We start from the raw sequence: 56,466 nt of genomic DNA on the forward strand, positions 1-56,466 counted from the left end.
GATCGAATCCTCGTAGTTGTAGCCGTTCCACGGCATGAACGCGACGAGCACGTTGCGGCCGAGCGCCAGATCGCCGAGTTCCGTCGACGGGCCGTCCGCGATGATGTCGCCCTTCTCGATCCGGTCGCCCACGCGCACCAGCGGACGCTGGTTGATGCAGGTGTTCTGGTTCGAGCGCTGGAACTTCATCAGCCGGTAGATGTCGACGCCGGACTTGCCCGGATCGACGTCCTCGGTCGCGCGGATGACGATACGGGTCGCGTCCACCTGGTCGACGATGCCGGTGCGGCGCGCCGCGATCGCGGCGCCCGAATCGCGCGCCACCACCGGCTCCATGCCGGTGCCTACATAGGGAGCCTCGGCGCGTACCAGCGGCACGGCCTGACGCTGCATGTTGGAACCCATCAGCGCGCGGTTGGCGTCGTCGTTCTCGAGGAACGGGATCAGCGCCGCGGCGACGGAGACCATCTGCTTGGGTGACACGTCCATCAGGTCGACGTTCTCGCGCGGAGTCATCATCACCTCGCCAGAGTGGCGGCAGATGACGAATTCCTCGGTGAAGGAGCCTTCGGCGTCGAGCACTGCGTTCGCCTGTGCGACGTAGTGCTTGGCCTCTTCCATCGCCGACAGGTAGACAACGTCCAGCGTCACCTTGCCGTCGACGATCTTGCGGTACGGGCTCTCGATGAAGCCGTACTTGTTGACCCGGGCGAAGGTGGCGAGCGAGTTGATCAAGCCGATGTTCGGACCTTCCGGCGTCTCGATCGGGCAGATGCGGCCGTAGTGCGTGACGTGGACGTCGCGCACTTCGAAGCCGGCGCGCTCGCGGGTCAGACCGCCGGGGCCGAGCGCAGACAGGCGGCGCTTGTGGGTGATCTCCGACAGCGGGTTGGTCTGATCCATGAACTGCGACAGCTGCGAGGAGCCGAAGAACTCGCGCACGGCGGCGGCCGCCGGCTTGGCGTTGATCAGGTCCTGCGGCATCACGGTGTCGATCTCGATCGAGGACATGCGTTCCTTGATCGCGCGCTCCATGCGCAGGAGACCGACGCGGTACTGGTTCTCCATGAGCTCGCCGACCGAACGCACCCGGCGGTTGCCGAGATTGTCGATGTCGTCGATTTCGCCCTTGCCGTCGCGGAGTTCGACCAGCGTCTTCACCACCGCCAGGATGTCCTCCTTGCGCAGCACGCGCACGGTGTCCGGGCAGTCGAGTTCAAGGCGCATGTTCATCTTCACGCGGCCGACGGCCGAGAGATCGTAGCGCTCCGAATCGAAGAACAGCGACTTGAACATGGCTTCGGCCGTGTCGAGCGTCGGCGGCTCACCCGGGCGCATGACACGGTAGATGTCGAACAGCGCGTCCTGGCGGCTCTCGTTCTTGTCGATCGCCAGCGTGTTGCGGATGTAGCCGCCCACGTTGACGTGGTCGATGTCGAGCACCTCGATCTCGGTCATGCCGGCGTCGAGCAGAACCTTCAGCGTCTTCTCGTCGAGTTCGTCGCCGGCCTCGAGATAGATCTCGCCCGTCTCGGGATTGACGACGTCCCGCGCGAGGTAGCTGCCGTAGATGTCGTCCTCGGTGGCGCGGATGAACTTCACGCCCTTCTCGACCAGCTGCCGCGCCTGGCGCGCGGTGATTTTCTTTCCGGCCTCGACAAGCACTTCGCCGGTGTCGGCATTGACCAGTTCCGCCACGGCCTTGCGACCTCGGAAGCGGTCGGGCGAGAACGGCGCGCGCCAGTTGTCGCCGTCCTTCTCGTAGGTGAGATTGTTGTAGAACGTGTCGAGGATCTCCTCGCCGTCCATCCCGAGCGCCATCAGCAGCGACGTCGCCGGGATCTTGCGGCGGCGGTCGATGCGGGCGTGCACGACGTCCTTGGAATCGAACTCGATGTCGAGCCAGGAGCCGCGGTAGGGAATGACGCGCGCGGCGAACAGCAGCTTGCCCGAGGAGTGCGACTTGCCCTTGTCGTGATCGAAGAAGACGCCCGGCGAACGGTGCATCTGCGACACGATCACGCGCTCGGTACCATTGACGATGAAGGTGCCGTTCGATGTCATGAGCGGCATGTCGCCCATGTAGACGTCCTGCTCCTTGATGTCCTTGATCGACTTGGCGCCGGTGTCTTCGTCGATATCGAACACGATGAGGCGCAGCGTCACCTTCAGCGGCGCGGCGTAGGTCAGGTCGCGCTGGCGGCACTCGTCGACGTCGAACTTCGGGGCCTCGAACTCGTACTTGACGAATTCCAGCATCGAGGCTCCGGAGAAGTCGGAGATCGGGAACACGGACTTGAAAACGGCCTGCAGACCCTCGTCCGCCCGGCCGCCCTTCGGCTCCTCAACCATGAGAAACTGGTCGTAGGATGCTTTCTGAACCTCGATGAGGTTCGGCATTTCCGCAACTTCCGGTATTTTCCCGAAGAACTTGCGTACGCGCCTGCGACCATTGAACGTGTGGGTCTGGGCCATCGTCGCTCCTTGCTGCCTTACTGGCTTGTCTTCCAATCCGCTGCAGGCTACGCGCAGCGGCTATCCAAAACGGGCGAAAACCCGTTGCCTGAAAGCCGCTTGCGGCCGCCAGGAAAAGGGTTCCCAACCATTCGCGTCGTTCGCCGCCGGGCGAACCCGGCGGGTTGGCGGACGGGAGGACCCGTCCGCCGGAACGCGATGACTACTTCAGTTCGACCTTGGCGCCAGCCTTCTCGAGCTGGTCCTTGATCTTGTCTGCATCGGCCTTGTTGACGCCTTCCTTGACCGCCTTCGGAGCGGCCTCGACGAGGTCCTTGGCTTCCTTGAGGCCCAGGCCGGTGATGGCGCGGACTTCCTTGATGACGTTGATCTTCTGTGCGCCCGCATCGGCGAGCACGACGTCGAACTCGGTCTTCTCCTCGACGGGAGCGGCAGCAGCGGCACCGCCGCCGGCGGCCACGGCCGCGACCGGAGCGGCAGCGGAAACGCCCCACTTCTCTTCGAGCATCTTCGAGAGCTCAGCCGCCTCGAGGACGGTCAGGCTCGACAGGTCTTCAACGATTTTGGCGAGATCAGCCATTGTCTTTTTCCTTCATGAGGTTCGAACGTGTGATGGTGACAGCGAGGAACGGCCTCATGCCGCCTCGTCCTTCCGGGCATAGGCGCCGAACACGCGGGCCAACTGGGCTGCCGGCGCGTTGACGACCTGGGCGATCCGGGTTGCCGGCGTGGAGATCATCCCCACCAGCTTGGCGCGAAGCTCATCGAGCGACGGCAACGTCGCAAGCGCCTTCACACCTTCGGCGTCGAGTCCGGTCGCACCCATTGCGCCGCCGAGAATGACGAGCTTGTCATTCCCCTTGGCGAATTCGGACGCGACCTTCGGCGCCACAACCGGATCCTCGGAATACGCAATCAGGGTCTGTCCAGTGAACAGGGCCTGCATGCCTTCCGATTCCGTGCCCTGAAGAGCGATCTTGGCGAGACGGTTCTTCGCGACTTTTACGGTACCGCCGGCTGCGCGCATCTTCGTACGAAGATCGTTCATTTGCGCAACGGTGATACCGGCATAGTGGGCCACGACGACCGAACCCGAGGTGTTGAACACCCCGTGCAGGTCCGTGACGAATTCGCGCTTTTCCGCTCTGTCCACTGCCTATCTCCAGTTGACGGCCCTCCTTGCGGGAGAAACCGTCGGGTTGCCTTTTGCCGGCCGGGCCATCGATAAAGATCGCCCGAGCGGCACTCGAGGATCCTGCCCCCTTTCGCCACGTTCCGCGGGAACGGATCCCTCACAACGCGCAGACAAAAGGCAAACACGGTTCGAACCTACTCCGGAGCCTCGCGGCTCCCTTGTCGGGTCGTCCCCGTCTCATGCAGACCCATGCGGATTAAGGACCAGGTGACCCTGGACCGCCTGCAATCTCGGACAGGATTACGGAAGGTTTCCCTCCCGCACCGGAAGGTCTTACCCTTCCGGAATCCGGGCCCGGAGGCCCGGAATTCGTTATCCGGAAACCCTTTGCGGGGTTTTCCGGAGAAATCGGATCAGGACGCTACGGTCAGCGTCGACGGATCGATCTTGAGGCCGGGGCCCATCGTGGAGGACACCGCGACCTTCTTGACGTAGTTGCCCTTCGCACCGGCGGGCTTCGCCTTGACGACCGCATCGGCGAAAGCGCGCACGTTCTCGACCAGTTTGTCGAGATCGAAGGAGGCCTTGCCGACGCCGCCATGCACGATGCCGGCCTTCTCGACGCGGAACTCGACGGCGCCGCCCTTGGAGGCTTTGACGGCCGAGGCGATGTCCATCGTCACGGTGCCGACCTTCGGGTTCGGCATCATGCCGCGCGGGCCGAGCACCTTGCCGAGACGGCCGACCAGCGGCATCATGTCCGGCGTGGCGATGCAGCGGTCGAAGTTGATCTCGCCCTTCTGCACGGTCTCGACCAGGTCTTCCGCGCCGACGATGTCGGCACCGGCCTTGGTCGCTTCCTCGGCCTTGGCGCCGCGCGCAAACACCGCCACGCGCACCGTGCGGCCAGTGCCGTTGGGCAGGTTCACAACGCCGCGCACCATCTGGTCCGCATGGCGCGGATCGACGCCGAGGTTCATCGCAATCTCGATGGTCTCGTCGAACTTGGCGGTGGCCCGCTCCTTGAGCATCTTCACGGCCTCTGCGAGGTCGTAGGACTTGTTGGGATCGAGGCCCTCGCGGGACTTGACGACTCGTTTTGCTGTCTTTGCCATCGTCTTACCCCACGACCTCGAGACCCATGGACCGCGCCGAACCCTCGACCATGCGCATGGCCGCGTCGACGTCGTTCGCGTTGAGATCCTTCATCTTCGCCTCGGCGATCTCGCGTACCTTGTCGCGGGAGATCTCGCCGGCCTTCTGCTTGCCCGGCTCCTTGGAGCCCGACTTCAGCTTGGCGGCCTTTTTCAGGAAGTAGCTCACCGGCGGCGTCTTCATGACGAAGGTGAACGACTTGTCCTGGTAGTAGGTGATGACGACGGGGGTCGGCTGACCCTTTTCCATTTCCTGGGTCTGGGCGTTGAACGCCTTGCAGAACTCCATGATGTTGATGCCGCGCTGACCGAGCGCCGGGCCGATCGGGGGCGACGGCGTCGCCGATCCCGCTGCGACCTGGAGCTTGAGCTGGCCTGCAATCTTCTTAGCCATTTCTTTTCTGCCCTGGTTTCATGCCGGACGCATCCGGCGGTTGCAGCCGGGTGGTGCGGGTCCGCGGCCGGCTTAAGCCGCTTGTCCCTTCCACCCACTCGACGCCGGCGAACTCGCCCGCGCCACCCTCCGGCCAAAGCCGGCGGGATTTCCGGTCAGCCCTTCTCGACCTGACCGAATTCCAGATCGACGGGGACGGCGCGGCCGAAGATCGACACCTCGACCTTGAGGCGCGCACGCTCCTCGTCCACTTCCTGCACGAAGCCGTTGAACGAGGCGAACGGCCCGTCCGACACGCGCACCTGCTCGCCGATCTCGAAGGAGATCGAGGGCTTCGGCCGCTCCACGCCCTCCTGCACCTGGTGCAGGATGCGGTCGGCTTCGGCGTCGGTGATCGGCACCGGACGCGCGTCGCCCAGGAAGCCCGTCACCTTCGGCGTGTTTTTGATCAGCGAGAACACCGCGTCGGTGAGATTGGCGCGCACCAGCACATAGCCCGGGAAGAACTTGCGCTCGGCGTCCACCTTGCGGCCGCGGCGCACTTCCACCACCTTCTCGGTCGGCACGACGATCTGTTCGATCTGGCCGGAAAGACCCTTCTGGCGCGCCTTGTTCTCGATGTCCTCGGCGACTTTCTTCTCGAAATTCGAATAGGCGTGGACGATGTACCACCGCGCAGTCATATCAAATGCTCTCCGTAGTCGCCGGTCTATCGCCCGATGCCGAGGATCAGTTCGACGCCGAGCGCCATGACCTGATCGGCGGCGAAAAAGAAAATGGCCGCAAGAAACGCAAAAATGAGAACCATGACGGTCGAAATCAGCGTCTCGCGCCGGGACGGCCAGGTGACCTTCGAGGTTTCCTGGCGAACCTGCTGGAGAAAGGTAAATGGGTTGGTGGTCTTTGACGCCATCTGCCGCTCTGCTTTCGAGTACCCGTAGGCCGGGCTTCTGATGGTCCCGATGAAGGGAACGTTCTTCGCTCACGAACGGACATTCGAATCCCGAATATTCCGCCCATGCAATAAGGGCACGTAAAGCCAATTCAGGCCTCACGCACCGTGTGTCTGGATGCAGCTATCTAAAGATGAACACGCGCAGATGCAAGTGGCCATTTCGCCCGATCGCGAAATTGTTCCATATCGAACGGGTGACGCAGGGAGACGCCGGCCCGCGATCCGATGGCAGGGGCAGCAGGGCTCGAACCTGCGACCTGCGGTTTTGGAGACCGCCGCTCTACCAACTGAGCTATACCCCTAAGCGCAGGCGGCTTCATACACATCGCGCACGCGCCTTGCAATCGCGTTGTGCCATTCGCGGCATCCGAAATTTCGCCGCCCTGCAATGACGAAACCAGGGCTCGGAATGCCCGTGCCTCGCGGCTACCCGTCGCGATACCGATTCGTGATCGGATAGCGCCGGTCGCGGCCGAAGTTCTTGCGCGTGATCTTGACGCCGGGCGCAGCCTGCCGGCGCTTGTACTCCGCTACGTAGAGCAAGTGCTCGATGCGCGTGACGGTCTCGCGCGGATGTCCGCGCGCCACGATCTCCTCGGTCGACATCTCGTGCTCGACCAGGCACTCCAGGATGTCGTCCAGCACCGGATAGGGCGGCAGCGAATCCTGGTCGGTCTGGTTCTCGCGCAGTTCGGCGGACGGTGCCTTGTCGATGATGTTTTGCGGGATCACCTCGCCCGACGGTCCGAGCGCACCAGGCGGCACCGTGGTGTTTCGCCAGGCGGCCAGCTTATAGACCTGCATCTTATAGAGGTCCTTGATCGGATTGAAGCCGCCGTTCATGTCGCCGTAGAGCGTGGCGTAGCCGACCGACATTTCCGACTTGTTGCCAGTGGTCACCACCATCGAGCCGAACTTGTTCGACACCGCCATGAGGATCACGCCGCGCGAGCGGCTCTGCAGGTTCTCCTCGGTGATGCCTTCCTGCGTGCCCTCGAAGAGATGGCTCAGCGCATGCGTGAAACCCTCGACCGGCTCGGCGATCGGCACGGTGTCGTAGCGGCAGCCGAGCGCGCGCGCGCAGGCCTCGGCGTCGGTGAGCGATTCCTTCGAGGTGTAGCGGTAGGGCAGCATGATCGCGTGCAGCCGCTCCTCGCCCAGCGCGTCGACGGCGAGTGCCGCGCACAGCGCCGAATCGATGCCGCCCGACAAGCCCAGCACCACGTTCCGGAAACCGTTCTTGTTGACGTAGTCGCGCAGGCCCAGCATGCACGCGCGGTAGTCGGCCTCCTCGGCCTCCGGGATACGCGACATCGGCCCGTCCACGCAGCGCCAGCCATCCCCCTCCCCTTGCGCGTCTCCACGCTTCCAGGTCGTGACCATCACGGCTTCCTCGAACTGGCTCATCTGGAAAGCCAGCGACCTGTCGGCGCCTATGGCGAAGGAGGCGCCGTCGAAGACGAGATCGTCCTGACCGCCCATCTGGTTGGCGTAGAGGATCGGCAGGCCGCTCTCGATCACCTGTCGGATGACGACCTGCTGGCGCACGTCCGTCTTGCCGCGATAGTAAGGCGAACCGTTCGGCACCAACAGGATCTCCGCCCCGCTCTCGGCCAGCGTCTCGCAGACGCCGAAGTCTCCCCAGATATCCTCGCAGATCGGAATTCCCAGTCGGATGCCGCGAAAGTTCACCGGCCCCTGGATCTCGGGCGAGGCTTGGAACACGCGCTTTTCGTCGAACTCGCCGTAGTTCGGCAGGTCGTACTTGTGCCGCTCGGCTATGATCTCGCCGTGGTCCGCGACGATGATCGAATTGTGCAGCCCGCTCGCGCGCTTCAGCGGCACGCCCACGATCACGCCCGGCCCGCCGTCGGCGGTATCGGCCGCGAGCGCCCTCGCCGCCTCCTCGCATGAGGCCACGAAGGAGGTTCTCAGCACCAGGTCCTCCGGCGGATAGCCGGCGATGAAGAGTTCGGTGAAGAAGACGAGGTCCGCCCGATGCCGCGCCGCTTCCGCGCGCGCCTGCCGCGCCTTGGCCAGATTGCCGGCGATGTCGCCCACGATCGGGTTCAGCTGGGCGACGGCGATGCGGAGCGTGGAGGGAGCGGACGAGGTCATGGCCCGGGTTTAGCGCGCGGTGCGCCGGCCGGCAATCGGCTACAGCGAGGTCTCATCGGCACGGCGGCGTCGGGGCTTCCCAATCGTCCGTTGCGAAGAAGAACGAGGAAGCCCGCTAGCCGGATGTGGAGCGGGCGAGCTGTTCCTGAAGCCGCAACAGCGGTCCGGGCTCGAGCTGGCCGGGGAAGCCGTAGGGGTTCGAGAATGCATAGATCAGGAAGAGAATGATGCCGGTGAAGGCACCGAACATCGAGATCAGGACGAGATTGAAGCGTTCGGGCGGGAAAGAATAGTAGGCCAGCGAAATGAGCACCACGCCCGACATGGCCGCGAACCAGAACATGCCGCTGATCGAGCCGGAGCCGTGGTTCTCGCGCTTGACGCGCGTCTCGGCGATTGCGTGGAGCTGTGAGAGCATATGGTCGCGCAGGCTCCTCTGCCGGTCGGTGGCCGGGGACAGATCGAGGACGCCGTTGTAGGCCACGTCCCAATGGCCCCATGCGGCGGGAGCCAGACGCCCGGTATCGGCGAGCAGCGCCCACTCCTCGTCCACGATCAGCGCGACATAGTCTTTCATCGCGCCCTGGATCGGTTCGCGGCCTTCGCCTCCGTACCGTCCCGCATCGAAATAGACGTCGGCGATGGCGTTCGCCTCGATCGCGGCCTCGTATTTGAGCTGCTGGTACTCGACCATCTCCTGCGCGAACACCAGCGCCAGGATCAGCCCGTGCAGAGCGGAGATGCGGAAGATCACCGAACCCGCGAGATCACGGCTACGCGCGTCCGGGTCTCCGCCGGTCACCCACCGCATCGCGAAGTAGAAGCCGAGCGTCACGGCGATGGTGGCGCCGACAAATCCGACCCCGAGCAGCAGTTCCATCGCAATACGCCCAGCATCCCACGCCATGCCGTCCGGCTCCTCCACCACGCTCCGGCCCGACCGGCCGGTTGCGTATTCGGGCCGGGAGCGGCCGGCTTGTCAATCTTCTCGTGTGTTTCGGCGCATCCGTCGGGCATTCAGTCGCCCGCGATCGCCTCCCATTTGTCGAGAAATGCCCCGATTTCCAGCGCCTGCATATCCGGCACGGCTTCGAACAGCCGCTCGAGAGGCCAGTCCCACCACGCTAGCCGCGACACCCGCTCGACCACCGCGTCGGCAAATCGCATGCGGATCGTCCGAGCAGGCGCTCCGCCCACGATCGCGTAGGGGGAGACGTCCTTCGTCACCACGGCGTTCGCTCCGACCACTGCGCCGTCGCCGACCGTCACGCCGGGCAGGATCACCGCGCCGTGGCCGATCCAAACGTCGTTGCCGATCGTCACGCTCTTTTCCCTGCGCCGCTCGCGAAACGCCTGGTCGACCCCGAGATAGCGAAAATACTCGTTCGGCCGGTAGCTGATCTTATGCGTGGTCGCGCGTTCCAGCGGGTGCTCCAGCGCATTGATGCGCGTGTTCGCCGCGATCGAGCAGAACTTTCCGATCCTCGTGTAGATCGCCTCGCCGTGCCGCTCGAAATAGGAAAAGTCGCCGACCGTCACCTCGCGCAGGATAACCCGCTCGGCCACCACCACGTAGCGCCCCAGACGGCAGCCCTTCAACTCGGCGGTAGGGTGGATTCGCGGTTCGGGGTCGGTGAAGCGGAGATCCTCGGCCATGGCCGAGCACTAGCGGGCGCCGGGGATGGCGGCAAGCGGTCGCGTGGGATGCCGGAGAATCACCACTAGCAGCCGCCAGGGTGGTGTTCCTAAGGCTTGCCTTCGGTCCACTCGACCTGCTGGCCATAGAGCGGCACTGTCGAGATTGCCATCTTGGCCGAGCCGTCCTGCACCTGGCGCGAGTGCGAGAGGTAGATCAGCGTCTCGTTCTGCCGGTCGTAGATGCGGTTCACCACCTGCTTCTTCCAGATCAGGCTGATGCCCTGCTTGAAGACCTCCTCGCCGTCCTTGCCGAGGTCGATGTCGCCGATCCGGATCGGCCCGGTCTGGCGGCAGGCGATCGAGGTGTTGGAGGGGTCCTCGAACCAGTTGCCCTTCTGCAGCCGGTCGATCATGCCGCGCTCGAAATAGGAGACGTGGCAGGTGACACCCTCGACCTTGGGATCGTGGATCGCCTCAATGATAATGTCGTTGCCCAGCCAGTCGACGCCGATCTCGCCGACCTCCTGCGCCGTCGCGGACGCCGCCAGGCCGAGCGCGGCGAGACCGGTGGCGGCGGCGATGAAAGTTCTGACCATCAATATTCTCCCGAGGATTCTTCAGGATCGCAAATGGGGCGGCGGCGCGGGCCATGCAAGGCGGCCGGCGCAGCGACACTCGGCCACCTTTGCGCTCGGCGCCGCCAGGCATTATGTTCAACGGCAGAAACGATAGTCGCCAGAAGCGGACCCGAAAGAAGAATGTCCACCCGCCTTGCAGTCCGGACCGGCCTTGCGCTCTTCGCCCTCGCGGCGGCGACGGGCGCGGCGTTCGCGATGTGGGTGGAGAGCGGGCCGCGGATGCTGCTCACGCTCGCCGAGAGCGGCCTGTCCTGGTGCTTCTGAGCGCCGGCCCGCCAAGAACGAAAGCCTGACCAGTCATGATGCGTGGAATAATCGTCGGTATCGTCGTCCTCGTCGCCGCCGCGGTCGGCTGGCTCACCTTCGACTGGTACCGCACCACCTTCGGCGGCGAACCGTTCGGCGAGCCGTTCGCACTGGTCGACCAGAAGGGCGAGCCGATCACGGAAGCAGCCTTCCGCGGCAATCCGACCGCCGTGTTCTTCGGCTTCACACATTGCCCCGAAGTCTGCCCGACCACGCTCTACGAGATGGACGGCTGGCTGAAGCAGCTCGGACCGGAAGGCGAGGACATCCGCGCCTATTTCGTTTCCGTCGATCCCGAACGCGACACGCCCGACATCATGGATTCCTACGTCTCCAACGTGTCCGACCGCATCACCGGCATCACCGGCGACCCGGACAAGATCGCGGCAATGACGAAGTCGTTCGGCATCTATTCCAGAAAAGTGCCGCTCGACGGCGGCGACTACACCATGGACCACACCGCCTCCATCCTGCTGCTCGGCCGCGATGGCGACTTCTTCGGCACCATCGCCTATGGCGAGAACGCCGACACGGCGATCGCCAAGCTCAAGCGGCTCGAAAAGGAAGGCTGAGCCCCAGCCTTCGGAGAGGATCCATGCCGGCGAAGCGAAACCTCCGCATCCTGATCGCCGGCGCGGGTCCGGTAGGGCTTACCGCGGCGCTCGAACTCGCCCGCCGCGGCTATCGGCCCCGGATCGTCGACGAGGGCGACGATCTCGCGCCGGCAGTGCAGAGCCGGGCGCTCGCCGTCAACGCCCGCACGCTCTTCCTGCTCGAACCCTCCGGCGTCACCGAAAAGCTCCTCGCCGAGGCGCAGCAGATTTGCGAGATGCGAATCGGCGCGGGCGTCCGGCGGCTGATGACCATCGACCTCCTTGCGACCGACAGCCGCCATCGCGGCATGCATGCGCTGCCGCAGGGACGCACCGAGCGTATCCTGGCCGAGGCGCTCGCAGCGTACGGCATCGCGGTCGAGTGGCGCACGGAATGCGTGGCGGTCTCCGATCCGGAAATACCCGTGGCGACGCTAGCCCTCCCGGACGGCAGCCGCAAGGACGAGCCGTTCGACATCGTCATCGGCGCGGACGGGGCGCACTCGACGATGCGCAAGTCGGCCGGCTTCGACTTTCCCGGCAGCGCGCTGTCGGAAACCTTCTACCTCGCCGACTATCGGTACGCCGCCCCGGTCGACACCAGCTACGCCGAGGCGCGGTTCTTCGATCCGGGCGTCATCGCGCGCCTGCCCGTCAGCCCCAGCATCCTGCGCTACGTCTCGACCCTGCCCGATTTCCGCGAGCGCATCGAGCATCCCGCGCCCGTGGATGCCGTGCTGTGGGAATCCGATTTCCACGTTTCCTTCCGCCACACCGCGCAGATGGCGAAGGGCAACATCTTCCTCGCCGGAGACGCCGCGCACATCCACTCCCCCGTCGGCGGGCGCGGCATGAACCTCGGCATCGAAGACGCCTGCTGGCTGGCCTGGCTGATCGACGAGGGGCGCACCGGCGAATACACGCGCCTTCGCTTGACGGCGGTCGAAACCGTCTTGGCCGACACGCGCCGCATGACCCGGCTCATTCTGATGCGGAACCCCATCCTCTGCGCGCTGAGGAATTTAGCCGTGCCGCTGCTTGCCGCCATCCCGCGCGTGAGGCAGGAAGGCCTGAACGGCGTGCTCGGGCTCGACACGCCCGCCCCACCCTGGCTTCCTGCCTGATCCGGAGACCTCGTCCTTGCCGCAAGCCAAGCTTTCGATCACCGCGCCGCGCGCGGATGCTCGGCGAATCTATGCCCTCTTCGAAGTCGAGTTCGAGGACGACGGCTATCCCGTCGGGATCACCGAAATCGATGAAGCGCGCGGCATCGAACTCGTGGAACTCTACGTCGAGGGGGACGGTGCGGAGGAAAAGCGGCGTGCCGACCAGGTGCTGGCCGCAAGTGGCATCGATGGATCGGTCGAGGCCGAAATCCTGCCGGAGATCGACTGGGTCACCAAATCGCTCGAGGGGCTGAAGCCGGTCCGCGCGGGCCGCTTCCTGGTGCACGGGAGCCACGACCGCAACAGGATCAGGGCCAACGACCTCGCGATCGAGATCGAGGCCGGGCTCGCCTTCGGCACGGGCCACCATGGAACCACGGCGGGGTGCCTTGAGACGATCGAGCGCGTCACGCGGCAGGAGCATCCGCGCAACGCGCTGGACCTCGGTGCGGGAAGCGCGGTGCTGGCGATCGGACTCGCCAAGCTCGCCCGTATCCCGGTGCTCGCCACCGACATCGATGCCGTCGCGGTCGAGGTCGCGCGCGAAAACATCCGCGCCAACGGCGTCGCGTCCTTGGTCGATGCGGTCACGGCGACGGGCTTTTCCCACCGCGCGATCGCCGCGCGTGCGCCCTACGACCTGATCGTCGCCAACATTCTCGCGCGCCCGCTGATGAACCTCGCGCCGGACATGGCGAGACATCTCGCGCCCGGCGGCTCGCTGATTCTGTCGGGCATCCTCACGCGCCAGCGTCGCGCGGTGATCGCCGCCTATGCCGGACAGCAATTCCGCCACGTGCACACGCTGGTGAAGGGGGAATGGGTGACGATTCACCTGAAGCGGGGCTGAGTGCCCGAACGAAAAAGGCGGCTCCCCGCAGGAAGCCGCCTTCTCGTCGGCAGCGGGCCCGCCCCGAGTCCGCGCGAGAAACTCTAGAACATGTAGTAGGCGCCGCCCTGCTTCTTCAGCTCGTTGCGGTCATAGCCATGCGTCTTCAGCGTCTCGTCATCGAGCATGAGAAGCGCGCCGTTGACGTAGCGGTTCACCTGACGCTGGCGCGCCTCGACGAGTGCGCCAACCGCGTTGCGGAAAAATCCGGTCCGTTGTGCCATCTCGAAAATCCTTCGTGTTGGAAGTTTCTGTCCTCCACGTTTTGGAAGGTAAGGATCACTGACCCATTTTACCAGCACCGATCATGCATGCCACCCATGCGTTCTTCGCATGTGCGAGAGAAATTTGTGCATCGCGGTAAGACTTCGTTCAACCTTTGATTCTCCGCCCGATGCGTTGCGGCGCGGCTCCCGCGCGACTAGGGTCGCGCCGCGTCAAACCGGATAGTCCCAGCCTCCCATGTTCCAAAGCTTCGAAACCGTCTCGGATCCCTCCCTGGCCGCACCGCGCGTGGCACGGTTGCGCGAATGGCTCGGCAGCAAAGGCCTCGACGGGTTCCTCGTGCCGCGCGCCGACGAGCATCAGGGCGAATACGTTCCGGCGCGCGCCGAACGGCTATGCTGGATCACGGGCTTCACCGGCTCGGCCGGCGTTGCGCTGATCCTCGCCGACAGCGCCCATCTCTTCGTCGACGGGCGCTACACGCTGCAGGCAGCCGCGCAGGTGGACTCGTCCCTCTTCGCGGTCGAGAGCCTCATCGAAACCCCTCCGCCCGCCTGGACCGGCGAGAACGCGCCCGAAGGCCTGAGGCTCGGCTTCGACCCGTGGCTGCACACGATCGGAGACGCCGCGGCGCTGCGCAAGGCGATGGGCAAGCGAAATGGCACGCTCGTTCCGGTGGAGCGCAACGCGATCGACGCCGTATGGGACGACCAGCCCGGCCCGCCGCTGGAACAGGTCGAGATCCACCCGGAACGTTTCGCCGGCCGCCTCGCGGTGGACAAGCTCGCCGATCTCGCGGGCATCGTGGTGAAGGAGGGCGCGGACCACTGCGTGCTGACGGACCCCTCGTCGCTGTGCTGGGCCTTCAACATCAGGGGTCGCGACGTGCCGCACACGCCGCTGGCGCTCGGATTCGCGGTGCTGTCCGCCGAAGGCCGGCCGATGCTGTTCATGGACGCGCGCAAGCTGTCGATGAAGGTGAAGGCCTACCTCACCCAGCTCGCCGACCTGAAGGAACCCTCCGCGCTCGACGACGAGATCGCGCGGCTCGCCGCGTCGGGCGGAGCCATCGGGCTCGACCACGGGCTTGCCGCTGAAAAGCTGCGGATGCTGGTCGAGGAAAACGGCGGCAAGGTTCTGAGGATGACGGATCCGGCCAGGCTACCCCGTGCCACCAAGAACGCCGCCGAACTCGCCGGCAGCCGCGCCGCCCATCGCCGCGACGGCGCAGCCGTCACGCGCTATCTCGCATGGCTCGACCGTCAGCAACCGGGCACAGTCGACGAAATCCGCGCCGTCGCCGAACTGGAGGCCGCGCGCCGTCGCGCGGGCGAGGAAGCCCAGATGCCGCTGCGCGACATCTCCTTCGACACGATTTCCGGAGCGGGACCGAACGGCGCGATCATCCACTACCGCGTCACGGAGGCGACCAACCGCACGCTCGGCGAAGGCGAACTGTTCCTGGTGGATTCGGGCGCGCAGTACCAGGACGGCACGACCGACATCACGCGCACAGTCCCGATCGGACAGCCGAGCGAGGAGATGCGCGAGCGTTACACGCTGGTGCTGAAGGGCATGATCGGCATTTCGCTTCTGAAATTTCCCGCCGGGACGCGAGGCGCCGACATCGACGTCGTTGCACGCCTTTCCCTTTGGAAATCCGGCCTAGATTACGGTCACGGAACCGGACATGGCGTCGGGGCCTATCTCTCGGTGCACGAGGGTCCGCAGCGGATCGCCAAGACGGGCACCGAAAAGCTCCTTCCCGGCATGATCATTTCCAACGAACCCGGCTACTACAAGGCCGGCCACTACGGTATCCGGCTCGAGAACCTGATCGTGGTCGGCGACGCCGAGCCCGTGCCGGGCGGCGACAAGCCGATGCATTCCTTCGAGACCTTGACGCTCGCGCCCTTCGACCGCCGACTGATCGTGCGCGACCTGCTCACGGCGGAGGAGCACGAGTGGCTGGACGCCTACCATGCCCGTGTTCTGGCGGAGATCGGCCCGATGCTCGATGAGGAAGACCGCACCTGGCTGGAAGCGACCGCGCGACCGCTCTGAACGTCTACCCGGCCGCAGTTTGATGCGCTGGATTGACCTGTCGCGGATCAGGCCGCGTTTTCGCGCTCTCGCCAGTATCGTAGTCGCATTCGCGGGGCGATCTTCCAGGCGATCAGGGGAGTCGCCACAAGGCTCGCCAGGACGACGGCCGCGATGAGGTAGGCGGCGTGTTCGCGCAGTTCGGGCACGGAAAGCACGATGACGGCGCCGGTTCCGAAGAGCACGGCATTGACCATCAGCCCGACGACGCCAGCCATGAAGGTTCTCGTTCTCACAGGATTGCTCCTCTCGTTCGCACACGAAAGCAACGCCCCTTTTCTCGTCCGGTTCCGGCCGTCAACCCTCACCCTGCCCCCACCCGCTCGAACCAGGCGTCCTCGTCGATCACCTCGATGCCGAGGTCCGTCGCCTGCTTCAGCTTCGAGCCGGCGCCGGGGCCGGCGACGACGAGGTCGGTTTTCTTCGATACCGAGCCAGCGACCTTAGCGCCGAGGCGCTCGGCCATGGCCTTGGCCTCGTCGCGCGACATGCGCTCCAGCGATCCGGTGAAGACGATGGTCTTGCCGGCGACGGGCGAGGAGATTTCGCCGACGGGCTCCTCGTCCTCCGGCGTCACATCCGCCTCGAGCAGGGCGTCGACGGCGTCGCGGTTGTGTCCTTCGGCGAAGAAATCCACCAGCGCCTCGGCCACCACCGAGCCGATGCCGTTGACGCCGACGATCTCGCGCCATTCCTCGTTGCCGGGGTCGCCCTTGCCTTCCGGCATCTTGGCGGTCTCGGCCGCCTCGCGCAGCTTTTCGAAGGATAGGAAGTGCCGCGCCAGGCGCTTGGCGTTTGTCTCGCCGATGTGCCTTATGCCGAGCGCGAAGAGGAAGCGCGACAGCTGCACCCGGCGGCGCTCGTCGATTGCCGCGAAGAGCTTTCGCACGGAGACCTCGCCGAAGCCCTCGATGTTCTCGAGTTTCGTCAGCGACCGCCCCTGCCGGTCCTTCAGCGAAAAGATGTCGGCCGGCTCGCGGATGCGCAGCGATTCGTCGGGATGATTGAAGAAGAACTCGATCTGCTTTTCGCCCAGGCCCTCGATGTCCATGGCATTGCGCGAGACGAAATGGCGGATGCGCTCCATCGCCTGCGCGGCGCAGATCAGCCCGCCGGTGCAGCGCCACGCCGCCTCGCCCTCCTCGCGCACGGCATGGCTGCCGCAGACCGGGCACTTGTGCGGAAACGAATAGGGCTTCGCGTCAGCCGGGCGCATCTCCGGAACGATATCGAGGATCTGCGGGATGACGTCGCCCGCGCGCTGCACGATGACCGTGTCGCCCTCGCGGATGTCCCTGCCCTCGCGGATCGGCTGGCCGTCATTGCCGACGCCGCGGATGTAGTCCTCGTTGTGCAGCGTGGCGTTGGTCACCACCACGCCGCCGACCGTCACCGGCTTCAGCCGCGCCACCGGCGTCATTGCCCCGGTACGGCCGACCTGGATGTCGATCTTTTCCAGCACCGTCGTCGCCTTCTCGGCCGGGAATTTGTGCGCGGTCGCCCAGCGCGGCGAGCGCGAGCGGAAGCCGAGGCGTTCCTGGAGGTCGAGGCGGTCGACCTTGTAGACGACGCCGTCGATGTCGTAGGGCAGCGTCGCGCGCATCGCCTCGATCCTGCGATACTGAGCCAGCATCTCCTCCAGCGAAGCGCACCGCAGCATCAGGTCGTTGACCACGAAGCCCCAGTCCGAGAGGCGCTGCACGGCATCGTACTGGGTCTTGGCCAGTGGTGCGGAGGTTTCGCCCCAGGCATAGGCGAAGAACTTCAGCGGCCGCGACTTCGTCACCTCCGGGTTCTTCTGCCTGAGACTGCCGGCGGCCGAATTGCGCGGATTGGCAAAGACCTGGCCGGTTTCGGCCATGCGCTGGTTGAGCGCGAAGAAGTCGTCGCGGCGCATGTAAACCTCGCCGCGTACCTCGATCAGGTCCGGCGCATCAGACGGGAGATCGTTCGGGATCTCGTCGATGGTGCGAATGTTTGCGGTGACGTTCTCGCCCGTCGTACCGTCGCCGCGAGTCGCGGCCGTCACCAGCCTGCCCTTCTCGTAGCGCAGCGACATCGACAGGCCGTCGATCTTGGGCTCGGCGGTGAAGACCAGCTCGCCTTCTGAAAGCGCGAGGAAGCGCCGCACCGAAGCGACGAAATCGACCACGTCCTCGTCGGAGAACACGTTGTCGAGCGACAGCATCGGCTTTTCGTGCCGAACCGGCGCAAAAGTTGTCGACGGAGCGGCACCCACCGCCTTCGAAGGCGAATCCTCGCGCATCAGTTCGGGAAAAAGCGCCTCGATCTCGGCGTTGCGCTGGCGCAGCGCGTCGTAGTCGGCGTCGGAAATCTCCGGCGCGTCCTTCTGGTGGTAGAGCCGGTCGTGCCGGGCGATCTCGCCGGCCAGGCGCTCCAGTTCGGCCGCTGCTTCCTCCTGCGTCAGGGTGTCGATCGGCTTGGCGGGCGTGGTCATGCGAGGGTTCCGGATCTGCAAATTGGCGCTGGACTATGCCCAGCCACGTGGCGGCGGTTCAAGTGGCGACGACAGCCATCCTGCCATCCGGACATGCTTTCGCGTTCCCGCGCCGTGGCCGGCCGGGGTGCCCGAGGGAAACGGCGCATGGCGTTGCGTCCTCTGTTGAAAAATACTCGACGCGCTGCCATGCGCCGCCGGCGTTTTCCCTCGATCCTTTCCGGCCGACTCCCCTTCGGAAGACGGCGCACAGTCCGAACCGAGGCCGGAAAGTCCCCGCCACCGTTCGCGGGTCCCGTCCGGCGCCACACTTGCCTGGGCCGTCCGGTCGTACGTCCCGTTCCCGCCGGCAAGCTGCGTCCACAAGGATACGAGCCCCGCTGGTCCCGTGGATAAACTTCCGTTCGGCTGGACGTACCGGGCACGGCAAGTGGATGACATCCATGGGTTTTTTCCGGCCAGGCCAGCGGACCGTCGAAATCCGATCCACGTGCGCCAGGCAACCGTCCGCCGGAAGCGGACCGGCCGCTACCCCGTCTCCTGAAGCAGCCGCCCCGCCGCGGCCCTCGCCTCTTCCGTGATGGTCGCCCCGGCGAGCATGCGGGCGATCTCTTCCTGCCGCGCCGCGCGGGGAAGCTGCGCCACCCCCGTGGCGACATGGTCCGCGCCGCCGGATTTGGAGATGAGGAAATGCGTCGCGGCGCGCGCGGCCACCTGCGGCGCGTGGGTGACGGACAGAACCTGGACGCGCTGCGCCAGCCGCGCCAGCCGGGCGCCGATGGCGTCCGCCACGGCGCCGCCGACGCCGGTGTCAATCTCGTCGAAGACCAGCGTTGGGGCCGAGCCGCGATCAGCCAGCGCCACCTTCAGCGCCAGCAGGAACCTCGACAGCTCGCCGCCGGACGCAATTTTTGCCATCGGCCCCGGCCGCGAGCCGGGATTGGTGCGGACCCAGAACTCGACCTGGTCGATGCCCTCCTCGCGGCGGTCTTCCGCTTCGGTGGATATCTCGACGATGAACTCGGCCCGTTCGAGCTTAAGCGCCGGCAGTTCGGCCATCACGGCGTCGGCGAGCGATGCGGCCGTATCCCGCCGCAGGGCCGACAGCGACGCGGCGATCGCGTCGTAGCGCGTCCGTGCGTCCGCAGCCGCGGTCTCGAGCAGCGCGAGCCTCTCCTCCCCCGCATCGAGCTCGGCGAGATCGGCGACCATGCGGGCGCGGAGGTCTGGCAGCGCGTCGACGGTGACGTTGTGCTTGCGTGCCGCGGCGCGCAGCGCGAACAGCCGCTCCTCGGCCTGCTCCAGGCGCTTCGGATCGAACTCGGTGGCCCGCATCGCGGCGTCGATGCCGGTCTGCGCCGCGTCGAGCGCGATCAGCGCTTCGTCCAGCGATTTTACGACCTCTTCAAGGAGCCCGGGCGCCTCGGCGGACTTGCGCTCCAGCCGGCGCACGAGGCTTGCCAGCAGCGGCACGGGCGAGGCGTTGCCGGCGAAAAGCTCCTGCGCCTCGCCGATCTCCGACGCGATCTTCTCCGCCTTCATCATGGAGGAGCGCAGGCCGGCGAGCTCGGTCTCCTCGCCATCCATCGGGTCGAGCTTGTCGAGTTCATCGACGGATGCGCGCAGATAGTCCGCCTCGCGCGCCGCCGCTTCGACGCGCGCCCGGTGACGGGCGAGGTCGGCTTCGGCCTGCCGCCACAGGTTCCAGCTGCGCCGCGTCTCCGAGACTTCGGTGTCGTGCCGCCCGAACAGGTCGAGAATATCGCGATGGGCGCCGGGATCGACCAGGGCGCGCTCGTCATGCTGGCCGTGGATCTCGACCAGCGCCCGCCCGATGTCGCGCATCAGGGCGACGCTCGCCGGGCGGTCGTTGACGAAGACGCGCGACCGGCCGTCCGCGTTCTGGACGCGCCTGAGCAGGATGTCGCCCTCGTCGTCGATCGCGTTCTCCGCGATCAGCTTACGGGCGGGATGGTCGAGCGGCACGTCGAAGGCGGCCGTCACCTGCCCCTGGGCCGCGCCGTGGCGGACGAGCGAGGCGTCGCCGCGCCCGCCGAGCGCCAGCGAGAGTGCGTCGAGAAGGATGGATTTTCCCGCACCCGTCTCGCCGGTCAGCACGGACAAGCCCGGCGCGAAGTCGATGTCGAGCCGCTCGATCAGCACGATGTCGCGGATCGACAGTTGGACCAGCATCGCTAGCCTGCCGCCATCAGGTGCCGAGCAGGACGGCTCCGGCCTTGGAGATCCACGAGCCCTTGTTCTCGCGCGGCTCCAGGCCGCCCGTCTGCAGGAGCTTGTAGGAATCGCGGTACCACTGGCTGTCGGGATAGTTGTGGCCAAGCACCGCGGCGGCCGTCTGCGCCTCCGAGGCGAGCCCCATCGCGTAATAGGTCTCCGTCAGGCGTGCCAGAGCCTCCTCGACGTGGCGGGTGTCGGAATAGACCTCGACCACGTTGCGGAACCGCTTGGCCGCTGCGACGTATTCGCGCCGCTCCAGATAGTAGCGGCCGATCTGCATCTCCTTGCCGGCGAGCTGGTCGCGCGCGAAACGCTTCTTGGCCTTCGCGTCCTCGACATACTGCGACTCGGGCCAGCGCGTGATCACCTCGTCCATCGCTTCGAGCGTCTGGCGGGCTTCCTTCTGGTCCTGCGTCACGTCGCGGATCTGGCGGAAGTAGCTCAGCCCGACGATGTACTGCGCATAGGCCGCGTCCTCGCTCGACGGGTAGAGCGCGACGTAGCGTTTGGCGGAATTGATCGAGTCCACGTAGTTCCCCCGCCGGTAGTTGGCGAAGGCGCTCATCACCATGGATTTGCGGGCATACTCGGAATAGGGATGCTGGCGATCCACCGCCTCGAACTTGGCGATGGCTTCCTTGATGCGCCCCGCTTCGAGATTGGCGAGGCCCTGGTTGTAGAGCGTGTCGGCCGGCTCGATGTCCTGCACGTAGCTCGACAGGTCGATGTCCTTTTCGCTGGCACATCCACCGAGCGCCAGCGACAATGCCGCGAACGGCGCCGCAAATGTCGCTCGTCTCATCCACCCGCCTCTAACGGCACTTCGTGTCGCGTTCATTCGTCGCTCGAATCCTCTGGTCCCCCGGTTGGCAGCGGGCGACCGTCATAGATCACAGCCGCGCCCCGCCGACAACGCTATCGCCGCGCATTCGCGCTATTTTGTGGCGGGAATGCGCGGCAGCTGAATTGCCAATCAACTTCGGGCCAATGACCCGGTACGCAACATCGGCACGTATCGACCTTGGCCCGGAAGCCCTCACAGGGTCCAGGGAGCGAACACCGGAGCGCTGACCGCGATCATCTCCGCCTTGCGGCCACGGCTGCGACGGGTGGTCTCGACGATCTCGAACGCACCGCGATCCGACAGCAGGCGGCGCAACGCCGCGGCGTTGAGCTTGTGCCCGCCGCGATAGGAGCGGAAGCAGCCGATGAAGCGCGCGCCGGCGAGCGCGAGGTCGCCCATCGCGTCCAGCGCCTTGTGGCGCACGAACTCGTCCTTGAAGCGCAGGCCTTCCATGTTGATGACCTGGTCGTCATCGCCGATGACGACGGAGTTCTCCAGCGACGAGCCGAGTGCATACCCGGCCGCCCACAGGCGCTCCACGTCCTTCATGAAGCCGAAGGTGCGGGCGCGCGCGATTTCGCGCTTGAAGGTCTCGGGTTCGATGTCGCCGGCATAGAGCTGCTGTCCGATCGACTTGCTCTCGAAATCGATCTCGATCTCGAAACGCGTACCGTCATAGGGAAGGAACTCCGCCCACGATCCGCCCTTCTCGATGCGAATGGGCTTGAGGATGCGGATGAACCGGCGCTTGCCGGTCAGGGTGCGGATGCCCGCCTGCTCGATGGCTTCGACGAAATCGTGGGAGCTGCCGTCGAGGATCGGAACCTCGTTGCCGTCGATGTCGATCGAGACGTTGTCGATGCCGAGCGCGAAGAGCGCGGCCATCAGGTGCTCGACGGTGGCGACATGCATGCCGGAAGGATCGCCCAGAACCGTGCAGAGGTCGGTCCCGCCGATCTCCGACACCAGCGCGCGGATCTCGCGGACCGTCTCACCGTCGGAAAGACAGTTGAAGACGACGCCGGTATCGACATCGGCCGGATTGAGGTGGATCGTGACGGCCCTGCCGCCATGAACGCCCGTACCCGAGAGCGACACACGCGAGTTGATGGTCGTCTGATACTCGTGCAAATCTATTCCCATGACCCCGCCCAATTCAGGACCGCTTTTAAGGCCGGAAAGCCGCGGCTTCTTGTTCTCGTACATGCCCAGGACGCCCTATCCCCGAATTGCCCTGTGCACCGCAGAATGTTCGAAGCGGAAGATATAGGGCGGGTAGAGAGTCGCCAAATCACGGTTTCTTACCCCATGTAACGAGCAAGCCGCATGAGCATATCTCACCAAGGGATTGAAATTGCTCATCGATTGCATTTGCAGACTGACCGGCTCATCGGTCAGTCTGCTCCGTTTGTTACAGTCTCGTCTTTCCTTGTCCGGAACTCAGTTCGCCTGCCTGCGGAGGAAGGCCGGAATCTCCAGCTGATCCTCTTCCTGGTTCGCCCTCGAGGCCGGCACGAGCCGCCCGTGATCGTCGAGCTGGCCGCGGCGCGGCGCGTAGAGCTGCGCGTCGGAAGATGCTGCGCGACGGGGCTCCGCGGCCGGCTGCACGAGCTGCGGCTCGCGCGGCGCTGCGGCCTTCAGCCGTGCCGGCTCCTCTTCCCTGCGCGATCCGAGACCGTTGGTCAGCCGCTTGAGCAGCCCCATCGGACCGCGATCGTCGGCGGCATCCGGCCTGACGGCCTGAGCCTGGAGTTCGGCCTGCACCAGCGGCGGGAAATCCTCCACGCGGGGCATGCGCGGCTGCGCCGGCGCGGGTGCGGTTTCCATGTTCTGCATCGTCGGCGCGGGCTGAGGCGCCGGACGCAGATGCGCCTCGGGAGCGGCGGCCTTGAAGAGCCGGCTCTGGGGCTGGAACTCCTCGGCGGGCGCGGCGGGCGCACGCGCCGGAGCGCGTTCGGCCTCGCGGATGGCCTCCGCGACCGGGTCGAGGTCGGCCGCCGCCTGATGCGAAACCGCGGGCTCGGGAGCCGGCTGCGGCGCCGGCTGGACCGGGGCCTGGCGCGCTTCGGCCTGGACCGGGCGCGGCTGCGGCTTCGGCTGCTGGCGGATCTCGATCGGATGCGCGGCGATCTCGTGCGCCTTCTTGTCGATGCCGGTGGCGACGACCGACACGCGGATGACGCCCTCCAGTTCCTCGTCGAAGGTGGCGCCGAGGATGATGTTGGCGTCCTGGTCCACTTCCTCGCGGATGCGGGTCGCAGCCTCGTCGACCTCGAACAGGGTCAGGTCGCGCCCGCCGGTGATCGAGATCAGCAGGCCCCTGGCGCCCTTCATCGAGGATTCGTCGAGCAGCGGGTTGGCGATCGCGGCTTCCGCGGCGGCCATGGCGCGGCCCTCGCCGGACGCCTCGCCCGTGCCCATCATCGCCTTGCCCATTTCGCGCATGACAGAGCGGACGTCGGCGAAGTCGAGGTTGATGAGACCTTCCTTCACCATCAGGTCGGTGATGCAGGCGACGCCCGAATACAGCACCTGGTCGGCCATGGAGAAGGCGTCCGCGAAGGTCGTCTTGTCGTTGGCGATGCGGAACAGGTTCTGGTTGGGGATGACGATCAGCGTGTCGACGTTCTTCTGCAGCTCCTCGATGCCGATGTCGGCCGTCTTCATGCGGCGCTGGCCTTCGAAGTGGAAAGGCTTGGTGACGACGCCGACGGTTAGGATGCCCTTTTCGCGGGCGGCACGGGCCACGACCGGCGCGGCACCCGTGCCGGTTCCGCCGCCCATGCCGGCGGTGACGAAGCACATGTGCGTGCTGGCCAGGTGATCGACGATCTCGTCGATGCATTCCTCGGCAGCGGCGCGGCCGACCTCAGGCTGCGAACCGGCGCCCAGGCCCTCGGTCACATGCGCGCCGAGCTGGATCAGCCTTTCGGCCTTCGACATGGTGAGCGCCTGCGCGTCCGTGTTCGCCACCACGAACTCGACGCCGCGCAGCCCCGCGGTGATCATGTTGTTGACCGCGTTGCCGCCGCCGCCGCCAACGCCGAAGACGGTGATGCGGGGCTTGAGCTCGGTGATGTCCGGCTTTTGAAGATTGATCGTCATGTCCTCGTCCTTTTCGCCTTTCTCGCCGCATCGCCGCGCGGCCGCCTGGGGCTAGCCCCTCGAAACTAAAAACTCTCTTTGAACCACTGACCCACGCGCCCCAGGCGTCCACCCGTACCGGTTGCGCGCATACGCAGGAAACCCGACACGCGGCTGCTCTCGAACGAAGCCACCTGCGGGTAGATCATCAGCCCCACGGCCGAAGAAAATGCCGGCCCCTTGGCCGCCTCGGGAAGCCCGGCGACGCCGAGCGGACGCCCGACCCGGACATTGCGGCCGAGGATGCGCCGGGCTGCCTCGGGCAGGCCCGTCAACTGGCTGGCGCCGCCGGTCAGGACGACGCGCTTGCCGACCGTCGCGCCGTAGCCGGAACGATGCAGGCGCTCGCGCACCAGTTCGAGCGTCTCCTCGATGCGGGCGCGGATGATGCGCGTCATAACCGAGCGCGGCACCTGCAGCGGGACGTCGGATTCGTCGCCGCCCACCGGCGGCACGTTGACGACGTCGCGGTCGTCGGCGCCGGTCGGCAGCGCCGAGCCGTGCATGACCTTGAAACGCTCGGCCACTTCGACGCCGGTCGACAGGCCGCGGGCCATGTCGAGCGTCACGTGGATGCCGCCGATGGGAAGCGAGCTCGCATGCACGAACTTGCCCTCTGCGAAGACGGATATCGTGGTCGTGCCGCCGCCCATGTCGATGCAGGCCGCGCCGAGCTCCGCCTCGTCGTCAACCAGCGCGGCGAGCCCGCTGGCGTAGGGCGTGGCGACCATCCGGTCGACGGAGAGATGCGAGCGGTTGATGCAAAGCTCGATGTTGCGCATCGGCGCGGCGTCGGCGGTCAGGACATGCATGTCCACGCCCAGCGTCTCGCCCAGCATGCCGCGCGGATCGCGGATGCCCTTCTCGCCGTCGAGCGAGAAGCCGACCGCCAGCGAGTGGACGAGTTCGCGCTCGGCCTGCAACGCCTTCTTCGCGCCGGCCGCGAGCACCTTGCGGATATCGGAGGTATCGGCCTCGTGGCCGCCGAGATTGATCGTCGCCGTCGAGATGTCACTGCTCAGCCGGCCCGCCGAGAGATTGACGATCAGAGAATCCACCGTCAGCCCGGCCATGCGCTCGGCGGAATCGACCGCGAGGCGGATCGCCTGCTCCGCCCGGTCGAGATCGACGATGACGCCCGACTTCACGCCCTGGGATTTCTGGTGACCGATGCCGATGACGCGCACCTGGTGCGTGCGCCCGCGGATGAGTTCGCTGCCCTCGCCCGGCTTCAGTTTGCCGATGATGCAGCAGATCTTGCTCGATCCGATGTCGAGGACGGTGACGATGCCGGACCGGCGCGTAGCCGCTGAGTGACTGCCCGAAAGCCAGTTCATGTGCGCCGCCCGCCAGCCTTGAGCTGCTTCATCATTTCCTTCACCGCGGCCGTCCGCTGCTTCAGCCCTTCGGACGTCAGCTGGACGACCAGCCTGTCCTCCAGCCGCATGTCGACGGCGAGGATGTCCCGCGAAAGGAGGCCGCTGGCCCGGTCGGTATCGGCGAGGTAGGAGAGCGCCGTATCCACCCCCTCTTCGGGAAGCTTCAGGGTCACGCCATTGTCGAGACGCAGGTCCCAGCGACGGTTCCCGACCCTGACGTAGCTTTCGACCCGCGAGGCGATTTCCGGATGCTCGGCGACGCGCGCCACGATGGCCTGCGCCTTCCCGGAGGCACCCTCTCCGACCACCAGGGGCAGATCGGCGTGGCGGCCCGATCGGAACGGCGTGATGAGCTTGCCATCGGCTTCCACGAGCATCAGATCCTTGCCGTACTGCCAGATGGCGAACGGCGTCTTCTCGACGACCGAAATCTCGATGGCATCCGGATAGACCTTGCGAACGGTCGCGGACTGGACCCAGGGGAGCGAGGCGACCTGGTCGCGCGCCGCATCCACGTCGAGCCCGACGAGCGAGGTCCAGCCGTTGAGATCAAGCCTTTCCAGCACGTCGATGTCGGAGGTTTCGCCATTGCCCGATATGCGCACGTCGGTGACGGCGAAGCCGCTGTAGGCGGTCATGGTCTGGAGGAATTGCGGCCAGTGACCGCCGACGCTCATCCCGTAGAGGCAGGTCGCGAGAAGCAGCGCGCCCGTCATCAGCGGCGCGGCGTATCCGGGCACGTGCATGTCGGAGACGCCCGTGCGCAAAAGCACGCGGAACGGCCGCCGCAACACGCGCGGCAGGACGCCGGAGAACAGACCGGCCCTTGCGCCGGACCGGGCGACCGGAGCACGGAGATCGGTTGACCTCACCGCAAACACGACGCGTCCTCCACCATCCAACTCAAGAGCTCACCAAAACTATGCCCCGCTTGCGCGGCGATTTCTGGAACCAGCGATGTCGGCGTCATGCCTGGCTGCGTGTTGATTTCCAGCCAGATGAGCTCGCCATTCTCGGAAAAGCGGTCGTCGTAGCGGAAGTCGGACCGGGAAACTCCCCGACAGCCGATGGCTTGATGCGCCTTGAGGGACAGTGTCTGTATTTTTTGGTAAATAATTGGTGAAATTTTTGCCGGGCATTCGTGTTTTGATCCGCCGGGCACGTATTTCGAGTCGTAGTCGTAGAAGGAATGCCCGACCGGCACGATCTCGGTCACGGCCAGCGCCACATCGCCCATAATCGCGCAGGTCAGTTCGCGACCATGCACGAATCGCTCCACCATCACGGTGTCCCCATACCGCCACTCCGAGGACCCGATGACCTGCGGCGGATGCGACTGATCCTCCTTGACGATCACCACGCCGAAGCTGGAGCCTTCATTCACCGGCTTCACGACATAGGGCGGCTTCATGGGATGGGACGAACCGATCTCGAAGCGGTTCATGATGCGTGATTCCGCAACGGGAATGCCGGCCGCCTTTGCGATCTTCTTCGCCTTGTCCTTGTCCATGGCGAGCGCGGAGGCGAGGACGCCGGAATGCGTGTAGGGAATCTCAAGATATTCGAGCACGCCCTGGATCGTCCCGTCCTCACCGAACGGACCATGCAGCGCATTGAAGACGACGTCGGGCTTCAGTTCCGCCAGCACCTTGCCGACGTCACGCTCGACGTCGATGCGCGTCACTTCGTAGCCTTCGGCTTCCAGGGCGTCGGCGCACGGCTTGCCGGATGCAAGGGAAACGGGCCGTTCGGACGAAAAGCCTCCCATCAACACGGCAACGTGTTTCTTCGACATCTACCGGCAATCCCCTCTCCGGCCGAAACTCCGTCGTTTCCGGGTCGAATCCGAACCTCCAGGGGAATCCCCCCGGCCAGGTACGCCGCCGACTCAATCAGGAAACGCTTGAAGACAGGGAATCAGAGAGTGGATTCCGTGGCAAGTCTTCGTTCGGCAAAAGGCCGCATTTTGGCCTCCAACGCGACGGGGAATCCAGCCTCGCGCAATGTCGCCGCCGCTCAGGCCCCGCTGCCTCTTCACCGAGCCGGCAGCCTAGAGCATCTGCCCCAGAAACTCCTGCACCTCGTGGCCGCGGCGGAAGTCGCCGAGGCGCTTGATCTCCCACTCCAGCCGGAGGCCGGAATGCTCGAGTACGCGTGCGCGCACGGTCTCGCCGAGATGTTCGAGGTCGTAGCCGGTCGCCGTGCCGGTGTTGATCATGAAGTTGCAGTGCATGGGCGATATCTGGGCGCCGCCGATCATCAGCCCGCGGCATCCGGCCTTGTCGATCTCCTTCCAGGCCGAGGTGCCGGGCGGGTTCTTGAAGGTCGAGCCGCCGGTCTTCTCGCGGATGGGCTGCACGGTTTCGCGGTGGTGCTGCACCTCGTCCATCGCCTCGCGGATTTCCTCGCGGCTCGCAGGGAAGCCCTCCAGCACGGCGGAGGTGAAGATCAGGTCCTTCGGCGCGGAGGAGTGGCGGTAGGCGTAGCCCATCGCGGCATTGTCGAGCACGTGGAGGTTGCCCTGCCGGTCGAGCGCGCGCACCTCGACCACGCGCTCGCGCGTCTCCACGCCGTTAGCGCCGGCGTTCATGCGCAGCGCGCCGCCGATGCCGCCCGGAATGCCGTGATAGAAATGGAAGCCGCCGATGCCGGCCTCCAGGGCCGCCGCCGCCACGCGCTTGTCGGGCGTGGCCGCCCCGGCGCGGATACGCAGGTCGCCGGTCGCTTCCGCTTCGCCGAACCCCTTGGCCGACAGGCGCACCACGAAGCCCCGTATGCCGCCCTCGCGCACCAGGAGGTTCGAGCCGATCCCCACCACCGTCAGCGGGATTTCCGCCGGCACCGCCTTGAGGAAAGCGGCGAGATCCTCCTCGTCGGCCGGCTGGAACAGCACGTCGGCCGGACCTCCGGCGCGGAACCATGTGATCTTGTCCATGGCGGCGTCGGGCGTAAGACGGCCACGCAGGCCCGAAAGCCTGTCGCCCAGCCTCGCAAGTAGATCGCTGCCGAGAGTCATGCAGGCATCCCGCCGAGATCCTTCGGCAGCTGGTAGGCCCATTGCGTGATGTTGCCGGCGCCGAGGAAGATGACGAAGTCCCCGTCCCTGGCGACCTGGCGGATCGACGGCGCGATCGCGTCCGGACCTTCCAGGAAGCGCGCGTCGCGATGTCCGCCGGCGCGGATGCGCGCCACCAGCGCTTCTGAGGAGATGCCCTCGATCGGGTCTTCGCCGGCCGGATAGACCGGGGCGATCATGACCGTGTCCGCCTCGTTGAAGCAGGACGAGAAATCGTCGAACAGGTCGCGCAGACGGGTGAAGCGGTGCGGCTGCGCGATGGCGACGACGCGGCCCTTCGCGGCCTCGCGCGCGGCCCGCAGCACGGCCTTTATCTCGACGGGATGATGCCCGTAGTCGTCGAAGATCCGCACCCCGTTCCATTCGCCGGTCGGCGTGAAGCGCCGCTTGACGCCGCCGAAGGAAAGGAGGCCCTTGCGGATGTCGTCGGCCGAAATGCCGAGTTCGTGCGCCACCGCGATCGCCGCCGTCGCGTTGGAGACGTTGTGCCGGCCCGGCATCGGCAGGCGCAGCCCGCGGATTTCGGTGATTTCACCCGATTTGCGGTTGCGCACCACCACGTCGAAGGTCGACGCCGCGCCGTCGGTCGCAAGGTTCTCGAAACGCACGCCTGCCTGCGGATTGCCGCCATAGGTGACGATGCGGCGGTCCTCGATGCGGCTGACCAGCGACTGCACTTCCGGATGGTCGATGCACATGACGCCGAAGCCGTAGAACGGCACGTTCTCGACGAACTGGCGAAAGGCGTCGCGCACCTTGTCGAAGCTGCCGTAGTGGTCGAGATGCTCGGGATCGATGTTGGTCACGACCGCGATCTCGGCCGGCAGCTTCAGAAACGTGCCGTCGCTCTCGTCGGCTTCCACCACCATCCATTCGCCCGCGCCCATCCTCGCATTGGTACCGTACGCGTTGATGATGCCGCCGTTGATGACCGTCGGGTCGAGCCCGCCCGCGTCGAGCAGCGTCGCGACCATGGAGGTCGTCGTCGTCTTGCCATGGGTGCCGCCGATCGCCACCGCCTGGCGGAAGCGCATGAGTTCGGCCAGCATCTCGGCCCGCCGCACGATCGGCAGCAGCTTTTCACGCGCCGCCATGAGTTCCGGGTTCGTCTTGCGGATCGCGGTGGAGACCACGACCACTTCCGCCGCGCCGAGGTTTTCCGCAGCGTGGCCCACGAACACCCGGATGCCCTTGTCGCGCAGGCGCTGCACGTTGGCGCTCTCGGACTGGTCCGATCCCTGCACCTCGTAGCCGAGATTGTGCAGCACCTCGGCGATGCCGCTCATGCCGATGCCGCCGATCCCGATGAAATGGACCAGCCCGATGGTCTCCGGCATCTTCATGGCCGGGCTCCTTCCTTGAATTCCTTCGCCGTTCGGCCGGAGGCAATAGCCTCCGCGAGGTCGGCGAGCAACCGCGTGGCGTCAGGCTTGCCCGTGGACCGGGCCGCCGCGGCCATGCTGGCGAGCCGATCGGGTTCGCGCATGAAACGGCCGACGAGTTCCGCGATCGTCTCGGTCGAGAGCGAGGCCTGGGGGTGCACCTCAGCCCCAGCGGCGGCCGCGAGGGCTGCGGCGTTGGCTGCCTGGTCGTGGTCGAGTGCGTGCGGATAGGGAACCAGCAGGGCCGGACGGCCGATCACGCCGATCTCCGAGACCGTCGACGCGCCGGCGCGCGAGATGACGAGATGCGCGTTAGCGATACGGTTCGCCATGTCCGTGAAAAACGGCGCGACTTCGGCCGACACGCCCGCCGCCGCGTAGTCATCGCGCACGCTTGCCTCGTCCTCTTTCCGCGCCTGCTGCGTCATCCGAAGCCGTTGGCGATCCTCTTCCGGCAGATTTGCGATCGCCGGAGGGATGGCCTGAGAGAAGAATTGCGCGCCCTGGCTTCCGCCGAAGACCAGCAGATTGAACGGGCTATCCAGCGTGGGTGCTTCGTAAGGTCTTACCGACGCTTCGATCACCGCCGGGCGCACCGGATTGCCGGTCAGGACGATCTTGTCCGCATGCGGGCCGTCGTTCGTCTTCAGGAACCCGCCGGCTATCGCCGTCACGCGCCCGGCCAGCGCCTTGTTGGCGCGTCCCATCACCGCGTTCTGTTCGTGGATCAGCGTCGGCAGGCCGCGCCGCGTGGCGGCAAATAGCGGCGGCAGCGTCGGATAACCTCCGAAGCCGACGACCGCTTTCGGCTTTAACCGGTTGATGAGCTTTGTCGATGCCTTGACGCCCGACCAGATCGTCAACCCGGCGCGGATGAGTGCGATCGGGTTGCGGGAGCCGATGGTGGAAGACGGGACGGTGTGGATGCCGTCGGCCGGAAAGCTGCCGGCGAAGCGCTCGGCGCGACCGTCCGTCACCAGGTGCACGGACCAGCCCCTGCCCTTCAGCTCGTGCGCGAGCGCCTCGGCCGGAAAGACGTGGCCGCCGGTACCGCCGGCGGCAAGCAGGATCGTGCCCTTGTCCATGTCACTCGGCTGCCAGCACGCGCGGTGCGTAGGGGAAGACGGAGGTCTTGCGGCGCTCGGGCCTGCGACGGGTGAGCGCCAGCACCATGCCCATGGAGATCGCCATGGCGACGAGCGAGGAACCGCCATAGGAGATGAAGGGGAGCGTCATGCCCTTTGCCGGCATCAGCTGCAGGTTCACGCCCATGTTGATGATCGACTGGAAGCCCATCACGATCACCAGCCCCGAGATGGCGTAGCGGGTGAAGTTGTCCTCCTCCTTGTAGGCGATGCGCAAGCCCTTCAGGACGATGAAGGCGAACAGCGCCACGATGATGAAGCACAGCACGATACCGAACTCCTCGGCCGCCACCGAGAAGATGAAGTCGGTGTGGCTGTCGGGCAGGATCCGCTTGACCGCGCCCTCGCCCGGGCCCTGGCCCCACCAGCCGCCGCGAATGATCGCCTCTCGGCCGGTATCCACCTGGAAGGTATCGCCCTCGCCGGTGAGGAACCGGTCGATGCGGCCGGCCACGTGGGGGAAGACCGTATAGGCCGTGAACGCGCCCGCGGCCCCGATCGCCCCGAGCACGAGGATCCACAGCCAGGGCATGCCGGCCATGAAGAACATGGCGCCCCAGGTACCGAGCACGAGCATCGTCTGGCCAAGATCGGGCTGCGCGACGAGCAGCGCCAGCACGAGGCCGAGCAGGATCATGGCGAACAGGTTTCCCGGTATCTCCGGTTGCCGCTGGTGCTCGGCGAAAAGCCATGCGCAGATGACGACGAAGGCCGGCTTCATGAACTCGGACGGCTGCACGGAGATGCCGGCGAGCGAGACCCAGCGCCGCGCGCCCTTCACCTCCACGCCGATGAAAAGGGCCGCGATCATGAGAAGGAGCGAGCCTATCAGCATCACGAGCGCCAGCCGACGGATGTTGCGCGTCGAGAGGAAGGACACGCCGATCATGGCGATCATGGCCGGCACCATGAACAGGATCTGGCGCTCCACGAAATGATAGCTGTCCAGGCCGATTCTCTCGGCAACCGCCGGGCTCGCCGCGAAGGACAAGACGATGCCAAGGACCATCAGCGAGAGAAAGGAGGCGAGGAACCAGCGGTCCACCGTCCACCACCAGCTTGCGGTCAGTCCCCTGTCGACGCGGCTTACCATCAGCGTGTCCCTCCGATCGGTCGGATGCCTTCGATCGCGGCGACGGCGGCCTTGAAGGCGTCCCCGCGAACCTCGAAATTCTTGTACTGGTCGAAGCTTGCGCAAGCCGGGGAAAGCAGAACCACCGGCTCGGCATGCTCGTCGGCCGCTGCGTCGGCCGCGGCGTGGCGCACAGCCGCCTCCAGCGTGCCGGAAATCTCGTAGGGTACGGCCTCGCCCAGCGTGGCGGAAAAGGCGGGTGCAGCCTCGCCGATCAGGTAGGCCTTGGCGATGCGCGGGAAGAAACCGCGCAGCGGCTCGATGCCGCCCTCCTTGGGCAAGCCGCCGGCGATCCAGTAGATGCGCGGGAAGCTCGACAGCGCCGGCGCTGCGGCATCGGCGTTGGTTGCCTTGGAATCGTTGACGAAGAGGACTTTTCCAGCCCGCCCCGCCTGCTCCATGCGGTGGGCGAGGCCCGGAAAGCTCCGAAGGCCGGCCTGTATCTCCTCGATGTCGAGCCCGACGCTCAGGCACGCGGCGACCGCGGCGAGCGCGTTCTGGGCGTTGTGCTGCCCCCGCAGCGATCCGATCCCCTCCAGCGAGGCCAGGCGGCTCACCTTGCCATCCCGGGCCTGCATCAGGTCCTGGCCGTCGGCGAACATGCCGTCGGCGAGCGGCAGGCGCTTCGAAATGCGGATCACCTTACGCCCCGCGCGCTCGAGCCGCTCCGCGATCTGCACGCCCCAGCTGTCGTCGACCCCGACGATGGCCGTCTCGCTGCCGGCGACCAGCCTCTCCTTGATCCCGGCGTAGTGCTGCATCGTCCCGTGCCGGTCGATGTGGTCGGGCGTGAGGTTGAGCAGGATGCCGGCGGTCGGGTCGATGGAGGGCGCGAGATCGATCTGGTAGGACGAACACTCGACGACGTAGACGCGTCCTTCGCCCGGCGGGTCGAGCGTCATCACCGCCCGGCCGATGTTGCCACCCATCTGCGCGTCGCGTCCGGCGGAGGCGAGGATGTGGGCGGTCAGCGCGGTCGTCGTGGACTTCCCGTTCGTACCGGTGATGGCGATGAAGGGCGCATCGGAGCCATTCCACCGGCGCTCGCGCACGAAGAGCTCGATGTCGCCGATGATCTCGACACCCGCGGCCCGCGCCAGTTCGACGGTCCAGTGCGGCTTCGGATGCGTGAGCGGCACGCCTGGCGAAAGGACGAAGGACGCGATGTCCGACCAGTCCTGCCCGCGCAGATCGGCGGTGGGAACGCCTTGGCTCCCCGCCCGGCCGACGCTGTCGGGATTGTCGTCCCACGCGACGACGGAGGCGCCGCCCTCCATGAGGGCCCGCGCGGTGGCGATGCCCGAGCCGCCAAGCCCGAACAGCGCGACCTTTTTTCCCTCGAAGGAACGGGCCGGTATCATCTTTATCTCAGCTTCAACGTCGAGAGGCCGATGAGGGCCAGGATGACGGCGATGATCCAGAAGCGGATCACGATCTGGCTTTCGGTCCAGCCCATCTTCTCGAAGTGATGGTGGATCGGCGCCATCAGGAAGACGCGCTTGCCCGTTGCCTTGAACACGGCCACCTGGATGATGACCGAGAGCGCCTCCATGACGAACAGACCGCCGATGATGGCAAGCACGATCTCGTGCTTGGTGGCGACCGCGATGGTGCCGATCAGGCCGCCGAGCGCGAGCGACCCGGTGTCGCCCATGAAGATCGCGGCGGGCGGCGCGTTGAACCAGAGGAAGCCGAGGCCGGCGCCGATGACGGCGCCCAGCACCACGGCGAGTTCGCCCGTTCCCGGCGTGAAGTGGATCTGCAGATAGTCCGCGAACACCGCGTTGCCGGCGAGATAGGCGATGACGCCGAAGGAGGACGCCGCGATCATCACCGGGACGATCGCCAGCCCGTCCAGCCCGTCGGTGAGGTTCACCGCGTTGCCGGCCCCCACGATCACGAAGGCCGCGAAAGGCACGAAGAAGATCGAGAGGTTGAGGATGAAGTCCTTGACGAAGGGAAAGGTGAGCGACGAGGAGAACGGCGCCTGTCCGTTCTGCATGATGGTCCACGCGGCGAGACCGGCGATGATGAATTCGAGCGCGAGCCTGACCTTGCCCGAAATGCCGAGGTGGCTCTGCTTCGTCACCTTCATATAGTCGTCGTAGAAACCGATGGCGCCGAAGCCGAGCGTCACGATGAGCACGACCCAGACATAGACGCTCGACAGGTTCGCCCACAGCAGCGACGAGCCGACGATGCCGGTCATGATCATCAGCCCGCCCATGGTCGGGGTGCCGGCCTTCTTGAAGTGGGTCTGCGGTCCGTCCGCGCGGATCGGCTGGCCCTTGCCCTGCCGCAGCCGCAGCGAATTGATGATCGTCGGCCCGAACATGAAGACGATCAGCGCCGACGTGATCAGCGCCCCGCCCGTCCTGAAGGTGATGTAGCGGAACACGTTGAAGACCGAGACCTGGTCCGACGCGCTCACGAGAAAGCTCAACATACGAAGTAAATCCCCCGGTTCATCCGTCAGTCTCCACCGGGGCCGGCACCGCTGCCGGGAAACCTGGCAGCAAGTGCGTCGACAATCCTGGAAAAGCCGATTCCGTTCGACGACTTTATCATGATCGCATCTCCGGCCCCCACGCCGGAGACGACAAGCGGCAGAAGTTCTTCGCCCTTCTCGCGGTATTCCACCGGGAAATCGGAGCCCAGCTTGTCGCGCAGCGCGGCCATCTCGGTGCCGGCGAGGTACAGCCGCTCGATCCGCGAGGCCCGGATGACCTCGGCAAGCGCAGAATGCAGGCGTTCTGAATGGGAGCCGAGTTCCAGCATGTCGCCGAGGACCGCGATGCGCCGTCCGCCGGGCGCTTCCGAATTGCTCAGGAGATCGATCGCAGCCTTCATCGAGGCCGGGTTGGCGTTATAGCTCTCGTCGATCACCAGGAACGGCCCGTCCGGGTGCCGGAGCGTCGTGCGCGCGCCCCTGCCCCGCTCCGCCTTGAGGTTGGCCATCGCCGCGGCGGCCGCCGCGACGTCGGCGCCCGCCAGATGCACCGCGCCGAAGACCGCCAGCACGTTCTGGACGACGTGGCGTCCGGGCGCGCCGATGCGCACCGAGACCTCGTCGCCGCCGACCCGGATGGTGACCATGGAGTAATCCGCGTGCAGGTCGCACTGAAGCAGCTTGTAGTTCGCGCGCGAATGCTCGCCGAAGCCGTGCACATGCTTTACGCCCGCTTCCTTCGCGAGCTTCTCCAGGATCCGCCAGCGGTGGTCGTCGCGATTGACGAGCGCGTGGCCGCCGGGTGTCACGCCCTCGAAGATCTCACCCTTGGCCCGGGCGATGTCGTCGAGCGAATGGAAGAAGCCCAGATGCGCGGCGGCGATCATCGTCACGATGGCGACGTGCGGCTGCACCAGCTTGACCAGCGGCCGGATTTCGCCCGGATGGTTCATGCCGATCTCGTAGACCGCGTAGTCGGTGTCCTGCGGCATGCGCGCCAGCGTCAGCGGCACGCCCCAGTGGTTGTTGAACGATCGTTCGGCCGCGTGCACCTTGCCCGACGGCGAGAGCGCCAGCCGCAGCGCTTCCTTGGTGCTGGTCTTTCCGGCCGAGCCGGTGACGGCGATGACCTTCGCGTTCGACCGCGCCCGCGCCGCGGCGCCAAGCAGTTCCAGCGCGTGCAGAACATCCTCCACCACGATCATCGGCATGGTGAGCCGGCCGAGAGAGGCCAGCCTGTCTTCGGCCACGACCATGAGGCCGGCGCCGGCGGCCATCGCGGCGGTCGCGAAGTCATGACCGTCGAAATTCTCTCCCTTGATGGCGAAGAAGGCCTCGCCCTGCGCAAGCGTGCGCGTGTCGATGGAAATGCCGGTGATTTCCCGCGGCAAATTGCCGAGCGGACGCCCGCCCATGGCGGCAACCATCGCCTCGCTGGTCCAAAGCGCGCTCATCGGGCGAGCTCCGCCAAGGCGTTGCGGACCTCTTCGTGGTCGGAGAAATGGTGGGTGACCGTGCCGACCGTCTGGCCTTCCTCGTGGCCCTTGCCGGCCACGATCAGCGTGTCGCCTCCGGCCAGCATGCCGACGCCCTTCCGGATCGCCTCGCGGCGGTCGCCGATTTCGATGGCGCCGGGCGCGGCCGTCAGGATCTCGGCGCGGATCTCGGCCGGCACCTCGCTGCGCGGATTGTCGTCGGTGACGATGACCACGTCGGCGAGCCGCGTCGCGATCTCGCCCATGATCGGCCGTTTGCCCCGATCGCGGTCGCCGCCGCATCCGAACACCACGACGACGCGGCCGGTGGTGAAGGGCCGCACGGAGGACAGCACGTTCTCCAGCGCCTCCGGCTTGTGCGCGTAGTCGACATAGACCGGCGCCCCCGCGCCCGTCGAACCGACGAGATCGAGCCGCCCGGGCGCGCCTTCGAGATGCTCGAGCGCGCGCAGCGCATCGCCGGCCGGGACACCCGTCGAGATCGCCAGCCCGGCCGCGACCAGCGCGTTGGAGATCTGGAAGTCGCCGGCGAGCGGCAGCAGGATTTCGTGGATGGTCCCCTCGGCCTCGATCTCGGCGCGCTGGCGCCTGCGCTCGTGCTCCACCCGCTTCAGCGTCAGGAAGGTTCCCTTCCTGCCGACGGTCCGCACGTCCAGCCCGGCTTTCGCGGCGGCATCGATCGTCGGCTGCGACCAGGCGTCGTCGGCGAAGATGACGGCAGGCGCTCCTTTCGGCAGAAGGTCCTCGAACAGGCGCATCTTGGCGCGGTGGTAGTCCTCGATGGTGGGGTGATAGTCCATGTGGTCGCGGCCGAGATTGGTGAAGGCGCCGGCCGCGAGCCTCACCCCGTCCAGCCGGCGCTGGTCGAGCCCGTGGCTCGACGCCTCCATGGAGCAATGCGTCACGCCGGCATCGGCGAGTTCGGCAAGCAGCGCATGCAGCGCGACCGGGTCGGGCGTGGTCAGCGAGCCGTATTCCGTCCGCCCCGGCGCCACCACGCCCGTAGTACCGACGCTTGCCGCCTGCATGCCGGCGCGCGCCCAGATCTGGCGCACGAAGACTGCGACCGAGGTCTTGCCGCTCGTGCCGGTGACGGCGACCATGGTCTCCGGCTGGCGGCCGTGAAAACGGGCGGCGGCCAGCGCCAGCGCGCGGCGCGGATCGGCCGACTTCAGGACGGGAATGCCGAGCCCCGGCGCATCGGCGTCGAGCGCGGCGATAACAGCGATCGCGCCCCTGGCCGCGGCGTCGGGCGCGAAGGCCATGCCGTCCGACTTGCCGCCCCTGAGCGCGGCGAACACGAAGCCGGGACACACGGCGCGTGAATCCGAGGTAATCCCCTCGACGATCCGCTCGCCGGAGGCAGCGGATTCCACAGGGAGTATTTCGGCGAGATCACTGAGCTTCATTCAATTTCTTCGAGACGCGAGACGCCGTCCCTGCGGCGCGCCGATAGGGAATCATCAGTTCGATACCAGCAGTGCCTGGTTTTCATGGCCGAAAACTGGCTTCACGCCAAGCAGCGGCGCGGCCCTGCGGATGATGTTGGCGACGATGGGTGCGGCATTGGAACCGGCGGTCGCCCCCATCCCGGGCTTTTCCGGCTTCGGCTCGTCGATCACCGACAGGACGATGTACTGCGGATCGTCGATCGGGAAGGCGGCGAGGAAGGCGTTGAACCGCTTGTCGCTCGCATAGCGGCCGTTGACCACCTTCTCGGCCGTACCGGTCTTGCCGCCGACGCGGTAGCCCGGCACCTCGGCCCGGCGGCCGGAACCCTTCTCGGAATTCAGCCGGTAGAGATAGCGCATGTCGTCGACCGTATGCGGCTGGACCACCCGGTGGCCGATCTGCTGCGCTTCCTCTTCGCTGCGCGGCAGGAACGTCGGCGGAATGAGGGTGCCCCCGTTCATGAGCGCCGCCGCCGCGACGGCCGTCTGCAACGGCGTGGTCGCCATGCCGTGGCCGAAGGCGATGGTGATGGAATTGAGCTGCTTCCACTCCTTGGGCTCGGTGGGGCTCGCGACTTCCGGCAGTTCCGTCACCAGCCGGTCGAGCAGCCCCAGGCGCTTGATGAACTCGCGGTGCCCCTCGACGCCGACGCTCTCGGCCATCTTTGCCGACGCGATGTTGGATGAGTAGATGAAGACCTCCGGCACGGTCAGCACGCGTCCCTTGCCGTGGAAGTCGCGGATCGTGAAGCGCCCGAAGCTGATCGGCCGCGAGGCGTCGTAGCGGCTGTTCAGCGTTGCCTTGTCGGCGTCGAGTACCATGGCGGTGGTAAAGCTCTTGAAGGTCGAGCCCATCTCGTAGACGCCGGCCGACATGCGGTTGAGCCTGTCCTTGTCGTTGGCGTTGAAGGGGTTGTTCGGGTCGAAATCGGGAACCGACGCCATGGCGAAGATCTCGCCGGTCTTGGCGTTGAGCACCACGGCGCCCGCCGCGATGGCGTGATAGCGCTCCATCGCCGCGGCGATCTCGTCGCGGACGATGTGCTGGACCCTGAGGTCGATCGAAAGCCGCACCGGCTCGAGTTCCGAGGAGGCGACCATGCCCGTGGCGCGAAGATCGGCGAGCCCCTGCCCGTCGATGTACTTCTCCATGCCGGCAATGCCCTGATTGTCGACGTTGACGAGACCCAGGATGTGCGAGGCGGTGGGGCCGCCGGGATAGAAGCGCCGCTTTTCCGACCGGAAGCCGATGCCCGGCAGGCCGAGCTGCAGGATCTCGTTCTGCTGCCGCGGCGTGATCTCGCGCTTCAGCCAGGCGAAGCCCGAACCGCTCTTGAGCTTCTTGTAGGTCTGCTCGTAGTCGAGCGACGGAAGCACGGAGGTCAGCAGTTCCACCGCCTCGTCGGCATCGACGATGCGCCTTGGCTCGGCAAAAAGCGAGGCCGACTTGATGTCCGTGGCGAGCACCTGTCCGTTGCGGTCGACGATGTCGGGACGGGAGGCCGCCATCCGCGCGCCGCCGAAGATGCTGGTCTCCTCCCCGTCCTGGAGACCGAGAAAGACGAGCCGGCCGGCGATGACCGAATAGATCGCGAAGAACACCGTCATCGTCATGAGGACCCGGGATTTCGCACGCCCGCCGGTCGATTTCCGCGCCCCTTCGACGACGATGGCCGCCTGGTCGCCACTGGCGCGCGCGGGTTTCCGGCGTACGATCCCGGCGGCTTTCCTCAACAGACCCTTCATCGCGTGGTGCTCCCGGTCAGGGTTGCGTCATCCGGAGATGTGGATTCGTCCTCGTCCAGCGGCTTCATCGGGATGTCGTCGGGATCGACGATCTGCTCCGCCTCGACCGGCTGGAGGTTCAGTTCGGCCTGGTAGACCTCGACCAGTTGCTGGAGCCGCACCGGCTGGGTCAGCAGGCTCCAGTCGGCCTTCAGGAGGTCGATCGTCTCGTCCTCCAGCCTGATCTGCCGCTCGAGCTGGCGCACTTCCGCAAGCTGGTCCTCCGCCGCGCTCTTCGTCTTGTAGGTGAAGGCCGCGGCCGACACCATGACGGCGATGAGGAGGATGTCCGTGGCTCGAAACAGGCTCATCTTCTATCCATGGATGGCTTGGATTTCGGGAAGCTTCGGAAGCCCGAAGATCGAATGGTCTTCCGGCCGGGCCGGGTTTTCCGTGCGGACCGCGACGCGCAGCTTGGCCGAGCGGGCGCGCGGATTGCGTTCCGCCTCGGCTTCTGATGCGGCGATCACCTTCGCGGGCTTGTCGAAGGTCGGCGGCACTGCCTGCACTTCGGGCAGGTGGCGCGAGCCGCCGCTGCCGCCCGCGCGCTCGCCCATGAAGCGCTTGACGATCCGGTCCTCTAGCGAATGGAAGGTGACGACCGCGAGCCGGCCGCCGGGCTTCAGCGCCCGCTCGGCGGCAAAGAGCGCCCGCGCCAGTTCCCCCAGTTCGTCGTTGACGAAGATGCGCAACGCCTGGAAGACGCGCGTGGCGGGATGGATCTTGTCCTTCGGATGACGGCCGACCAGCGCCTCGATCGCCTCGGCGAGGTCGCGCGTGGTGGCGAACGGCCGCGCCGCGCGGCGCTTCTCGATCATGCGCGCGATGCGGCCGGCATGCCGCTCTTCCCCGAGCAGCCCGAAGATGCGCGTCAGGTCGCCCGCCTTGAAGGCATTCACGACATCCGCGGCGCGCGGACCCGCCTGCGCCATGCGCATGTCGAGCGGCCCGTCGTGCCGGAAGGAGAAGCCGCGCTCCGCCTGGTCGAGTTGCATGGACGATACGCCGATGTCCAGCACCACCCCATCGACGGTTTCGCCGGCATGCTCGTCGAGCCGAGAGAACGCGCCCGGCACCAGCCGCAGCCGTCCGCCGGATGCAGCCTCCATCTCCTTGCCGTCGCGGATCGCGTCGGGATCGCGGTCGATCGCGATCACGCGCGCGCCGGCCGAAAGCAGCGCTCGCGTGTAGCCGCCCGCTCCGAACGTCCCGTCGACGAGGATTTTTCCGTCCGACGGTTCGAGCGCCGCAAGCACCTCGTCGAGAAGAACCGGAATGTGGCGGGCCGGTCCGCCACCGGCGTCGTCGAGGCCGCCGGGGCCCGCCATCATTCCGTCTCTCCGGTCATGCGCGCGGTCGTTCCCTCCTGCCGCAAACGCGACAGCCGCGCACGCGCCTCGGTCCTGTAGTCCTGGAAGCGCTTCGGCTCCCACATCTGGAAGAACTGCCCCCGCCCCACGAAAGCCACGTCCGTCTCGATACCCGTATGCTCGCGCAAGAAATCCGTCACGGTGATCCGCCCGTCCCCGTCCAGCTTCAGGAAGGCCCCGTCCCCATGGCAGAAGAACGACATGTCGTCCGCCGCCTGCAGGAAGGGATCCTCGTTGGCGATCCGCTCCTCGTATCGGTCGAGCAGGTCGAGCCCGCCCACGTCCAGCGCCGGCATGTCGAGCGCACGCAGCGCATAGAGCTCGGAATAGCCGCGTTTGGCCAGCACGGCCCGGAAATGCGCAGGCACCGAGACGCGTCCCTTGGCGTCGATCCGGTTCACCGCATTGGAAAGAAAACGGTCCATTCCTCGTGCCAGCCGCCTGCGCCGCCGCGCTTCCGTTCATCGTACAATCCGTGCCGCCGCACGTTCCCGCAAATCCCCCGCCGTTCTGAAAATCAGGCATGACGCGACCTCTTCCCGCGGCCGCCTGGACCGCCGGTTTGTGGGACGCTTCACTCGTCACTGGAACGAAGACTGGATGGTGCTTAAGGGATACCATGGGCAAATTTGGGCGTCAACGGGATGAAGCTCCACCAAGCCGCAGGATTGCGGAATGCCGCCGCACGAACGGCGAATCCTGTTTATGCTCCATTAGGCCTAACGAAGAGTTATTGCCGACCGTCGACGAGGCCGATGCGTTACACGGTCAAACAAGCTATGGGGCGGATCGCATGGCACGATCCCGAATAGGCAGAGACACATGACCCACTCCGACGAAACGCGCGCCGCCCGCCTTCCCCATCTTCGGCAATCGCGCGCGGAAAAGGGGGATCCGGTCGCTTTGCCGCTGACGATGACCTCGATGTTCCACCTGCCGGGCGACCCCGCCGGCTTCGACCAGTATGGCCGGTTCCACAATCCGACCTGGGAAGCGGTGGAGGAGGCGCTGGGGCTGCTGGAGGATGCCGAGGCGCTGGCGTTTCCCTCGGGCATGGCCGCGATTTCGGCGGTGCTATTCAGCGTCGTTCGGTCGGGCGACCGCATCCTGCTGCCGTCCGACGGCTACTACACCACCCGCGTCCTGGCCGAGCGGTTCCTCAAGCCTCTCGGCGTGGCGGCCGACCTGCGGCCGACAGCGACGTTCGGGCAAGGCGGGTTCGACGGCTACAGGCTGGTCTTCGTCGAGACGCCGTCCAATCCGGGGCTGGATATCTGCGACATCAAGGCAGTAGCTGAGGCGGCGCACCGCGCGGGCGCGATCGTCATGGCCGACAACACGACCATGACGCCGTTCGGCCAGCGGCCGCTCGACCTTGGCGCCGACATCGTGGTCGCGGCCGACACCAAGGCGCCCAACGGCCATTCCGACGCTTTGTTCGGGCATGTCGCGAGCCGCGACGCCGAGCTGATCGCTGCGGCGCGGGACTGGCGCAAGCTCGCCGGCGGCATTCCCGGTCCGTTCGAGGCCTGGCTGGTGCATCGCGGACTGGAGACGCTGGAGGTGCGCTTCGACCGGATGTGCGGATCGGCCGACACGATCGCCCCGCGGCTGCGGGATCATCCCGCCGTGCGCTCCGTCCGCTTCCCGGGGCTCGCGGGCGACCCCGCGCACAACCTGGCAAGCACACAGATGGACCGCTTCGGCTTCCTGATCGGGCTGACGCTGGCGGACGAGGCCAGGGCCGAAGCCTTCATCGACGCCTGTCCGCTGATCCAGCCCGCCACCTCCTTCGGCGGCGTTCACACCTCGGCCGAACGCCGCGCCCGCTGGGGCGACGCGGTGGATCCCGGCTTCGTGCGGCTGTCGGTGGGCTGCGAGCCGAGGGAGGTCCTCTGGAAGGCACTGGAGGCGTCGCTGGACGCGATCGCCTGATCAGCCTTCGCTCTCGCCACCCCCAATGTTTTCGGACGTGATATCGCGACGTCCGTGCAGGACGCGCAGGATTTCGACGTTCTCTTCGACGATTATGTAGAAGCAGAGATACTGGCCGACGACGATGCGTCTGATCTTGTTGCCGATGTCTTCGCGAAGAGAACCCGATCGAGGCTGTGTGGCCAGGAGCTCCCATTGCCGCCGCATGCGTTCGATCAACCGCTTGGCGGCGGCGGGATTTTCTTCCGCTATGTGGTCAGCAATGTCTTCGATGTCGCGTTGGGCGCGCGGTGACAGCCGGTAGCCCACGACCCGCTACTTCTCCATTGCCGCGTACTTGCGACGAAGGCGTTCCATGAATGGCGCACCCTCTTCGGCCGGCCCGCTGTCGATCCCCTCCTGGACCAGCCGCTTCAACTCCTCCAGCGAGTACCCGAAATTGTCGCGGCGCTCCTTCCACTGCCGCAGCGCGTCGACGACCACCTCGCTGGCGGAGGGATATTCCCCCGATGCGACCGCCTCGTCCACTTCGTCGGCGAGTTCGGACGATATCGTGATGCTGCGTTGCTGTGCCGGGCCCATGACCGCGCTCCGTATCGGCGTCGATGCTCAAGATACGGCCGCTTCCCGCAACCGGCAAGGACCGCGCACGGATGCGCGCGGTTCCTCGGGCTCAAAAAGAGGTGCCAGCCGGCCTGTAAGCCGGGTTCTGTATGGCCCCGCCGCATCGCTGCGCCGGAACGTGGCGGCCATTCATCTTGGACGGACATCGCTGCCCGCCTCATGCAACCTACCCGGACGACTGGGCCGGAAACTGCCCGGGAGCGAACTCCCTCGCCGTCCCTATTCGGTCTTGCTCCCGGTGGGGCTTGCCGTGCCGCCCCTGTTGCCAGGCGCGCGGTGGGCTCTTACCCCACCCTTTCACCCTTGCCCCGCCAGCAAGCCGGTCCGCGCAGCGGTTATGCCGCTGCGAAAGGCCGGCCTGCAGGCGGGGCGGTCTGCTTTCTGTGGCGCTTTCCCTGGGGTTTCCCCCGCCGGCCATTAACCGGCACCGTGTTTCCATGGAGCCCGGACTTTCCTCACGCGCGGCCTTTCGGCAATTGCGCGTGCGGCCGCCCGGCCAGCTGGCAGAGTGCATAAAGTCGTTCGGGAGCAAAAACGCAAGCCCGATGCGGGCGAGCGTCGGTGCGGCGACGGCCGTCGACCGCCGCCCTGCCCGTCAGCCGCCGATCTGGCGCTTCACCTTAGCGCAATAGGCCGCGGAAATGCTGTTCATGCGCTTGGCGCCGTGCCCGGCATTGTAGCGCAGGATCGTTCCGCAGGTGTCGCCGCCGCCGAGCTGGTGTGCCTTGGCGAGATACTTCATGCCGTAGCGGATGTTGGTGTCGGGATCGTAGAGGCCCTTCGCCGAACCGGTGTAGCCCATCATGCGCGCCGTGGTCGGCTTGATCTGCATCAGGCCGATCTCGCCGGCACTGCCGCGCACGTCCGGCCGGAAATTGCTCTCCACGCCGACAACCGCGGTCGCGAGCGCCACCGGCACGCCGTAAGCCGACGCGTAGCTGGAGATGATCGAGGAATAGCGGTTCTTGACCACCGTCACCTTCACCTCCGCCTTCGCTTCCGGCTTCGACGGCTCGACCGCCGCGGCTTCCCGCGCCACCGCCATCAGCGCCGGCCGGCCGCGCGGATCGATGGACGCGGTCGTCATGTTGTCGACCGCCGGAGCCGCCGTTTCTGCTTCCGCGCCGCTGTTGCGGGCGCTGTCCTTGGCGTCGCCCTTGATCGACGCGAAAGCCTCCGCCAGTTCGCTGCGGCTGAGCTGCGAAGGGGCTTCCTGCGCGATGGCGGCGGAGTTCGTCACGCCGCACACGAACGCCGCGGCGAGTACCAGATTTCTGTTCATTCGGGCCTTTTCTCTGCTTTCGCCCGGCTGGACCGGGCGTGGTTTTCCGACTGGGCCGGACGACGCCGAGGCGCGTCCGGTTGCGAACGGACGGGCAGATGAAAGGCAAATGAGCGGCAAGAATGACCGCAGCGCTCAACTTTCGTGAACGCTCGTTACATCAAGCCTTTGAAACGACGCGGGTTTCCGCAACGTCAAGCGAGCTGGCGCGCACGAGTTCGTGGAGCACGGCAAAGGTCGCGCCATCGGCGATTCCGTCCACCCGAGCCGGCCGGAAATGGCGCTGGAAAGCGTCGACCGCGACATGCGTCGTCCGGTCGAAGGTGCCGGTGATCTCGATGCCGTAGCCATAGAGACCGAGCATCGACTGAAGTCTTTCGACCGCATCGCCGGTCGCACCCGATGCGAGGTACGGGCCGGATACCGGCGGCGGCTCCGGCGGACGCACGCCCAGTCCGGCCTCGGCCAGCCGTGTCCATGGAAACTTCTCACCGGGATCGATCTTCCGGCCGGGCGCCACGTCGGAATGGGCGAGCACCCGCTCGGGCACGATGGCGTGGCGTTCGCAGATGCCGCGGCAAAGCGCGATTACGGCCGCGATCTGAGCCTCGGGAAAATCGGGATAGCCGAGGAAGTGCCCCGAATTGACGATCTCGATGCCGACCGAGTGCGAGTTGACGTCCGTCTCTCCCTTCCAGGAACTCTTGCCAGCATGCCAGGCGCGGTCGCTCTCGCGCACCATCTGGACGATTCGGCCGTCCTCGTGGACGAGATAGTGCGAGGACACCTCGCTCTCGGGATTGCACAGCCAGGCTTCCGCGCCCGGCCCGCTTTCCATGCCGGTATAGTGCAGGACGATCATGTCCGGACCCATGCTGCCCGCCCGCGGGCCGAAATTGGGAGAGACCCGAATGTCCGCGCCGGGATGATCGGCGGCGAACCCGCTCATGCCGGCACGCGACCCCGTTCGATCGTCTCGTAGGCGGCGTTGATGGCTGCGACGCGGTCGTTGGCGATGGCGACGAATTCTTCGGGAACGCCACGCGCGACGAGCTTGTCGGGATGATGCTCGGTAACCAGTTCGCGATAGCGCCGCTTGACCGCCTCGAAGCTGGTGCCCCGTTCGATCCCGAGGATCGCGTAGGGATCGCTGCCTTCCTGCAACACCGCATGCCGCGCCAGGATCGCGCGGAAATGGCTGTCGCTGATGTTGAAGATCTCGGCGATGCGACGCAGGAAATCGACCTCCTTTTCGTGGATGAGGCCGTCAGCCTTGGCGATGTGGAAGAGGCCGTCGAGGATGTCCTCCAGCATCTGGCAGTCGCGCTGGCCCGATCCGCACAGGCCGGCGAGCCGCTCGGCATAGGCTTCGTATCCAGCCGTGTCGCTCATGGCGAGCCGGTACAGGCGCGACACGTTGCGCTCCTGTTCGGGCGGCATGGAAAAGATTTCCTGGAAGGCGCGAACCTCGTCCTGCGTCACGATGCCGTCGGCCTTCGCCATCTTGGCGGAGAGCGCGATCATCGCGATGGAGAAGGCGACCTTTCGACGAAGCTCGGGATCGCCGGCAAACGTCGTACGCACGGATTCGAGGATCTCGGCTATCCCCGAGGCAGCCCCTGCGGAGATGCGCGACGCCAGTTCGCCGATGCGAGCCCAGATAGACATGATTTCTGTCTAGTGCGGTTCGCGCAAGATTGCGAGACCCGGATCGCGTCGGGATGCGATCGGTCGCACTTGGCGACGAGTAGAGGCGGACGTGAAAAAAGCCGGTCGAAACCGGCTTTTTCCATCATGTGCGGAACGTTTGGGGCTTACTGAACCGCCGGCACCTCGTCGGCGGGCTCGACCTGATCGGCGTCGGGCATGACCTTGGTTTCGTCGGCCGGATCGACCGTGGTGTCGGTCTCCTCGCCAGACTGGATGCTCTGCGTCGTGGTGTCGTCCGTCGGGGCCTGCGTAGCCGCGGCATCGTCGTCGGGAACGATGATCACGTCTGCGTCACCTTCACCTTCGATGCTCTGCGTGGTGGTGTCGTCGGTCGACGTCGCGTCGCTCTCGGGAACCACAGTCACGTCGGGGTTTGCGGCCTCCGGGGCCACGGTCTCGGTCTGGATGCTTTCGGTGGTCGTGGTGTCCGTGTCGCTGCAGGCGGCGAGGCCCAAGAGGGCGATGGACGAAACGGAAGCGAGGATGATCTTTTTCATGTCGGTTCTCTCCTTTTGGTGACGCACCTCAGAGCGCGCCGTCGGAGAAGGAATGCGTTGTAGCCGAACCGGTTTCCTCAAATACCTCTTACTCTGCGTAACAATGCGTCAGTTTCCTCGTCGAGATGTCCACGGCATCAAAGGCTGGCCGCACTACGCGACGCCTGGTCGTACTGGCCCGACAGCGCGCGCATCAGCGCGGCGATACGGCTGATCTCCTCGTCGTCGAACCGGAGGCCCTTGACGCTGCCGGCAAGCAGCGCCTCGCGGACCTCTCGATATTGCGCGCACGCCTCCGCTCCCGCCTTGGTGACCCTGACCGTCTTTTCCTTGCCCCGCCGGCCGGTCTCGATCAGTCCCGCGCCTTCCAGCTTCTTGAGGGCATAAGAGACCACATGCGTATCCTCTATGTTCAGCATCATGCACAGGTCCGAAAGCGTCTTCTCCCGGCCGCGATGATTGCTGGAGTGCAGGATCTGGACGTCGAGCGGCCCGAGACCGGAAATGCCCGCCGCCCCCATGCAGCGTACCATCCAGCGCTGGAAGGCGTTGTTGAGAATGGTCATGGCGAACTCCATCTCCGACAGCGACGGCATGGCGCCATCGGCCAGGTGCGCCGACGAAACCACCGGCCCAAAAGGGTTCTTCCCGCTCGCCATTATGTCCTCCATCATCGATAAAACGTCGACAAAATGTTGACGTTTTACACCTGATTGACATATAGCCCGGACACGGGAAATCTCCAACCATGATCGCAGGGGAACGGCCGATGGACGGGAAATGGGATTTCTGGGTGGACCGTGGCGGCACCTTCACCGACATCATCGGCCGCGACCCGGAAGGCAATCTCCACCCGCGCAAGCTCCTGTCGGAAAACCCGGAGGCCTACCGCGATGCCGCCGTTCAAGGAATTCGCGACCTCTTGGGCGTGCCGGCCGGCGAACCGGTGCCTTCGCATCGCATCGGCGACGTCAAGATGGGCACCACGGTGGCGACCAACGCCCTGCTGGAGCGCAAGGGCGACCGGGTGCTCCTGCTCATCACCAAGGGGTTCCGCGATGCGCTGAAGATCGCCTACCAGGCGCGCCCGGACATCTTCGCCAAGGAGATCATCCTGCCCGAGCAGCTCTACGAGCGGGTCATCGAGGTTGAGGAGCGCGTGCGCGCCGACGGCTCGGTGGAGACCATGCCGAAGCTCGACGAGGTGAAGCCGCTGATCGAACAGGCCCGCGCCGACGGCATCGAGGCGGTGGCCGTCGTCTTCATGCATTCCTGGAACTATCCCGATCACGAACTGATGGCGGCGAGCCTGTGCCATCACGCCGGCTTCAGCCAGATTTCCGTCAGCCACCAGATCTCGCCGCTGATCAAGCTGGTCGGGCGCGGCGATACCACCGTAGTCGACGCCTACCTCTCGCCGATCCTGTCGCGCTACGTCGAGCGCGTGGCGGCTGAACTGGGAGCGGAGCCGGCGCCTTCCTCCGCCACTGAAGGAGAGGGAGGCGGCTCGCCAAATCTCATGTTCATGATGTCGTCGGGCGGCCTTACCGCCGCCGACCTGTTCCAGGGCAAGGATGCGCTGCTGTCAGGCCCGGCGGGCGGCGTCGTCGGCATGGTCGAGACGGCGCGGCTTGCCGGGTTCGAGCAGGTGATCGGCTTCGACATGGGCGGCACTTCGACCGACGTCGCCCACTACGACGGCGAGTACGAGCGCGCCTTCGACACGGAAGTAGCCGGTGTGCGCGTCCGCGCCCCGATGATGCGCATCCACACGGTGGCGGCCGGCGGCGGATCGGTGCTGCATTACGAGGATGGACGCTTCCAGGCCGGCCCCGACTCGGCGGGCGCCAACCCCGGACCCGCCTGCTACCGCCGCGGCGGACCTCTTGCCGTCACCGACGCCAACGTGATGCTGGGCAAGCTGCAGCCGGAGTTCTTCCCGGCGATCTTCGGTCCCGACCAGGACCAGCCGCTCGACCGCGAGGTGGTGCGCAAGAAGTTCGAGGAGATGGCGCAAGCGATCGGCGACGGCCGCTCGCCGGAAGCGGTCGCCGAGGGCTTCATCACCATCGCGGTGGAGAACATGGCCAACGCCATCAAGAAGATCTCCGTCCAGCGCGGCTACGACGTGACGGAGTATCTCCTGAACTGCTTCGGCGGCGCCGGCGGCCAGCACGCCTGCCTGGTGGCCGACGCGCTCGGCATGGAAGCCGTGCTCGTTCACCCCTTTTCCGGCCTTCTGTCGGCCTACGGCATCGGGCTCGCCGCCATCTACGCCTCGCGTCAACAGGCGCTGCTGAAGCCTCTGGCCGACGCGACGCTGGACGAAATCCGGCTCCTCACCGAAAGCCTGCGCAAGGCGGTCTTCGAGGAACTGCACCGCCAGGGCATCGCCGACGAGGAGATTTCCTGGCGACCCGTGCTGCAGGTCCGCTACGACGGCACCGACACCGCCCTGCCGGTCGATTTCGACGCCTTCTCCGTGCCCGATGCCAAGAAGGCCTTCGAGGCCGCGCACAAGGCGCAGTTCGGTTTCGTCTACGAGAACAAGACGATGATCGTCGAGGCGATCAGTGTCGAGGGCATCGACATGCGCGAGTCCGGCCGCGACGAGATCGAGCAGCCGGTGGAGGACCGAGCGGCCGACACGAGTGAAACCCGCGACATCTTCTGCGAAGGCGAATGGCGCACTGCCGGGGTCTTCCGCCGCGAGGACCTGACCCCCGGCGCGCGCATTTCCGGACCCGCCCTCGTCATCGAGAGCCACCAGACCGTCGTGGTCGAACCTGGCTGGCAGGCGGAAATTACCGCCCGCGACCACGTGCTCCTACGCCGTGTCGAGCGAAAGGCCCGCACAGCCGCCGTCGGCACCGAGGCCGATCCGGTGATGCTCGAGGTCTTCAACAACCTCTTCATGTCGATCGCCGAGCAGATGGGCGTGACGCTCCAGAACACCGCCTACTCGGTCAACATCAAGGAGCGGCTCGATTTCTCCTGCGCCGTCTTCGACCGCGACGGCGCGCTGGTCGCCAACGCTCCGCACATGCCGGTGCATCTGGGCTCCATGGACCGCTCGGTGGAGACCATCATCCGCCTCAATGCCGGCGACGTGCACCCCGGCGACGTCTTCGCCCTCAACGCGCCCTACAATGGCGGAACGCATCTGCCGGACATCACGGTGGTGACGCCGGTGTTCGACGACGAAGGCAGAACGATCCTTTTCTGGGCGGCCTCGCGCGGCCACCATGCCGACGTCGGCGGCACCGCGCCCGGCTCCATGACGCCGCTGGCCACCACGGTGGACGAGGAAGGCGTGCTGTTCGACAATTTCCGTCTCGTCGAACGCGGCCACTTCCGCGAGGCGGAACTGCATAACCTTCTGACCGATCACCCCTACCCTGCGCGCAACCCGCACCAGAACATCGCCGACCTGAAGGCGCAGATCGCCGCCAACGAGAAGGGCGTGGCCGAACTGCGCAAGATGGTCTCCCATTTCGGGCTCGACGTGGTGGAGGCCTATATGGGCCACGTGCAGGACAACGCCGCCGAGAGCGTGCGCCGGGTGCTCGAACGCCTTCCCGACGCGTCCGAGTACGAATACCCGACCGACACCGGCCAGGTGATCAAGGTCCGGATCACGGTCGACCGCGAAAAGCGTTCCGCGAAAGTGGATTTCACCGGCACCTCGCCCGTGACGAAGAACAACTTCAACGCCCCCGAGCCGGTCGCCCGCGCCGCCGTGCTCTACGCGTTCCGCGTCATGGTCGAGGGCCAGATCCCGATGAACGCCGGCTGCCTGAGGCCGATCGAGATCGTCATCCCGGACGGCTGCATGCTGCGACCCGCCTACCCGGCCGCGGTCGTGGCGGGCAATGTCGAGACATCGCAGCACGTCACCAACGCGCTGTTCGCAGCACTGGGGGCGCTCGCCAACAGCCAGGGCACGATGAACAACCTGACCTTCGGCAACGAGACCTACCAGTACTACGAGACGATCTGCTCGGGCTCCCCGGCCGGACGCATGAACGACGGGCGCGGTTTTCCCGGCACCTCGGGCGTCCACGTCCACATGACGAATTCGCGCCTGACCGACCCGGAAATCCTAGAACTGCGCTTTCCGGTGCTGCTCGAAGACTTCCACATCCGCGAGGGCTCCGGCGGCAAGGGTAGGTGGAATGCGGGCGACGGCACCCGCCGCACCATCCGCTTCCTCGAAACCATGGAATGCGCCATCCTCTCCTCCCACCGCGGCCACCCGCCGCGCGGCCTCGACGGCGGCGGCGACGGGCAGGTCGGCAAGACCGAGGTCCGGCGCGGGGACGGCACGGTGGAGACGCTGAAGGCCTGCGACCAGACCGTGATCGAGGCCGGGGAGGCGGTGATCGTCACGACGCCGACTGCGGGGGGATTCGGGCGCGGTTGAAAGTCAGCCCGCGGCATCTGGAACGTCTCGGCCCCTGCGATCTTTGGTGCGCAAGGATCGCGAATGCTGGAGATGATACGTGCCGGACAAACTCACCCCCGCCTCCTCCGAAACCGTCTCCGTCCGCCGTCTCTCCGTTTCGCGCGGTGACAGCGTCCCCAACAACGACCGCTTCCCAGCCGTTCTCGCCAGGAACGCGCTCGGCGACGCGCGGGATGATGCGGCAGTGCGCCGACTGATGGAGGGGAACGGCTGGGGCGGCACGTGGACGTGGCGGGTATTCGACTTCCATCACTTCCATCCCGACTGCTTCGAGGCGCTGGCGGTGGCGCGCGGATCGGCGCGGCTGATACTGGGTGGGCCGCAAGGTGAGGAAGTCGAGGTGAAGGCTGGCGACGTCGCCATCCTGCCGCCGGGCTTCGGACACCGCCAGCTTTCCGCGAGCGACGATTTCGCCATCTGCGGCGCCTATCCGCCTAGGCAGGAGGACTATTCGGTCATACGCGCGGACGAGGGCTACGACGACGCCATGCTGCGTCAGATCGCAAGTGTGGCCGTCCCCGAAAGCGATCCGGTGTGGGGCGGAGCCGGCCCGCTGCTGAAGGCGCTGCGCGACGGCTGACGCGCAACCCGCGGCTTCTCTTGTTGCACTGCAACATGTCTGCGGCTAGACCGGATCCATGATCGTCTTCACCGATCTCGACGGCACGCTGCTCGACCACGAGACCTATCGTTTCGACGCCGCGCTGCCCGCTCTCGAAGCGCTTTCCGCGCGCGGGGTTCCGCTCGTGCTGGCGACGAGCAAGACGGCGGCCGAAATCGGTCCGATCCGGCAGGCGCTCGGCCGCGCCGTTCCAGCGATCGTGGAAAACGGCGGGGGCATCGACTGGGCGGACGACGCAACGTCCGCTTCCGGAGACGACTATTCCGACATCCGCACGGCGCTCGACGCGATGCCGCCGCGCCTTCGCGAGATGTTCCGGGGATTTGGCGACATGGACGCAGACAGGATCGCCTCTTTGACCGGCCTGACGAAAGAACAAGCCGGCCGCGCCCGCCAGCGCCGCCACTCGGAGCCCGGCATATTTTCCGGCACGCCCACCGAGCGCGAAGAATTCCTCGCCTGCCTCCAAAAGCACGGACTGAAGGCCGTGCAGGGCGGTCGCTTCCTCACCGTCGGTCGCGACACGTCGAAGGCGCAGCGAATGCATGAAGTCCGCGACGAACTGGAACGCCGGCTCGGCCGCTCCCTCGGCCCCCTCGTGGCGCTGGGCGACGCGGAGAACGACCGCGACATGCTTGAGGCCGCCGAAATCGGCATCGTCGTCGCCAATCCCGCGCACGCCCCCCTGTCCGTGCTCGCCGGCGAGGCCGAGGGCCGTATCCGCCGCACCACCCTGCCCGGTCCGGCGGGATGGAACGAAGCGATGCTCGGCATCCTCGCGGAATACGCGCCGCAGGCGCATGGAGGCATTTCAGGATGAGCGATTTCCACCAGACCAGCGCGGTGACGACGCTGCACAACCTGACCCGGCGGCCGATAGAGGAACTCGAGGGCGACCTCCTCGCCTTTTCGCGCAATCGCCCGATCACCCTCATCCTGCCGTCGCTGTTTTCCGAACTGGAAGGCGACGCGCTGCCGGAAATCCTGAAGGAACTCGCCTGCGTTCCCTACCTGACGCAGATCATCATCGGCCTCGACCGCGCGGACCGGCTGCAGTTCGAGCACGCGCGCGAGTTCTTTTCCGTCCTGCCGCAGAACCACCGCATCCTGTGGAACGACGGTCCGCGCCTGCGCGCCGTGGACGATCGCCTCGCCGAGGCGGGTCTCGCTCCGAGCGAGCCCGGCAAGGGGCGCAACGTCTGGTACTGCATGGGATACGCACTCGCCGCCCAGCAGGCGGACGTGGTCGCCATCCACGACTGCGACATCACCACCTATTCGCGCGACCTGCTCGCCCGGCTGGTCTATCCGGTGGCCAACCCGGCGTTCCGCTACGTCTTCTCCAAAGGCTACTATTCGCGCATCGCCGGCGGCACCATCAACGGCCGCGTCAGCCGATTGCTGGTCACGCCGCTCCTCCAGGCCCTGAACATGACGGTCGGCCCGCACAGCTACATCGACTACCTGTCGGCCTTCCGCTATCCGCTGTCGGGCGAGTTCGCCATGCGCATCGGCGTCGTACCCGACATCCGCATCCCGACCGACTGGGGACTGGAGATCGGGGTGCTCTCGGAACTGCGCCGCAACGCCTCCACCCGCGCCATCTGCCAGGTCGACATCGCCGACGCCTACGACCACAAGCACCAGGACCTGTCGCAGGACGACCCGCAGAAGGGTCTGTCGCGGATGGCGACAGACATCACCAAGGCCGTCTTCCGCAAACTCGCCACCGAGGGCGTCATCTTCTCCGCCGGCACCTTGCGCAGCGTGAAGGCCACCTATTTCCGCATCGCGCTGGACCTGATCGAGAGCTATCACGCCGACGCGGTGATGAACGGCCTGTCGCTCGACCGGCACAAGGAGGAGCAGGCGGTGGAACTGGGGATGTCCCGAAGTTTGTTGAACTTCGGCGAGCGGCATTGCCGAGGATGAAGGTTACGCGGCCCTGGAAACGGGGGCAACGGGCTTTTCGGCGAGCCGCCGCTGATGGGCAAGAAGGGCGGCCCTGAGGATCGGCAATTGCTTGTGAGCCTTGAGCCTGCGAAAGCCCTTGGCCGCCTCGATCATGCCGGCGGCGACCCAGCGCAGAGCCATCTTGCCGTTTCGCCACCGCTTCACGTTGCGCGTGACGCGTCGGATCGTCCCCATCATGTTCTCGGCGATGTTGGTGCAGGCCAGCGAGCGACGAAGCTCCGTGGGCAGCTTCAACCGGACGACGGTGAGGATTTCGTCGAGCCCCTCCAGAATGCTCGCCGCTACGCCCGGCCGGTCCTGCTCGAGCCGGCGCGCCAGATTGCGGATAAGCTTCTCAGCCTTCTGCGCGTCATCAAGTTCCCAGGCCTGGCGAAGCACCCGGCGTGTCGAGGCGTGAAGCTCTTTCGGCAGGCGGTCCATGATGTTGCGGGCCTTGTGGATCTGGCACCGCTGGATCGCGACGGTCCTGCCGAAGGTGGCCCGGATCGCCTTGGACAGCGCTTTCGCGCCATCCACTATGAACAGCCGCGGCACCGCTGGGTCGATCCCTCGCTCGATTAGATTGTCCAGCAGCGCCTGGACAGTCGCGGAATTCTCGGTGGCGCCCTCGACCACCGCCAGCGGATGCTTGTGACCGTCGCCATCGACGCCGATCGCGGCGACGAGCACCAGATCCTCGTCGACATGAAGCCCGTCGATCTGGACGACGAGCAGGTCGAGCTTCGACAGGTCGGCGCTCATGAAGGCGTTCAACTTCTCGGCCGACAGCGCCACGAACCGGCGAGACGCCGCCGATTTCGATACGCCGCTGCCAGGGCCCGCCGGCACGTCGCCCTCCGGCAGCCGCACCGCCCGCCCAAACCGTCGGGTGGAGACGTTGATCAGCATCAGATTCATCGCCCAGCGGCCGAGCCAGTCCTCCGCTGTCGCCCGGTCCCAGCTCGGGACGGGCACCTCCCGGCCACCGACGCCTCGAATGCGGGGGCGTTCGACCTCCACCTTGCCGCCGTGGAAACCAATCCGCCCGCGCGTCCTGCCCCACCGATGGGCATGGCGGTTCTCGTCTCGACCATGGCGCGGGCCGCAGGCGGCTTCGACGTCGGCCTCCATCATCGCCCCCAGCGCTTCCATACCGGCCGCAAGACACAGCCGCTCGAAGCTCTGCTGAACGTCCGCGAACGCTTCCTCTACAGCCCCGCCGACGGGACCCGTCATCGATGTGATATCTTTCTTCATGGCGTTGCTCTCCAAAGTGGATTCGACACCCCGAGCCTATCGGCTCAAGGCGGGCAACGCCGACCCTTCAGAAGTTCAACATCGACCGGGACATCCCCGTGGAACTCTTCGCCAGGAACATCACCGCGGCCGGCGAGATCTTTCTGGAGAACCCGAGCGAGACGCCGTTCATCCCCAACTGGCGACGCGTCAACGCCGCCTTCCCCGGCATCCTGTCCGACCTCGCGGCGGCGGTGGAAAAGGATGCGCGCGGCGAGGACTGAGCTTATCGCGCCCGCATGGCGCGCTTCGGGCGGTTGGTCAGCCAGACGCATTGGTAAGGTTCAAGAGTCAGTTCCTGCGCATCGATATGGCGGCCGGAGACGAGGTCGGTCCAGTCCTCGCCGGCGATGAGATTGAGGCTGACGAGCGACAGCGGCTGCGGCTCGGCCGTCACGTTGGCGATCGCGAAGATCGACTGCTCCCGGTCGAGGCTCTGGCGCCACAGGCCGAACAACGCCGGGCCGAGCTGCAAGGTGTACTGCGTGGCGTTGGGATGGAACGCCGGCTGCCCGGCCCGGATGCGGATGCGGCGCAGCACCTCCTTCAGCACCTTCGCCTGGTCCGTGGACGCGTCGGCGAGCCGCTCCTCCAGCTCCGGATAGTTCCACTGGTGGCGGTTGATCGAGCGGTTGTGGCCCATCCTGGCGACCCGGTCGTGGTCATTGGGCGTCGCCAGCAGGCTGTGGATATAGAAGGCGGGTATGCCTTCGAGCGCCATCATCACCGTCTGCGAGCACACGAAGCGCTCGAACTGAAGGCCGTCCTCGCCGGCCGCGGCCGTTCCCTTCAAAGCATCGAACAGCGACACGTTGATCTCGTAGGGCCGCTGCGACCCGTCGGCCATCCCGCGCATCGAGACCAGCCCGCCGAAGCCTCGGATCGTCTCGATCATCGAGGCGATCGCCTCGTCGTCGAGATAGCCCTCCGCCGGCCTCAGCCCG

53 protein-coding genes, 1 tRNA gene and 1 other RNA gene (2 of these 55 running past the window's edge) are annotated in these 56,466 nt (G+C 66.2%); 11 read left to right on the forward strand and 44 right to left on the reverse strand.

Going from position 1 to position 56,466, the window contains the following annotated elements; genetic code table 11:
• The 12 genes from rpoB to BSQ44_RS16335 all read right to left on the reverse strand — a co-directional run.
• Positions 1-2,475, reverse strand: the 5' portion of a protein-coding gene (gene rpoB / locus BSQ44_RS16280; protein WP_072606026.1) for a DNA-directed RNA polymerase subunit beta. The gene continues 1,662 nt to the left of window position 1, outside the view; only the first 2,475 of its 4,137 coding nucleotides appear in the window; the start codon lies at positions 2,473-2,475; its stop codon lies beyond the left edge, outside the window.
• Positions 2,476-2,677: 202 nt separating this feature from the next.
• On the reverse strand, positions 2,678-3,055 hold the full coding sequence (gene rplL, locus BSQ44_RS16285; RefSeq protein WP_072606028.1) for a 50S ribosomal protein L7/L12: 378 nt from the start codon (positions 3,053-3,055) through the stop codon (positions 2,678-2,680).
• Between the two features lie 54 nt (positions 3,056-3,109).
• Entirely contained in the window at positions 3,110-3,628 is a 519-nt protein-coding gene (gene rplJ / locus BSQ44_RS16290) for a 50S ribosomal protein L10 (RefSeq protein ID WP_072606030.1), read from the reverse strand.
• Positions 3,629-4,023: 395 nt separating this feature from the next.
• Positions 4,024-4,725, reverse strand: a complete 702-nt coding sequence (rplA, locus tag BSQ44_RS16295) for a 50S ribosomal protein L1 (protein ID WP_072606032.1) — start codon at positions 4,723-4,725, stop codon at positions 4,024-4,026.
• Positions 4,726-4,729: 4 nt separating this feature from the next.
• Positions 4,730-5,158, reverse strand: a complete 429-nt coding sequence (gene rplK, locus BSQ44_RS16300) for a 50S ribosomal protein L11 (protein WP_072606034.1) — start codon at positions 5,156-5,158, stop codon at positions 4,730-4,732.
• Positions 5,159-5,313: 155 nt separating this feature from the next.
• Positions 5,314-5,841, reverse strand: a complete 528-nt coding sequence (nusG, locus tag BSQ44_RS16305) for a transcription termination/antitermination protein NusG (protein WP_072606036.1) — start codon at positions 5,839-5,841, stop codon at positions 5,314-5,316.
• Positions 5,842-5,867: 26 nt separating this feature from the next.
• The gene (gene secE / locus BSQ44_RS16310) at positions 5,868-6,071 is read right to left on the reverse strand and encodes a preprotein translocase subunit SecE (protein WP_072606038.1); all 204 of its coding nucleotides are present in this window, start codon (positions 6,069-6,071) and stop codon (positions 5,868-5,870) included.
• Between the two features lie 268 nt (positions 6,072-6,339).
• A tRNA-Trp gene (locus BSQ44_RS16315) sits at positions 6,340-6,415 on the reverse strand.
• Positions 6,416-6,539: 124 nt separating this feature from the next.
• Positions 6,540-8,231, reverse strand: a complete 1,692-nt coding sequence (locus BSQ44_RS16320) for an NAD+ synthase (RefSeq protein WP_072606040.1) — start codon at positions 8,229-8,231, stop codon at positions 6,540-6,542.
• A 115-nt stretch (positions 8,232-8,346) separates the two neighbouring features.
• On the reverse strand, positions 8,347-9,138 hold the full coding sequence (locus tag BSQ44_RS16325) for a bestrophin-like domain (RefSeq protein ID WP_083534778.1): 792 nt from the start codon (positions 9,136-9,138) through the stop codon (positions 8,347-8,349).
• Positions 9,139-9,248: 110 nt separating this feature from the next.
• Complete coding sequence (locus BSQ44_RS16330) at positions 9,249-9,887, reverse strand: DapH/DapD/GlmU-related protein (protein WP_072606044.1); 639 nt, start codon at positions 9,885-9,887, stop codon at positions 9,249-9,251.
• 89 nt (positions 9,888-9,976) lie between these two features.
• Positions 9,977-10,465 carry a CreA family protein gene (locus tag BSQ44_RS16335; protein WP_072606046.1) on the reverse strand — a complete coding sequence of 163 codons (489 nt, stop codon included), beginning with the start codon at positions 10,463-10,465 and terminating at the stop codon, positions 9,977-9,979.
• 162 nt (positions 10,466-10,627) lie between these two features.
• On the opposite strand from BSQ44_RS16335, the gene BSQ44_RS27230 reads away from it, so the two are divergent.
• The 4 genes from BSQ44_RS27230 to BSQ44_RS16350 are packed head-to-tail and all read left to right on the forward strand — an operon-like array spanning position 10,628 to position 13,422.
• A complete protein-coding gene (locus BSQ44_RS27230; RefSeq protein WP_169858331.1) occupies positions 10,628-10,771 on the forward strand; it encodes a hypothetical protein in 144 nt (47 codons plus the stop codon).
• Positions 10,772-10,806: 35 nt separating this feature from the next.
• Entirely contained in the window at positions 10,807-11,385 is a 579-nt protein-coding gene (locus tag BSQ44_RS16340) for an SCO family protein (RefSeq protein ID WP_072606048.1), read from the forward strand.
• Positions 11,386-11,408: 23 nt separating this feature from the next.
• On the forward strand, positions 11,409-12,530 hold the full coding sequence (locus BSQ44_RS16345) for an FAD-dependent oxidoreductase (RefSeq protein ID WP_072606050.1): 1,122 nt from the start codon (positions 11,409-11,411) through the stop codon (positions 12,528-12,530).
• Between the two features lie 16 nt (positions 12,531-12,546).
• Entirely contained in the window at positions 12,547-13,422 is an 876-nt protein-coding gene (locus BSQ44_RS16350; RefSeq protein ID WP_072606052.1) for a 50S ribosomal protein L11 methyltransferase, read from the forward strand.
• A gap of 83 nt (positions 13,423-13,505) precedes the next feature.
• Here BSQ44_RS16350 and BSQ44_RS16355 read toward each other — a convergent pair whose 3' ends face one another.
• The gene (locus BSQ44_RS16355; RefSeq protein ID WP_072606054.1) at positions 13,506-13,685 is read right to left on the reverse strand and encodes a hypothetical protein; all 180 of its coding nucleotides are present in this window, start codon (positions 13,683-13,685) and stop codon (positions 13,506-13,508) included.
• A 238-nt stretch (positions 13,686-13,923) separates the two neighbouring features.
• Between BSQ44_RS16355 and BSQ44_RS16360 the strand changes: the two genes are divergently transcribed.
• A complete protein-coding gene (locus BSQ44_RS16360; RefSeq protein ID WP_072606056.1) occupies positions 13,924-15,750 on the forward strand; it encodes an aminopeptidase P family protein in 1,827 nt (608 codons plus the stop codon).
• Between the two features lie 47 nt (positions 15,751-15,797).
• On the opposite strand, the gene BSQ44_RS16365 is transcribed toward BSQ44_RS16360, so the two are convergent.
• From BSQ44_RS16365 to mraZ, 21 genes are all read right to left on the reverse strand, one after another.
• Positions 15,798-16,007, reverse strand: a complete 210-nt coding sequence (locus BSQ44_RS16365) for a hypothetical protein (protein WP_072606059.1) — start codon at positions 16,005-16,007, stop codon at positions 15,798-15,800.
• Between the two features lie 86 nt (positions 16,008-16,093).
• The gene (ligA, locus tag BSQ44_RS16370; protein WP_072606061.1) at positions 16,094-18,247 is read right to left on the reverse strand and encodes an NAD-dependent DNA ligase LigA; all 2,154 of its coding nucleotides are present in this window, start codon (positions 18,245-18,247) and stop codon (positions 16,094-16,096) included.
• Positions 18,248-18,775: 528 nt separating this feature from the next.
• On the reverse strand, positions 18,776-20,440 hold the full coding sequence (gene recN / locus BSQ44_RS16375) for a DNA repair protein RecN (protein ID WP_072606063.1): 1,665 nt from the start codon (positions 20,438-20,440) through the stop codon (positions 18,776-18,778).
• Between the two features lie 16 nt (positions 20,441-20,456).
• Positions 20,457-21,287, reverse strand: coding sequence for an outer membrane protein assembly factor BamD (locus tag BSQ44_RS16380; RefSeq protein WP_072606065.1), 831 nt, complete (start codon positions 21,285-21,287; stop codon positions 20,457-20,459).
• Between the two features lie 234 nt (positions 21,288-21,521).
• Positions 21,522-22,472 (reverse strand): UDP-3-O-acyl-N-acetylglucosamine deacetylase, encoded by a 951-nt coding sequence (lpxC, locus tag BSQ44_RS16385; protein WP_072608109.1) that lies wholly within the window; start codon positions 22,470-22,472, stop codon positions 21,522-21,524.
• Positions 22,473-22,769: 297 nt separating this feature from the next.
• Positions 22,770-24,434, reverse strand: coding sequence for a cell division protein FtsZ (ftsZ, locus tag BSQ44_RS16390; protein WP_072606067.1), 1,665 nt, complete (start codon positions 24,432-24,434; stop codon positions 22,770-22,772).
• Between the two features lie 65 nt (positions 24,435-24,499).
• Positions 24,500-25,810: a cell division protein FtsA gene (gene ftsA, locus BSQ44_RS16395; RefSeq protein WP_072606070.1), complete on the reverse strand. Its 1,311-nt coding sequence runs from the start codon at positions 25,808-25,810 to the stop codon at positions 24,500-24,502.
• Positions 25,807-26,733: a cell division protein FtsQ/DivIB gene (locus BSQ44_RS16400; protein ID WP_083534781.1), complete on the reverse strand. Its 927-nt coding sequence runs from the start codon at positions 26,731-26,733 to the stop codon at positions 25,807-25,809. Before BSQ44_RS16400 ends, ftsA begins: the two co-directional genes overlap by 4 nt.
• Positions 26,721-27,647: a D-alanine--D-alanine ligase gene (locus tag BSQ44_RS16405; protein WP_072606074.1), complete on the reverse strand. Its 927-nt coding sequence runs from the start codon at positions 27,645-27,647 to the stop codon at positions 26,721-26,723. Before BSQ44_RS16405 ends, BSQ44_RS16400 begins: the two co-directional genes overlap by 13 nt.
• A gap of 255 nt (positions 27,648-27,902) precedes the next feature.
• Positions 27,903-28,868 (reverse strand): UDP-N-acetylmuramate dehydrogenase, encoded by a 966-nt coding sequence (gene murB / locus BSQ44_RS16410; RefSeq protein ID WP_072606076.1) that lies wholly within the window; start codon positions 28,866-28,868, stop codon positions 27,903-27,905.
• Positions 28,865-30,271, reverse strand: coding sequence for a UDP-N-acetylmuramate--L-alanine ligase (murC, locus tag BSQ44_RS16415; RefSeq protein WP_072606078.1), 1,407 nt, complete (start codon positions 30,269-30,271; stop codon positions 28,865-28,867). Before murC ends, murB begins: the two co-directional genes overlap by 4 nt.
• A complete protein-coding gene (gene murG, locus BSQ44_RS16420) occupies positions 30,268-31,395 on the reverse strand; it encodes an undecaprenyldiphospho-muramoylpentapeptide beta-N-acetylglucosaminyltransferase (RefSeq protein WP_072606080.1) in 1,128 nt (375 codons plus the stop codon). The genes murC and murG overlap by 4 nt, the downstream gene beginning before the upstream one ends.
• A 1-nt stretch (position 31,396) precedes the next feature.
• Positions 31,397-32,548, reverse strand: a complete 1,152-nt coding sequence (ftsW, locus tag BSQ44_RS16425) for a putative lipid II flippase FtsW (protein ID WP_072606082.1) — start codon at positions 32,546-32,548, stop codon at positions 31,397-31,399.
• Positions 32,548-33,948, reverse strand: a complete 1,401-nt coding sequence (murD, locus tag BSQ44_RS16430) for a UDP-N-acetylmuramoyl-L-alanine--D-glutamate ligase (protein WP_072606084.1) — start codon at positions 33,946-33,948, stop codon at positions 32,548-32,550. The genes ftsW and murD overlap by 1 nt, the downstream gene beginning before the upstream one ends.
• 2 nt (positions 33,949-33,950) lie before the next feature.
• Positions 33,951-35,033 (reverse strand): phospho-N-acetylmuramoyl-pentapeptide-transferase, encoded by a 1,083-nt coding sequence (gene mraY, locus BSQ44_RS16435; protein WP_072606085.1) that lies wholly within the window; start codon positions 35,031-35,033, stop codon positions 33,951-33,953.
• Between the two features lie 26 nt (positions 35,034-35,059).
• Positions 35,060-36,490, reverse strand: coding sequence for a UDP-N-acetylmuramoylalanyl-D-glutamyl-2,6-diaminopimelate--D-alanyl-D-alanine ligase (locus BSQ44_RS16440; protein ID WP_072606087.1), 1,431 nt, complete (start codon positions 36,488-36,490; stop codon positions 35,060-35,062).
• The gene (locus tag BSQ44_RS16445) at positions 36,487-37,941 is read right to left on the reverse strand and encodes a UDP-N-acetylmuramoyl-L-alanyl-D-glutamate--2,6-diaminopimelate ligase (protein WP_072606089.1); all 1,455 of its coding nucleotides are present in this window, start codon (positions 37,939-37,941) and stop codon (positions 36,487-36,489) included. Before BSQ44_RS16445 ends, BSQ44_RS16440 begins: the two co-directional genes overlap by 4 nt.
• Positions 37,942-37,995: 54 nt before the next feature.
• Positions 37,996-39,729, reverse strand: a complete 1,734-nt coding sequence (locus BSQ44_RS16450; protein WP_072606091.1) for a peptidoglycan D,D-transpeptidase FtsI family protein — start codon at positions 39,727-39,729, stop codon at positions 37,996-37,998.
• Complete coding sequence (gene ftsL, locus BSQ44_RS16455) at positions 39,726-40,073, reverse strand: cell division protein FtsL (protein WP_072608110.1); 348 nt, start codon at positions 40,071-40,073, stop codon at positions 39,726-39,728. Before ftsL ends, BSQ44_RS16450 begins: the two co-directional genes overlap by 4 nt.
• Before the next feature lie 9 nt (positions 40,074-40,082).
• Positions 40,083-41,099, reverse strand: coding sequence for a 16S rRNA (cytosine(1402)-N(4))-methyltransferase RsmH (gene rsmH / locus BSQ44_RS16460; protein ID WP_072606093.1), 1,017 nt, complete (start codon positions 41,097-41,099; stop codon positions 40,083-40,085).
• Positions 41,096-41,563 carry a division/cell wall cluster transcriptional repressor MraZ gene (gene mraZ, locus BSQ44_RS16465; protein ID WP_072606095.1) on the reverse strand — a complete coding sequence of 156 codons (468 nt, stop codon included), beginning with the start codon at positions 41,561-41,563 and terminating at the stop codon, positions 41,096-41,098. Before mraZ ends, rsmH begins: the two co-directional genes overlap by 4 nt.
• A gap of 397 nt (positions 41,564-41,960) precedes the next feature.
• On the opposite strand from mraZ, the gene BSQ44_RS16470 reads away from it, so the two are divergent.
• Positions 41,961-43,073 (forward strand): cystathionine gamma-lyase, encoded by a 1,113-nt coding sequence (locus tag BSQ44_RS16470; protein ID WP_072606097.1) that lies wholly within the window; start codon positions 41,961-41,963, stop codon positions 43,071-43,073.
• Here BSQ44_RS16470 and BSQ44_RS16475 read toward each other — a convergent pair whose 3' ends face one another.
• The 8 genes from BSQ44_RS16475 to BSQ44_RS16510 form a co-directional block, all read right to left on the reverse strand.
• Positions 43,074-43,382: a type II toxin-antitoxin system RelE/ParE family toxin gene (locus BSQ44_RS16475; protein WP_072606099.1), complete on the reverse strand. Its 309-nt coding sequence runs from the start codon at positions 43,380-43,382 to the stop codon at positions 43,074-43,076.
• A gap of 6 nt (positions 43,383-43,388) precedes the next feature.
• Positions 43,389-43,655, reverse strand: a complete 267-nt coding sequence (locus BSQ44_RS16480; RefSeq protein ID WP_072606101.1) for a type II toxin-antitoxin system ParD family antitoxin — start codon at positions 43,653-43,655, stop codon at positions 43,389-43,391.
• 100 nt (positions 43,656-43,755) lie between these two features.
• Positions 43,756-44,201: RNase P RNA component class A (gene rnpB, locus BSQ44_RS16485), an RNA gene on the reverse strand.
• Positions 44,202-44,292: 91 nt separating this feature from the next.
• A complete protein-coding gene (locus BSQ44_RS16490; RefSeq protein ID WP_072606103.1) occupies positions 44,293-44,979 on the reverse strand; it encodes a lytic transglycosylase domain-containing protein in 687 nt (228 codons plus the stop codon).
• A gap of 160 nt (positions 44,980-45,139) precedes the next feature.
• Entirely contained in the window at positions 45,140-45,928 is a 789-nt protein-coding gene (locus BSQ44_RS16495; RefSeq protein WP_072606105.1) for an N-acetylmuramoyl-L-alanine amidase, read from the reverse strand.
• Entirely contained in the window at positions 45,925-46,647 is a 723-nt protein-coding gene (locus tag BSQ44_RS16500) for a J domain-containing protein (RefSeq protein ID WP_072606107.1), read from the reverse strand. Before BSQ44_RS16500 ends, BSQ44_RS16495 begins: the two co-directional genes overlap by 4 nt.
• Positions 46,648-46,793: 146 nt before the next feature.
• The gene (locus BSQ44_RS26615) at positions 46,794-47,186 is read right to left on the reverse strand and encodes a hypothetical protein (RefSeq protein ID WP_072606109.1); all 393 of its coding nucleotides are present in this window, start codon (positions 47,184-47,186) and stop codon (positions 46,794-46,796) included.
• A 137-nt stretch (positions 47,187-47,323) separates the two neighbouring features.
• The gene (locus tag BSQ44_RS16510) at positions 47,324-47,845 is read right to left on the reverse strand and encodes a winged helix DNA-binding protein (protein WP_072606112.1); all 522 of its coding nucleotides are present in this window, start codon (positions 47,843-47,845) and stop codon (positions 47,324-47,326) included.
• Positions 47,846-47,955: 110 nt separating this feature from the next.
• Here BSQ44_RS16510 and BSQ44_RS16515 point away from each other — a divergent pair, with 110 nt between their 5' ends.
• The 4 genes from BSQ44_RS16515 to BSQ44_RS27280 all read left to right on the forward strand — a co-directional run bounded on the left by BSQ44_RS16515 (position 47,956) and on the right by BSQ44_RS27280 (position 54,205).
• Positions 47,956-51,609 carry a hydantoinase B/oxoprolinase family protein gene (locus BSQ44_RS16515; RefSeq protein ID WP_072608111.1) on the forward strand — a complete coding sequence of 1,218 codons (3,654 nt, stop codon included), beginning with the start codon at positions 47,956-47,958 and terminating at the stop codon, positions 51,607-51,609.
• A 79-nt stretch (positions 51,610-51,688) separates the two neighbouring features.
• Positions 51,689-52,231 carry a cupin domain-containing protein gene (locus BSQ44_RS16520; RefSeq protein ID WP_072606114.1) on the forward strand — a complete coding sequence of 181 codons (543 nt, stop codon included), beginning with the start codon at positions 51,689-51,691 and terminating at the stop codon, positions 52,229-52,231.
• Positions 52,232-52,289: 58 nt separating this feature from the next.
• The gene (locus tag BSQ44_RS16525; protein WP_072606116.1) at positions 52,290-53,093 is read left to right on the forward strand and encodes an HAD-IIB family hydrolase; all 804 of its coding nucleotides are present in this window, start codon (positions 52,290-52,292) and stop codon (positions 53,091-53,093) included.
• Positions 53,090-54,205 carry a glycosyltransferase family protein gene (locus BSQ44_RS27280; RefSeq protein WP_072606118.1) on the forward strand — a complete coding sequence of 372 codons (1,116 nt, stop codon included), beginning with the start codon at positions 53,090-53,092 and terminating at the stop codon, positions 54,203-54,205. The genes BSQ44_RS16525 and BSQ44_RS27280 overlap by 4 nt, the downstream gene beginning before the upstream one ends.
• Positions 54,206-54,208: 3 nt before the next feature.
• On the opposite strand, the gene BSQ44_RS16535 is transcribed toward BSQ44_RS27280, so the two are convergent.
• On the reverse strand, positions 54,209-55,483 hold the full coding sequence (locus tag BSQ44_RS16535) for an IS256 family transposase (protein WP_072606120.1): 1,275 nt from the start codon (positions 55,481-55,483) through the stop codon (positions 54,209-54,211).
• A 98-nt stretch (positions 55,484-55,581) separates the two neighbouring features.
• Here BSQ44_RS16535 and BSQ44_RS26625 point away from each other — a divergent pair, with 98 nt between their 5' ends.
• Positions 55,582-55,746, forward strand: a complete 165-nt coding sequence (locus BSQ44_RS26625; RefSeq protein ID WP_179948732.1) for a hypothetical protein — start codon at positions 55,582-55,584, stop codon at positions 55,744-55,746.
• A gap of 2 nt (positions 55,747-55,748) precedes the next feature.
• Here the strand turns inward: BSQ44_RS26625 and BSQ44_RS16540 are convergent, their stop codons facing one another.
• On the reverse strand, positions 55,749-56,466 hold the 3' end of the coding sequence (locus tag BSQ44_RS16540; RefSeq protein WP_072606122.1) for a sugar phosphorylase. Its footprint extends 1,073 nt past the window's final position; the window shows 718 of its 1,791 coding nt (coding positions 1,074-1,791); its start codon lies off the right edge, out of view; the stop codon is at positions 55,749-55,751.

It is taken from the genome of Aquibium oceanicum (assembly GCF_001889605.1).
Taxonomy (GTDB): Bacteria; Pseudomonadota; Alphaproteobacteria; order Rhizobiales; family Rhizobiaceae; genus Aquibium; species Aquibium oceanicum.

What these genes read in the sequence shown, in the direction of transcription:
- rplL (WP_072606028.1), bottom strand. Translation starts at nt 3,055, where the DNA reads ATGGCTGATCTCGCCAAAATCGTTGAAGACCTGTCGAGCCTGACCGTC.
- rplA (WP_072606032.1), bottom strand. Translation starts at nt 4,725, where the DNA reads ATGGCAAAGACAGCAAAACGAGTCGTCAAGTCCCGCGAGGGCCTCGAT.
- rplK (WP_072606034.1), bottom strand. Translation starts at nt 5,158, where the DNA reads ATGGCTAAGAAGATTGCAGGCCAGCTCAAGCTCCAGGTCGCAGCGGGA.
- nusG (WP_072606036.1), bottom strand. Translation starts at nt 5,841, where the DNA reads ATGACTGCGCGGTGGTACATCGTCCACGCCTATTCGAATTTCGAGAAG.
- secE (WP_072606038.1), bottom strand. Translation starts at nt 6,071, where the DNA reads ATGGCGTCAAAGACCACCAACCCATTTACCTTTCTCCAGCAGGTTCGC.
- BSQ44_RS16320 (WP_072606040.1), bottom strand. Translation starts at nt 8,231, where the DNA reads ATGACCTCGTCCGCTCCCTCCACGCTCCGCATCGCCGTCGCCCAGCTG.
- BSQ44_RS16325 (WP_083534778.1), bottom strand. Translation starts at nt 9,138, where the DNA reads ATGGCGTGGGATGCTGGGCGTATTGCGATGGAACTGCTGCTCGGGGTC.
- BSQ44_RS16330 (WP_072606044.1), bottom strand. Translation starts at nt 9,887, where the DNA reads ATGGCCGAGGATCTCCGCTTCACCGACCCCGAACCGCGAATCCACCCT.
- BSQ44_RS16335 (WP_072606046.1), bottom strand. Translation starts at nt 10,465, where the DNA reads ATGGTCAGAACTTTCATCGCCGCCGCCACCGGTCTCGCCGCGCTCGGC.
- BSQ44_RS27230 (WP_169858331.1), top strand. Translation starts at nt 10,628, where the DNA reads ATGTCCACCCGCCTTGCAGTCCGGACCGGCCTTGCGCTCTTCGCCCTC.
- BSQ44_RS16340 (WP_072606048.1), top strand. Translation starts at nt 10,807, where the DNA reads ATGATGCGTGGAATAATCGTCGGTATCGTCGTCCTCGTCGCCGCCGCG.
- BSQ44_RS16345 (WP_072606050.1), top strand. Translation starts at nt 11,409, where the DNA reads ATGCCGGCGAAGCGAAACCTCCGCATCCTGATCGCCGGCGCGGGTCCG.
- BSQ44_RS16355 (WP_072606054.1), bottom strand. Translation starts at nt 13,685, where the DNA reads ATGGCACAACGGACCGGATTTTTCCGCAACGCGGTTGGCGCACTCGTC.
- BSQ44_RS16360 (WP_072606056.1), top strand. Translation starts at nt 13,924, where the DNA reads ATGTTCCAAAGCTTCGAAACCGTCTCGGATCCCTCCCTGGCCGCACCG.
- BSQ44_RS16365 (WP_072606059.1), bottom strand. Translation starts at nt 16,007, where the DNA reads ATGGCTGGCGTCGTCGGGCTGATGGTCAATGCCGTGCTCTTCGGAACC.
- ligA (WP_072606061.1), bottom strand. Translation starts at nt 18,247, where the DNA reads ATGACCACGCCCGCCAAGCCGATCGACACCCTGACGCAGGAGGAAGCA.
- recN (WP_072606063.1), bottom strand. Translation starts at nt 20,440, where the DNA reads ATGCTGGTCCAACTGTCGATCCGCGACATCGTGCTGATCGAGCGGCTC.
- BSQ44_RS16380 (WP_072606065.1), bottom strand. Translation starts at nt 21,287, where the DNA reads ATGAGACGAGCGACATTTGCGGCGCCGTTCGCGGCATTGTCGCTGGCG.
- lpxC (WP_072608109.1), bottom strand. Translation starts at nt 22,472, where the DNA reads ATGGGAATAGATTTGCACGAGTATCAGACGACCATCAACTCGCGTGTG.
- ftsZ (WP_072606067.1), bottom strand. Translation starts at nt 24,434, where the DNA reads ATGACGATCAATCTTCAAAAGCCGGACATCACCGAGCTCAAGCCCCGC.
- ftsA (WP_072606070.1), bottom strand. Translation starts at nt 25,810, where the DNA reads ATGAACTGGCTTTCGGGCAGTCACTCAGCGGCTACGCGCCGGTCCGGC.
- BSQ44_RS16405 (WP_072606074.1), bottom strand. Translation starts at nt 27,647, where the DNA reads ATGTCGAAGAAACACGTTGCCGTGTTGATGGGAGGCTTTTCGTCCGAA.
- murB (WP_072606076.1), bottom strand. Translation starts at nt 28,868, where the DNA reads ATGACTCTCGGCAGCGATCTACTTGCGAGGCTGGGCGACAGGCTTTCG.
- murC (WP_072606078.1), bottom strand. Translation starts at nt 30,271, where the DNA reads ATGAAGATGCCGGAGACCATCGGGCTGGTCCATTTCATCGGGATCGGC.
- murG (WP_072606080.1), bottom strand. Translation starts at nt 31,395, where the DNA reads ATGGACAAGGGCACGATCCTGCTTGCCGCCGGCGGTACCGGCGGCCAC.
- ftsW (WP_072606082.1), bottom strand. Translation starts at nt 32,548, where the DNA reads ATGGTAAGCCGCGTCGACAGGGGACTGACCGCAAGCTGGTGGTGGACG.
- murD (WP_072606084.1), bottom strand. Translation starts at nt 33,948, where the DNA reads ATGATACCGGCCCGTTCCTTCGAGGGAAAAAAGGTCGCGCTGTTCGGG.
- mraY (WP_072606085.1), bottom strand. Translation starts at nt 35,033, where the DNA reads ATGTTGAGCTTTCTCGTGAGCGCGTCGGACCAGGTCTCGGTCTTCAAC.
- BSQ44_RS16440 (WP_072606087.1), bottom strand. Translation starts at nt 36,490, where the DNA reads ATGAGCGCGCTTTGGACCAGCGAGGCGATGGTTGCCGCCATGGGCGGG.
- BSQ44_RS16445 (WP_072606089.1), bottom strand. Translation starts at nt 37,941, where the DNA reads ATGAAGCTCAGTGATCTCGCCGAAATACTCCCTGTGGAATCCGCTGCC.
- BSQ44_RS16450 (WP_072606091.1), bottom strand. Translation starts at nt 39,729, where the DNA reads ATGAAGGGTCTGTTGAGGAAAGCCGCCGGGATCGTACGCCGGAAACCC.
- rsmH (WP_072606093.1), bottom strand. Translation starts at nt 41,099, where the DNA reads ATGATGGCGGGCCCCGGCGGCCTCGACGACGCCGGTGGCGGACCGGCC.
- mraZ (WP_072606095.1), bottom strand. Translation starts at nt 41,563, where the DNA reads ATGGACCGTTTTCTTTCCAATGCGGTGAACCGGATCGACGCCAAGGGA.
- BSQ44_RS16470 (WP_072606097.1), top strand. Translation starts at nt 41,961, where the DNA reads ATGACCCACTCCGACGAAACGCGCGCCGCCCGCCTTCCCCATCTTCGG.
- BSQ44_RS16480 (WP_072606101.1), bottom strand. Translation starts at nt 43,655, where the DNA reads ATGGGCCCGGCACAGCAACGCAGCATCACGATATCGTCCGAACTCGCC.
- BSQ44_RS16490 (WP_072606103.1), bottom strand. Translation starts at nt 44,979, where the DNA reads ATGAACAGAAATCTGGTACTCGCCGCGGCGTTCGTGTGCGGCGTGACG.
- BSQ44_RS16495 (WP_072606105.1), bottom strand. Translation starts at nt 45,928, where the DNA reads ATGAGCGGGTTCGCCGCCGATCATCCCGGCGCGGACATTCGGGTCTCT.
- BSQ44_RS16500 (WP_072606107.1), bottom strand. Translation starts at nt 46,647, where the DNA reads ATGTCTATCTGGGCTCGCATCGGCGAACTGGCGTCGCGCATCTCCGCA.
- BSQ44_RS26615 (WP_072606109.1), bottom strand. Translation starts at nt 47,186, where the DNA reads ATGAAAAAGATCATCCTCGCTTCCGTTTCGTCCATCGCCCTCTTGGGC.
- BSQ44_RS16510 (WP_072606112.1), bottom strand. Translation starts at nt 47,845, where the DNA reads ATGGCGAGCGGGAAGAACCCTTTTGGGCCGGTGGTTTCGTCGGCGCAC.
- BSQ44_RS16515 (WP_072608111.1), top strand. Translation starts at nt 47,956, where the DNA reads ATGGACGGGAAATGGGATTTCTGGGTGGACCGTGGCGGCACCTTCACC.
- BSQ44_RS16525 (WP_072606116.1), top strand. Translation starts at nt 52,290, where the DNA reads ATGATCGTCTTCACCGATCTCGACGGCACGCTGCTCGACCACGAGACC.
- BSQ44_RS27280 (WP_072606118.1), top strand. Translation starts at nt 53,090, where the DNA reads ATGAGCGATTTCCACCAGACCAGCGCGGTGACGACGCTGCACAACCTG.
- BSQ44_RS16535 (WP_072606120.1), bottom strand. Translation starts at nt 55,483, where the DNA reads ATGAAGAAAGATATCACATCGATGACGGGTCCCGTCGGCGGGGCTGTA.